General features: G+C 73.5%; 47 protein-coding genes (1 of these 47 cut by a window edge). 38 read left to right on the top strand and 9 right to left on the bottom strand.

Annotation, left to right across the window (positions count from 1 at the left end; genetic code table 11):
• The 22 genes from ACTWLT_RS20325 to ACTWLT_RS20220 form a co-directional block, all read left to right on the top strand.
• Window positions 1-1,740, top strand: a 1,740-nt coding sequence (locus ACTWLT_RS20325) for a peptidoglycan D,D-transpeptidase FtsI family protein (RefSeq protein ID WP_445319743.1), incomplete at its 5' end; no start/stop codon positions are given.
• 52 nt (window positions 1,741-1,792) lie between these two features.
• A complete protein-coding gene (locus ACTWLT_RS20320) occupies window positions 1,793-3,355 on the top strand; it encodes a UDP-N-acetylmuramoyl-L-alanyl-D-glutamate--2,6-diaminopimelate ligase (RefSeq protein WP_252418467.1) in 1,563 nt (520 codons plus the stop codon).
• On the top strand, window positions 3,352-4,755 hold the full coding sequence (locus tag ACTWLT_RS20315) for a UDP-N-acetylmuramoyl-tripeptide--D-alanyl-D-alanine ligase (protein WP_252418466.1): 1,404 nt from the start codon (window positions 3,352-3,354) through the stop codon (window positions 4,753-4,755). The genes ACTWLT_RS20320 and ACTWLT_RS20315 overlap by 4 nt, the downstream gene beginning before the upstream one ends.
• Entirely contained in the window at window positions 4,752-5,876 is a 1,125-nt protein-coding gene (mraY, locus tag ACTWLT_RS20310; RefSeq protein ID WP_252418465.1) for a phospho-N-acetylmuramoyl-pentapeptide-transferase, read from the top strand. Before ACTWLT_RS20315 ends, mraY begins: the two co-directional genes overlap by 4 nt.
• A 323-nt stretch (window positions 5,877-6,199) precedes the next feature.
• Entirely contained in the window at window positions 6,200-7,642 is a 1,443-nt protein-coding gene (locus tag ACTWLT_RS20305; protein ID WP_445319748.1) for an FtsW/RodA/SpoVE family cell cycle protein, read from the top strand.
• A complete protein-coding gene (murG, locus tag ACTWLT_RS20300) occupies window positions 7,642-8,748 on the top strand; it encodes an undecaprenyldiphospho-muramoylpentapeptide beta-N-acetylglucosaminyltransferase (RefSeq protein ID WP_445319742.1) in 1,107 nt (368 codons plus the stop codon). The genes ACTWLT_RS20305 and murG overlap by 1 nt, the downstream gene beginning before the upstream one ends.
• The gene (murC, locus tag ACTWLT_RS20295; protein WP_445319741.1) at window positions 8,745-10,310 is read left to right on the top strand and encodes a UDP-N-acetylmuramate--L-alanine ligase; all 1,566 of its coding nucleotides are present in this window, start codon (window positions 8,745-8,747) and stop codon (window positions 10,308-10,310) included. The genes murG and murC overlap by 4 nt, the downstream gene beginning before the upstream one ends.
• Window positions 10,307-11,125 (top strand): cell division protein FtsQ/DivIB, encoded by an 819-nt coding sequence (locus ACTWLT_RS20290; RefSeq protein ID WP_445319740.1) that lies wholly within the window; start codon window positions 10,307-10,309, stop codon window positions 11,123-11,125. The genes murC and ACTWLT_RS20290 overlap by 4 nt, the downstream gene beginning before the upstream one ends.
• A gap of 256 nt (window positions 11,126-11,381) precedes the next feature.
• The gene (ftsZ, locus tag ACTWLT_RS20285) at window positions 11,382-12,497 is read left to right on the top strand and encodes a cell division protein FtsZ (RefSeq protein WP_252418461.1); all 1,116 of its coding nucleotides are present in this window, start codon (window positions 11,382-11,384) and stop codon (window positions 12,495-12,497) included.
• A gap of 8 nt (window positions 12,498-12,505) precedes the next feature.
• Complete coding sequence (locus ACTWLT_RS20280; protein ID WP_445319739.1) at window positions 12,506-13,249, top strand: YggS family pyridoxal phosphate-dependent enzyme; 744 nt, start codon at window positions 12,506-12,508, stop codon at window positions 13,247-13,249.
• A gap of 190 nt (window positions 13,250-13,439) precedes the next feature.
• The gene (locus ACTWLT_RS20275; RefSeq protein WP_252418459.1) at window positions 13,440-14,132 is read left to right on the top strand and encodes a cell division protein SepF; all 693 of its coding nucleotides are present in this window, start codon (window positions 13,440-13,442) and stop codon (window positions 14,130-14,132) included.
• A 30-nt stretch (window positions 14,133-14,162) separates the two neighbouring features.
• Window positions 14,163-14,468, top strand: coding sequence for a YggT family protein (locus tag ACTWLT_RS20270; RefSeq protein ID WP_030334503.1), 306 nt, complete (start codon window positions 14,163-14,165; stop codon window positions 14,466-14,468).
• Window positions 14,469-14,512: 44 nt separating this feature from the next.
• Window positions 14,513-15,313 carry a DivIVA domain-containing protein gene (locus tag ACTWLT_RS20265; RefSeq protein ID WP_252418458.1) on the top strand — a complete coding sequence of 267 codons (801 nt, stop codon included), beginning with the start codon at window positions 14,513-14,515 and terminating at the stop codon, window positions 15,311-15,313.
• Window positions 15,314-15,392: 79 nt separating this feature from the next.
• A complete protein-coding gene (locus ACTWLT_RS20260; protein ID WP_445319738.1) occupies window positions 15,393-16,064 on the top strand; it encodes a hypothetical protein in 672 nt (223 codons plus the stop codon).
• Between the two features lie 9 nt (window positions 16,065-16,073).
• A complete protein-coding gene (locus tag ACTWLT_RS20255) occupies window positions 16,074-16,379 on the top strand; it encodes a DUF167 domain-containing protein (protein ID WP_445319737.1) in 306 nt (101 codons plus the stop codon).
• 22 nt (window positions 16,380-16,401) lie between these two features.
• A complete protein-coding gene (locus ACTWLT_RS20250) occupies window positions 16,402-17,901 on the top strand; it encodes a potassium/proton antiporter (protein WP_445319736.1) in 1,500 nt (499 codons plus the stop codon).
• 225 nt (window positions 17,902-18,126) lie between these two features.
• Window positions 18,127-18,546, top strand: a complete 420-nt coding sequence (locus ACTWLT_RS20245; protein ID WP_074313014.1) for a TraR/DksA family transcriptional regulator — start codon at window positions 18,127-18,129, stop codon at window positions 18,544-18,546.
• A gap of 64 nt (window positions 18,547-18,610) precedes the next feature.
• Window positions 18,611-19,225 (top strand): signal peptidase II, encoded by a 615-nt coding sequence (gene lspA, locus ACTWLT_RS20240; protein ID WP_445319735.1) that lies wholly within the window; start codon window positions 18,611-18,613, stop codon window positions 19,223-19,225.
• Window positions 19,222-20,166: an RluA family pseudouridine synthase gene (locus tag ACTWLT_RS20235; protein WP_252418453.1), complete on the top strand. Its 945-nt coding sequence runs from the start codon at window positions 19,222-19,224 to the stop codon at window positions 20,164-20,166. Before lspA ends, ACTWLT_RS20235 begins: the two co-directional genes overlap by 4 nt.
• A gap of 42 nt (window positions 20,167-20,208) precedes the next feature.
• The gene (locus ACTWLT_RS20230) at window positions 20,209-21,237 is read left to right on the top strand and encodes a hypothetical protein (protein WP_445319734.1); all 1,029 of its coding nucleotides are present in this window, start codon (window positions 20,209-20,211) and stop codon (window positions 21,235-21,237) included.
• Window positions 21,238-21,311: 74 nt separating this feature from the next.
• A complete protein-coding gene (locus ACTWLT_RS20225; protein WP_445319733.1) occupies window positions 21,312-23,021 on the top strand; it encodes a MinD/ParA family ATP-binding protein in 1,710 nt (569 codons plus the stop codon).
• 56 nt (window positions 23,022-23,077) lie between these two features.
• Window positions 23,078-23,926 (top strand): DUF2567 domain-containing protein, encoded by an 849-nt coding sequence (locus ACTWLT_RS20220; protein ID WP_445319732.1) that lies wholly within the window; start codon window positions 23,078-23,080, stop codon window positions 23,924-23,926.
• Here the strand turns inward: ACTWLT_RS20220 and ACTWLT_RS20215 are convergent.
• Window positions 23,841-24,551: an LON peptidase substrate-binding domain-containing protein gene (locus ACTWLT_RS20215; protein WP_252418449.1), complete on the bottom strand. Its 711-nt coding sequence runs from the start codon at window positions 24,549-24,551 to the stop codon at window positions 23,841-23,843. The genes ACTWLT_RS20220 and ACTWLT_RS20215 overlap by 86 nt on opposite strands.
• 97 nt (window positions 24,552-24,648) lie before the next feature.
• Here ACTWLT_RS20215 and hisD point away from each other — a divergent pair, with 97 nt between their 5' ends.
• The 12 genes from hisD to hisF all read left to right on the top strand — a co-directional run bounded on the left by hisD (window position 24,649) and on the right by hisF (window position 32,929).
• The gene (gene hisD, locus ACTWLT_RS20210) at window positions 24,649-25,971 is read left to right on the top strand and encodes a histidinol dehydrogenase (RefSeq protein ID WP_445319731.1); all 1,323 of its coding nucleotides are present in this window, start codon (window positions 24,649-24,651) and stop codon (window positions 25,969-25,971) included.
• Window positions 25,968-27,038 (top strand): histidinol-phosphate transaminase, encoded by a 1,071-nt coding sequence (locus ACTWLT_RS20205; RefSeq protein WP_445319730.1) that lies wholly within the window; start codon window positions 25,968-25,970, stop codon window positions 27,036-27,038. Before hisD ends, ACTWLT_RS20205 begins: the two co-directional genes overlap by 4 nt.
• 55 nt (window positions 27,039-27,093) lie before the next feature.
• The gene (hisB, locus tag ACTWLT_RS20200; protein ID WP_109820540.1) at window positions 27,094-27,705 is read left to right on the top strand and encodes an imidazoleglycerol-phosphate dehydratase HisB; all 612 of its coding nucleotides are present in this window, start codon (window positions 27,094-27,096) and stop codon (window positions 27,703-27,705) included.
• Window positions 27,706-27,763: 58 nt separating this feature from the next.
• On the top strand, window positions 27,764-27,937 hold the full coding sequence (locus ACTWLT_RS20195) for a CG2302 family histidine operon protein (RefSeq protein WP_252418446.1): 174 nt from the start codon (window positions 27,764-27,766) through the stop codon (window positions 27,935-27,937).
• Between the two features lie 19 nt (window positions 27,938-27,956).
• Window positions 27,957-28,589: an imidazole glycerol phosphate synthase subunit HisH gene (gene hisH, locus ACTWLT_RS20190; RefSeq protein ID WP_252418445.1), complete on the top strand. Its 633-nt coding sequence runs from the start codon at window positions 27,957-27,959 to the stop codon at window positions 28,587-28,589.
• Between the two features lie 39 nt (window positions 28,590-28,628).
• The gene (locus ACTWLT_RS20185) at window positions 28,629-28,952 is read left to right on the top strand and encodes a hypothetical protein (protein WP_252418444.1); all 324 of its coding nucleotides are present in this window, start codon (window positions 28,629-28,631) and stop codon (window positions 28,950-28,952) included.
• Between the two features lie 14 nt (window positions 28,953-28,966).
• The gene (gene priA / locus ACTWLT_RS20180) at window positions 28,967-29,692 is read left to right on the top strand and encodes a bifunctional 1-(5-phosphoribosyl)-5-((5-phosphoribosylamino)methylideneamino)imidazole-4-carboxamide isomerase/phosphoribosylanthranilate isomerase PriA (protein ID WP_445319729.1); all 726 of its coding nucleotides are present in this window, start codon (window positions 28,967-28,969) and stop codon (window positions 29,690-29,692) included.
• Entirely contained in the window at window positions 29,689-30,078 is a 390-nt protein-coding gene (locus ACTWLT_RS20175; protein ID WP_445319728.1) for a RidA family protein, read from the top strand. The genes priA and ACTWLT_RS20175 overlap by 4 nt, the downstream gene beginning before the upstream one ends.
• A gap of 78 nt (window positions 30,079-30,156) precedes the next feature.
• Window positions 30,157-30,603, top strand: coding sequence for a MarR family winged helix-turn-helix transcriptional regulator (locus tag ACTWLT_RS20170; RefSeq protein ID WP_445319727.1), 447 nt, complete (start codon window positions 30,157-30,159; stop codon window positions 30,601-30,603).
• Window positions 30,604-30,608: 5 nt separating this feature from the next.
• Complete coding sequence (locus ACTWLT_RS20165; RefSeq protein ID WP_256483130.1) at window positions 30,609-31,040, top strand: organic hydroperoxide resistance protein; 432 nt, start codon at window positions 30,609-30,611, stop codon at window positions 31,038-31,040.
• Window positions 31,041-31,086: 46 nt separating this feature from the next.
• A complete protein-coding gene (locus tag ACTWLT_RS20160; RefSeq protein ID WP_445319726.1) occupies window positions 31,087-32,085 on the top strand; it encodes an NADP-dependent oxidoreductase in 999 nt (332 codons plus the stop codon).
• A 76-nt stretch (window positions 32,086-32,161) separates the two neighbouring features.
• Window positions 32,162-32,929: an imidazole glycerol phosphate synthase subunit HisF gene (gene hisF, locus ACTWLT_RS20155; RefSeq protein ID WP_445319725.1), complete on the top strand. Its 768-nt coding sequence runs from the start codon at window positions 32,162-32,164 to the stop codon at window positions 32,927-32,929.
• A gap of 6 nt (window positions 32,930-32,935) precedes the next feature.
• On the opposite strand, the gene ACTWLT_RS20150 is transcribed toward hisF, so the two are convergent.
• On the bottom strand, window positions 32,936-33,397 hold the full coding sequence (locus tag ACTWLT_RS20150) for a hypothetical protein (RefSeq protein WP_252418437.1): 462 nt from the start codon (window positions 33,395-33,397) through the stop codon (window positions 32,936-32,938).
• Window positions 33,398-33,498: 101 nt separating this feature from the next.
• Window positions 33,499-34,161: a membrane protein YczE gene (gene yczE, locus ACTWLT_RS20145; protein WP_445319724.1), complete on the bottom strand. Its 663-nt coding sequence runs from the start codon at window positions 34,159-34,161 to the stop codon at window positions 33,499-33,501.
• Between the two features lie 59 nt (window positions 34,162-34,220).
• Here yczE and yczR point away from each other — a divergent pair, with 59 nt between their 5' ends.
• Window positions 34,221-35,678, top strand: a complete 1,458-nt coding sequence (yczR, locus tag ACTWLT_RS20140; RefSeq protein ID WP_445319723.1) for a MocR-like transcription factor YczR — start codon at window positions 34,221-34,223, stop codon at window positions 35,676-35,678.
• Between the two features lie 94 nt (window positions 35,679-35,772).
• On the opposite strand, the gene ACTWLT_RS20135 is transcribed toward yczR, so the two are convergent.
• From ACTWLT_RS20135 to ACTWLT_RS20125, 3 genes are all read right to left on the bottom strand, one after another.
• On the bottom strand, window positions 35,773-37,599 hold the full coding sequence (locus ACTWLT_RS20135) for an AMP-dependent synthetase/ligase (protein ID WP_445319722.1): 1,827 nt from the start codon (window positions 37,597-37,599) through the stop codon (window positions 35,773-35,775).
• 138 nt (window positions 37,600-37,737) lie between these two features.
• Window positions 37,738-38,685 carry a terpene synthase family protein gene (locus ACTWLT_RS20130; RefSeq protein WP_445319721.1) on the bottom strand — a complete coding sequence of 316 codons (948 nt, stop codon included), beginning with the start codon at window positions 38,683-38,685 and terminating at the stop codon, window positions 37,738-37,740.
• Between the two features lie 127 nt (window positions 38,686-38,812).
• The gene (locus ACTWLT_RS20125; protein WP_445319720.1) at window positions 38,813-39,442 is read right to left on the bottom strand and encodes a TIGR03085 family metal-binding protein; all 630 of its coding nucleotides are present in this window, start codon (window positions 39,440-39,442) and stop codon (window positions 38,813-38,815) included.
• A 174-nt stretch (window positions 39,443-39,616) separates the two neighbouring features.
• Here ACTWLT_RS20125 and ACTWLT_RS20120 point away from each other — a divergent pair, with 174 nt between their 5' ends.
• From ACTWLT_RS20120 to ACTWLT_RS20110, 3 genes are all read left to right on the top strand, one after another.
• Window positions 39,617-41,500 (top strand): ABC transporter ATP-binding protein, encoded by a 1,884-nt coding sequence (locus ACTWLT_RS20120; RefSeq protein WP_445319719.1) that lies wholly within the window; start codon window positions 39,617-39,619, stop codon window positions 41,498-41,500.
• Window positions 41,501-41,505: 5 nt separating this feature from the next.
• Window positions 41,506-43,284, top strand: coding sequence for an ABC transporter ATP-binding protein (locus ACTWLT_RS20115; protein ID WP_445319747.1), 1,779 nt, complete (start codon window positions 41,506-41,508; stop codon window positions 43,282-43,284).
• Window positions 43,285-43,382: 98 nt separating this feature from the next.
• Window positions 43,383-44,132: a DUF2470 domain-containing protein gene (locus ACTWLT_RS20110; protein WP_445319718.1), complete on the top strand. Its 750-nt coding sequence runs from the start codon at window positions 43,383-43,385 to the stop codon at window positions 44,130-44,132.
• A 46-nt stretch (window positions 44,133-44,178) separates the two neighbouring features.
• Here the strand turns inward: ACTWLT_RS20110 and ACTWLT_RS20105 are convergent, their stop codons facing one another.
• The 3 genes in view from ACTWLT_RS20105 to ACTWLT_RS20095 are tightly spaced (at most 25 nt apart) and all read right to left on the bottom strand, a layout consistent with a single transcriptional unit that may run on beyond the window.
• Complete coding sequence (locus ACTWLT_RS20105; RefSeq protein ID WP_252418429.1) at window positions 44,179-44,775, bottom strand: TetR/AcrR family transcriptional regulator; 597 nt, start codon at window positions 44,773-44,775, stop codon at window positions 44,179-44,181.
• A 25-nt stretch (window positions 44,776-44,800) separates the two neighbouring features.
• Window positions 44,801-45,556, bottom strand: a complete 756-nt coding sequence (locus ACTWLT_RS20100; RefSeq protein ID WP_445319717.1) for an ABC transporter permease — start codon at window positions 45,554-45,556, stop codon at window positions 44,801-44,803.
• On the bottom strand, window positions 45,553-46,086 hold the 3' portion of the coding sequence (locus tag ACTWLT_RS20095; RefSeq protein ID WP_445319716.1) for an ABC transporter ATP-binding protein. 225 nt of this gene lie beyond the right edge of the window; 534 of the gene's 759 nt are visible here — the last part of the coding sequence; its start codon lies off the right edge, out of view — the gene reads right to left on this strand; the stop codon is at window positions 45,553-45,555. The genes ACTWLT_RS20100 and ACTWLT_RS20095 overlap by 4 nt, the downstream gene beginning before the upstream one ends.

The following is a 46,086-nucleotide window of genomic DNA, read 5'->3' as shown; positions in this document are numbered from 1 at the left end:
CCGAAGCTGGCCGACCCGCGGCTGCGGCTGCGACTGGGCACCGCCCTCACCCTGGCGCTGTTCGCCGCCATCGGTATCCGGCTGATCTTCCTCCAGGCGGTGGACACCCCGGCGTACGCCGGCGGCGGCGTCGCCGACCGGACCCGCACGGTCGAACTGCCCGCGCCGCGCGGCGCGATCTACGACTTCAAGGGCGAACCGCTGGCGCACAGCGTCGAGGCGCGGTACGTGTTCGTCGACCCGACCGAGATCAAGGACGGGGTCGCCACCGCGAAGGCGCTCTCCCCGCTGCTCGGCATCCCGGTGTCGAAGCTGACCGAGCTGATGAAGCCCCGCAAGCTGGAGAACGGCGTCCCGTCCCGGTTCGAGTACCTGGCCCGGGGGGTGGAGATCCAGACGGCCAAGCAGGTGATGGCGCTGGAGCTGCCCGGCATCGGGGTGCACCGCGACGAGCGCCGGGAGGTGCCCGGCGGTGACCTCGCGGCCAACCTGATCGGCTTCACCAGCCAGGACATGGACGGGCTGGAGGGGCTGGAGGCCCGCTACGACGAGTTGCTCGCCGGGCAGGACGGCAGGCGGGTGTACGAGGCCGGCCTCGGTGACCTCGCGGCGCCGATCCCGGGCGGCTACAGCAAGACCACGCCGGCCAAGCCGGGCAGCTCGATGAAGCTCACCATCGACCGTGACCTGCAGTTCCGCACCCAGCAGATCATGAAGGCGGCGTTGGCCACGCACCCGGGCAGCACCGCGGCGGCGGTGATCATCGACGTGCCCACCGGTGACGTGCTGGCCCAGGCCAGCCATCCCACCTACGACGCGGCGAAGCCGATCCCCAGCGACCCGGTCGCCCGGGAGGACGCGGCGACCAGCTTCGTGGTCGACCCCGGGTCGGTGCACAAGGCCATCACCTTCGGCGCGGCGCTCCAGGAGGGGGTGATCACCCCGGACACCACGCTGCCCATCGCGAACAGCATCAAGAAGGGCGACACCTGGTTCTCCGACACCCACCAGGCCAACGGCCGGCGGATGAGCGTGCCCGGGATGCTCGCCTACTCGTCGAACGTCGGCACGATCACGATCGCCGACCGGCTCGGCCGGGACCGGTTGATCGACTACCAGAAGCGGTTCGGGCTCGGCCAGCCCACCGGCGAGGGGATGCCCGGCGAGGCCAGCGGACGGCTGTTGCCGGCCGAGGAGTGGAGCGAGTCCTCGGAAGGGTCGGTGCCGATCGGGCACAGCGTCGACGCGACCCCGCTGCAGATGGCGGCCGCCTACGCGGCGATCGCCAACGACGGCACCTACGTCCAGCCGCACCTGCTGAAGGAGGCGATCGACCCGGACGGCAAGGTCACTCCCGCGCCGGCCCCGGTGACCCGCTCGGTGCTCAGCCCGCAGAACGCGGCGGCGCTGCGCCACATGCTGGAGGCGGTCACCACGGTCGAGGACGCCACCGGCGTGACCGCCGCCGTCCCCGGCTACCGGGTCGCCGGCAAGACCGGCACCGGCTGGCGGTTGGTGGACGGCAAGAAGCAGCCCGGCGAGGTGTCCTCCTTCATCGGGATGGCGCCCGCGGAGAAGCCCCGGTACGTGATCGCGGTCTTCGTGTACGCGCCCGGCGGTGGGGGTGCCGCCGCCGCTCAGCCGGCGTTCCGCGACATGATGCAGTTCACGCTGCGTCACTACCGTGTACCCCCGTCCACCGGCGGCTCGGCGCCCAAGTTCGTGGTCTATCCGCGCTGAGCAGCGACGGCGGGACATCATCGGTGAGTGCCGACGAACCACCGGGGCGGCTGTGCGGCCGGAACCGGACGACCGGGTAGGGTCTGACGCCGTGCCCGGCAATCCACGTCCACGTACCGTGACCGGAGTCCGGCTCGGCGATCTCGCCGTCCGGCTCGCCGTCGACCTTCCGGCGGACGCCGCCGGTGTGGTCGTCGCAGGGGCCACCCACGCCAGCCAGGAGGTCCGGCCCGGCGACCTGTACGCGGCCCTGCCCGGCGCTCGCCGGCACGGCGCGGAGTTCGCGGCCGGCGCCGCCGAGGCGGGCGCGGTGGCGGTGCTGACCGACCCGGCCGGCGCGGAGCTGGTGGCGGGGACGGGCCTGCCCGTCCTGGTGGTTCCCGACCCGCGCGCGGCGCTCGGCGAGGTGGCCTCGGCCGTCTACGGCGACCCGACCGCCGGGCTCACCGTGATCGGCGTGACCGGCACCGCCGGCAAGACCTCCACCGCGTACCTGATCGAGTCGGGGCTGCGCGCCGCCGGGCACACCACCGGGTTGATCGGCACGGTGGAGACCCGGCTCGGTGACCTGGTGATCGACAGCGTGCGCACCACCCCGGAGGCGACCGACCTGCACGCCATGCTGGCCACGGCCCGCGAGCGTGGGGTCACCGCGGTGGTCATGGAGGTCTCCAGCCACGCTCTGGCCATGGGCCGGGTGGGCGGTGTCCGGTTCGCCGTCGGCGGCTACACCAACTTCGGTTCCGACCATCTGGACTTCCACGCCGACAGCGCCGACTACTTCGCCGCGAAGGCGCAGCTCTTCGACGGCCGGTGCGCGGTCGAGGTGCTCAACCACGACGATCCCGCGCTGAAGCCGCTGTACAAGCCGGCGACGGTCACCTACTCGGCGGCCGGCGACCCGGAGGCGACGTGGTGGGCCGACGGCGTGAACGGCGAGGGCTACGCCCAGCGGTTCACCGTGCACGGCCCGGACGGGCTGGTCCTGCCCGCCGCCGTGGCGCTGCCGGGGCGGCACAACGTGGCCAACGCCCTGCTGGCGATCGCCGCGCTGGTCGGCGCCGGGGTCGACCCGGCGACGGCGGCGGCTGGCGTGGCAGCCTGCGGGGGCGTGCCCGGCAGGCTGGAGCTGGTCGACGTCGTCGGGCCGGTGCGCGGGGTGGTCGACTACGCGCACAAGTCCGACGCGATCGTCGCCGCGCTGGCCGCGCTGCGGGAGCTGAGCGCCGGCCGGCTGATCTGCGTGATCGGGGCCGGCGGGGACCGGGACCGGGGCAAGCGGCCGGTGATGGGCGCCGCCGCGGCGGAGGGAGCCGATGTGGTGCTGGTGACCGACGACAACCCGCGCACCGAGGACCCGGCGGAGATCCGCGCCGAGGTGCTCGCCGGGGCGTACCGGGCCGGCACCGCCGCCCGGATCATCGAGGTGGCCGGCCGGCGGGCCGCGATCGACGAGGCGGTCCGGCTGAGTGACCCGGGCGACGTGATCGCCCTGCTCGGCAAGGGCCACGAGCGTGGCCAGGAGGTGGACGGCGAGGTGCTCCCGTTCGACGACAGAAGCGAGCTGGCCGACGCGCTGCGGGCCCGCTTCGGTGACCTGGCGGGTCAGCGGTGATCGCGCTGAGCCTGGCCGAGGTGGCCGCGGCGGTCGACGGCCGGCTGGTGGCCGCCGACCCGGCCGCCACCGTCACCGGCCCGGTCGAGTTCGACTCGCGCAAGGTGGCCCCCGGCTCGCTCTTCGTGGCCTTCCCGGGGGAGAAGGTCGACGGGCACGACTACGCGGCGGCGGCGGTGGCCTCCGGTGCGGTGGCGGTGCTCGGCACCCGCGAGGTCCCCGGGGTGCCGATGGTGCTGGTCGCCGACGCGCTGACCGCGATGGGCCGGCTGGCCCGCGCGGTGGTGGACCGGCTGCCCGGGCTGACCGTGGTCGGGCTGACCGGCTCGTCCGGCAAGACCACCACCAAGGATCTGATCGGCCAGCTCACCGCCCGGCTCGGGGCCACGGTGGCGCCGCCCGGCTCGTTCAACAACGAGCTGGGGCACCCGTACACCGCGTTGCAGGCCGGGCCGGACACCCGCTACCTGGTGCTGGAGAAGGGCTCCCGCGGGGTGGGGCACGTGCGCTACCTGTGCGAGGTGGTGCCCCCGAGGATCTCCGTGGTGCTCAACGTCGGGACGTCGCACATCGGGGAGTTCGGCTCGCAGGAGACCATCGCCCTGGCCAAGGGGGAGCTGGTCGAGGCGCTGCCGTCCGACGGCCTGGCCGTCCTGAACGCCGACGACCCGCGGGTGGACGCGATGGCGAGCCGCACCCGGGCCCGGGTGGTCCGCTACGGCGAGGCACCGGACGCCGACGTGCGGGCCGAGGACGTCACGCTCGACGACCGGGGGCGCGCGTCGTACACCCTGGTCACCCCTGAGGGCAGTGCGCCGGTGCGGCTCGGGCTGACCGGCCGCCACCAGGTCTCGAACACCCTCGCCGCGGCGGCGGTCGCCCGGGAGCTGGGCATGCCGCTGGCCGACCTGGCCACGGCGCTCGGCGAGCTGGGGCTGGTCTCGACCCGGCGGATGGACGTCTTCGACCGCCCCGACGGGGTGACCGTCATCGACGACTCGTACAACGCCAATCCGGCGTCGATGTCGGCGGCGCTGAAGGCGCTCGCCACGCTCGGCCGGGGTCGGCGTACCGTCGCGGTGCTCGGTTACATGGCCGAGCTGGGCCCGTTCGAGCGGGACGGCCACGCTGAGGTCGGCCAACTCGCGGCCGAGCTGGGTGTCGACCGGCTGCTCGTGGTGGGCGAGCCGGCAGCGCCGATCCATGAGGGCGCGACAGCGGTAGGGAACTGGGGAGGAGAGTCGGTGCTGCTCACCGATCAGGCGGCGGCCGTCGAGGTGCTGCGGGGCGAGCTACGGCCGGGCGATGTCGTCCTGGTCAAGGGCTCCCGGTACCGGACGTGGGAGGTGGCCGACGCCCTGCGCGCCGACGCCGCCTCCGGGAACGGAGCTGCCGCGTGAGGGCGGTCATCGTCGCCGTCGGGGTGGCGTTCCTCGTGTCGCTCTTCTGCACCCCGATCGCGATCAAGGTGTTCACCCGGCTCAAGGCCGGCCAGCCGATCCGGGCCGAGGGCCCGGCCATGCACCAGACCAAGAAGGGCACGCCCACGATGGGCGGCGTGGTCTTCATCCTGGCCACGGTGATCGCGTACGTGGCCGGGCACCTGGCTCTCACGACCCTGCCGGACGCGCAGATCGCCCAGGTGGAGCCCACCATCACCGCACTGGTGCTGCTGGGGCTGATGGTCTTCTCCGGTGCGGTCGGCTTCCTCGACGACTTCCTCAAGGTGCGCAAGCGCAACAGCGCGGGGCTGAACAAGCGCGGCAAGCTCCTCGGCCAGATCCTGGTCGGCGCGGTCTTCGGCGTGGTCGCGCTCTACTTCCCGAGCACGATGACCGACGCGTCGGGCGCGGTGACCAACACCGAGACGGTGGGCAGCACCACGCTGAGCTTCATCCGGGACATCGACGCCCTGGAGGTCAGCAAGATCGGCGCCGTCATCATCTTCATCTTCGTGGTGATGGGCGCGACGAACGGTGTGAACCTCACCGACGGCCTGGACGGTCTGGCCACCGGCGCCTCGGTGATGGTGCTCGCCGCGTACGCGTTGATCGCGTTCTGGCAGTACCGGCACTGGTGCGCCGACCCGAACTACACCCAGCCGTACTGCTACTCGGTGCGTGACCCCTTGGAGATCGCCCTGATAGCCGGGGCGGCCGCGGGAGCCTGTGTCGGCTTCCTGTGGTGGAACACGTCCCCGGCGCGGATCTTCATGGGTGACACCGGCGCGCTGGGGCTGGGCGGCCTGATCGCCGGCATGGCGATGTCCACCCGGACCATCCTGCTGCTGCCGATCATCGGCGGGCTCTTCGTGATCATCACGATGTCCGTGGTGATCCAGATCATCTCCTTCCGGACCACCGGCAAGCGCGTCTTCCGGATGTCGCCACTGCAGCACCACTTCGAGTTGGCCGGCTGGAGCGAGGTCAACATCGTGGTCCGGTTCTGGATCATCGCCGGCATCGGCGTGGCCATCGCGTTGGGCCTGTTCTACAGCGAGTTCCTCGCCAACATGACCTGACCGGCGCACGCCGGCCAGCACACCTCGGCCCCCGGTCCCGCCCGCGGCGGACCACCGGGGGCCGTGGCGTGTCCGCCCGACACGCCGGAGGCGCCGTTGTGGGCGTGCCCGGCGCGCACAGCGGTGATGATGTCCGGGTGGGGGAGGAACCAGGCACCGAGGACAGGACAGGCGGCCGGCCGCGACGGGCACCGGGCGCGTCGCGTACCGCGTCGCCGCGCGGACCGGACGGCAGGCGCGGGCCGGACGACCCGCGTGGCCCGGACGACAGGCGCGGACCGGCACCGGGCGCCGCGGGGCGTGAGCCCGAACCGGCCGCTGCCGTGCCGCTGCGCGGGCTGGACGCCGCGGGCGGGCTGGCCGCGCTGCGCGGCCTGCTGGACCGGCCGCTGGCCTCCTACTACCTGCTGCTGTCCAGCGCCGGTCTGCTGCTGCTGATCGGGCTGACCATGGTCTTCTCGGCGACCAGCGTGCGGGACTTCGCCGAGGACGGCAACGCGACCGCCTCGGCGGCCAAGCAGGCGATCTTCGCGGTGATCGGCATCGGCGCCTTCTGGGCCTGCCAGCGGCTCCCCGCCAGCACGTACCGGGCGCTGGGCCGCCCGCTGCTGTTCACCTCGGTGGGACTGCTGCTGGTGCTCAACCTGCTGCTCGCCTACGCCCGGCTGACCGGGCAGGACTCGGCCCAGCTCGGCCCGTTGCGCGCCGAACTGCTCTGGCTGTTCGTCGGCGGGATCCAGCTCCAGCCCTCCGAGTTGGCCAAGTTCGCGCTGGTGCTGTGGGGCGCGCACGTGATCGTCCGCAAGGGTGCGGCGCTGGGCTGGTGGCGGGAGTTGGCCACCCCGCTCTTCCCGGTGATCGGCCTGCTCTTCGTCCTGGTCGGCTACAACGACGTCGGCACCATGCTGTGCCTGCTGGCCCTGGTGGTCGGCCTGCTCTGGGCCGCCGGGGTGCGGATGCGGGTCTTCGGCGCGCTCTCGGTGGCCGGCCTGGCCGGGATCGGCCTGCTCATCGCGGTGGCCTCGCTGGGCGCCGGTTCCGGCGAGCAGGGCAAGGAGAACTACCGCTTCGCCCGGCTCACCTACTTTCTCAACCCGCCGCCGCCGCAGGAGTGCGGTGACCCCTGCTACCAGATCTACCAGGGCCGGCTGGCGATCGAGCACGGCGGCTGGTTCGGCGTCGGCCTGGGCAAGAGCAGCCTCAAGTGGGACTGGCTGCCCGCGGCGCACAACGACTTCATCTTCGCGATCATCGCCGAGGAGCTGGGCGTGATCGGCTGCGGCGTGGTGCTCGCCCTCTTCGCGGTGCTCGCGTACACCGGGCTGCGGATCGCCCGGCGAGTCGACGATCCGTTCCGCCGGCTCGCCGCCGCCGCGGTGACCACCTGGCTGGTCAGCCAGGCCGTGATCAACATCGGTGGGGTGGTCGGGCTGCTGCCGATCACCGGCCTGCCGCTGCCGTTCATCTCCGACGGCGGAAGTGCCCTGGTCGTGACGCTGGCCGCGATCGGGATGCTGGCGTCGTTCGCGCGCGCCGAACCCGATGCGGCCAGAGCACTGCATGCCCGTCCGCCGGCCCGGTGGGTCCGACTACTCTGGGCCCCGTTGCCGCCGCTTCCCGGCCGGCGTCGCCGGCCGGCGACGCCGCCGGCTGGCCGAGGGTCCGTGCCCCGGTCCCGCGAGCGGCGACAGGACGACCAGGCCGCACCGCGCGGCGTCCGGCAGGGCCGGAGTCGCGCGGGTTCGGCGAACGAGAGGAGACGCTGATGGGTCCGCTGCGTTCGGTAGTGCTCGCGGGAGGTGGCACCGGGGGTCACATCTACCCGTTGCTGGCCTTCGCCGACTGCCTGCGCCGACACGACCCGGGCGTCCGGATCACCTGCCTCGGCACACCCAAGGGCATGGAGAACGAGCTCATCCCGCCGCACGGCTACGACCTGCGCCAGATCCCGGCGTACCAGCTGCCCCGGTCGGTGAACATGAACCTGGTCCGTACCCCGGGCCGGATGTGGACCGCGGCCCGCGCCGCGGGCAAGGTGATCGACGAGGTCCAGGCCGACGCGGTGGTCGGCTTCGGCGGGTACGTCTCGGTGCCGGCCTACCTGGCCGCCTGGCGCCGGGAGCTGCCCATGGTGATCCACGAGGTGAACGTGCCGCCGGGCGTGGCCAACCGCCTGGGCATGAAGTTCACCAAGAACATCGCGGTCGGCTTCCCGCACCAGCCCAGCCAGGCCGAGTCGTTGCGCGACGCCCGCGTGGTCGGGGTGCCGCTGCGCCGCGCCATCGCCGGGCTGGACCGGTACGCGCTGCGCAACGCCGCACGCGCCCACTTCGGGCTCCGCCCCGACCTGCCGGTGCTCTTCGTCGCCGGCGGCTCGTCGGGCGCCCGCTCGATCAACCTGGCGGTCTCCGGGGCTGCCAAGGAGCTGGCCCGCAACGGCGTGCAGGTGCTGCACGTGATGGGCGCCCGCAACGAGCCGGTGCCGATCCCCACCGACCTGCCGGTGCCGTACGTGACGCTGCCCTACCTGTCGGAGATGGAGCTGGGCTACGCCGCCGCCGACCTGATGCTGGCCCGGGGTGGGGCGATGACCGTCGCCGAGGTGGCCGCGATCGGGCTGCCCACGATCTACGTGCCGTACCCGCACAGCAACCAGGAGCAGAAGCGCAACGCGCTGCCCGTGGTGGAGAGCGGTGGTGGCCTGCTCGTCGACGACGCGGAGCTGACCCCGGACTGGCTGGAGCGCACCGTCATTCCGCTGATCCGCGACCCGCAGCGGCTGTACGGCATGGGCGCGGCGGCGGCGGCGTACGGACGGCGCGACGGTGACGAGGCGCTGCGGGCGTTCGTCATCGAGGCGGTGGCCCGATGACCGCGCAGTTCACCCCCGCCGGCACGCTCACGGCCGAGGACCTGGGCACCATCCACCTCATCGGGGTGGGCGGGGTCGGCATGAGCGGGCTCGCCCGGCTCTTCCTCACCCGGGGCATCCCGGTCTCCGGCAGTGAGCTGCGCGAGTGGCCGTCGCTGGCCGGCCTGCGCGCGCTGGGCGGGACGATCCACATGAGCCACGAGGCGACCAATCTCGACGGCGTGGACACCGTCGTCTACTCCTCGGCCATCCCGCAGGACCACCTGGAGATGGTCGAGGCGCGCCGGCGTGGCCTGCGGGTGCTGCACCGCTCGGAGGCGCTCGCCGCGGCGATGACCGGCCGCCGCGCGGTGGCGGTCGCCGGCACCCACGGCAAGACCACCACCACCTCGATGGTGACCATGGTGCTCCAGCAGGCCGGGGTGGACCCGTCCTTCGTGATCGGCGGGGAGATCTCCGAGGTCGGCTCGGGCGCCCACCACGGCACCGGCGAGCACTTCGTGGTCGAGGCGGACGAGAGCGACCGCTCGTTCCTCATCTACCGCCCGTACGTCTCGATCATCACCAACGTCGAGGCGGACCACCTCAACACCTACGGCGACTACGCGACGCTGGAGGCGGCGTTCGTCGAGTTCGCCCGGCTCACCGACCCGGACGGGTTCATCATCACCTGCGCCGACGACCCGGGCGGGCGGCGGCTGGCCGAGACGCTGCGCGCCGAGGGGCGGCGGGTGTACACGTACGGCGAGGCGGCCGACGCGGACCTGCGACTGAGCGACATCGTCTCGTCGGCGCGCGGGGTGCGGTACCTGGCCGCGATCGACGGCCGGTCGCTGGGCGAGTTCCGGTTGCCGGTGCCGGGGCGGCACATGGGCCTCAACAGTGCCTCCGCGGTGCTGGCCGCGTACCTGCTGGACCTGCCGTTGCAGGCGGCGGAGGCCGCGCTGGCGGTCTTCCCGGGCGTGCGGCGGCGCTTCGAGCGCAAGGGCGTCGCGGACGGCGTGCTGGTCTACGACGAGTACGCCTACCACCCGACCTCGATGACGCTGGCGATGCAGACGCTGCGCGAGGTGGCCGGGGACGGGCGGCTGATCGTCGTCTTCCAGCCGTACCGGCTGTACCGCACCCGCGACTCGCAGGCGGAGATCGCCGAGGCGCTGGCGATCGCCGACGAGGTGGTGCTGCTGGAGGTCTTCGGGCCGGGTGAGCTGCGCCAGCCCGGTGAGGGCTCGGCGGCGCTGATCGAGGCGGTGGCGCTGCCCGCGGAGCGGAAGGTCTTCGTCGACTCGTGGGAGGCGGCGCCGGTCGAGGTGGTCCGCCGGGCCCGCCCCGGGGACGTGGTGGTGACCATGGGCGCCCCGCCGATCTCGCTGATGGGTGACGAGCTGCTGGCCGCCCTGCTCGCGCGTACCGCCGGCTCCGCGCCGACCGCGACCGTCGACCCGGTGGCCTCCACCGGGGTGGTCGGTGGCGCGGTGGCCGGCGGTTCCACCGCCGGTGGCGACGGAGCGGCCCTCGGTGGCACCGCCGCACCGGACGGCGCGGCGCCCACGGCCGGATGAGTCCCGGCCCGGCCCGAGGGCGGACGAGCGCCGCCGACGGCGGCGCTCCGCGACGCGGTCCGGTCCGGCGTTGGCAGCTGGTCCGGGCGGGCAGCGACGCGGTGCCGCCGTCGACCCGGCGGTTCATGGCCCGCGCCCGGCAGCGTCGGATGCGTGCGGCACTGCCGTGGGCGGTGGCCGCCGGCGTGCTGGCCCTGGTCGGTCTGGTCGCCTGGACGGTGCTCGGCACCGGGCTGTTCGGGGTTCGCGAGGTGAAAGTGGAGGGTGCCGTCCTGGTCAGCCCCGTGCAGGTGCGCGACGCGGTCGGGGTGGCCGACGGGGTGCCGCTGGCCCGGGTGGACCTGGCCGCCGCGGCCCGCCGGGTCGGCACGCTGGCGCCGGTGGAGCGGGCCACGGTGTCCCGGGACTGGCCGGGCGGGCTCGTGGTCCGGGTGACCGAGCGGACCCCGGTCGCGGCGGTGCCGCAGGGGGAGGCGTTCGCCCTGGTCGACCGGACCGGGGTGGCGTTCCGGACGGTGCCCCGGCGCCCCGCCGAGCTGCCGCTCGTGCGGGTGGCCCGGCCGGCCGTCGACGACCCGGGCACCCGCGCCGCGCTGGAGGTGCTCGTCGCGCTGACCCCGCAGCTGCGCTCCGAGCTGGTGGAGGTGAGTGTGGAGGGACTGGCGCGGATCAGCCTGCGCCTGCGCGGGGACCGGACGGTCGTCTGGGGTGACGCGACCCGGGGTACGGACAAGGCGCGGGTGGCCACGGCACTGCTCGGTGAGGACACCGACCGGATCGACGTGAGCGCGCCGGACGTGGTGACCTTCCGCTGACCGGGGGGGCGGCCCGCGAGGTGCGGGGACGTGACTCATCGCGCTCCGGCGGGCGACACGCCGGTCGGGTCCTTGGCTCATCGGGCGGCGGCGCTTACGTTGCCCCGAAGAGGATCAGTGGTTGACATAACTGTAAGCCTCTAGTAGAGGGTGAGGGTTCAGCTCTGATCCTCATGGTTGCAGCTGTCGTCGGCCGCTGGGCAGGCCACGCCGTACCCGGTCGGCCGAAGCCAATCTCGAAGGGAAAGGACCGGAGATGACACCTCCGCACAACTACCTGGCGGTCATCAAGGTCGTCGGCATCGGGGGTGGCGGCGTCAACGCCGTCAACCGGATGATCGAGGTTGGGCTCAAGGGCGTCGAGTTCATCGCGATCAACACCGATGCCCAGGCGCTGCTGATGAGTGACGCCGACGTCAAGCTCGACGTCGGCCGCGAGCTGACCCGTGGACTGGGCGCCGGGGCCAACCCGGACGTCGGCAAGAACGCCGCCGAGGACCACCGCGACGAGATCGAGGAGGTGCTCAAGGGCGCCGACATGGTCTTCGTGACCTGCGGCGAGGGCGGCGGCACCGGCACCGGCGGCGCGCCCGTCGTGGCGAACATCGCCCGCAAGCTCGGCGCGCTGACCATCGGCGTCGTGACCCGGCCGTTCTCCTTCGAGGGAAAGCGCCGCCAGGTGCAGGCCGAGACCGGGATAGACGAGCTGCGCAACCAGTGCGACACCCTGATCGTCATTCCGAACGACCGGCTGCTGGCACTCGGCGACCGCGGCATCAGCATGATGGACGCGTTCCGCACCGCCGACCAGGTGCTGCTCTCCGGTGTGCAGGGCATCACCGACCTGATCACCACCCCGGGTCTGATCAACCTGGACTTCGCCGACGTCAAGAGCGTCATGAGCGGCGCCGGTAGCGCGCTGATGGGCATCGGCAGCGCCCGCGGCGAGAACCGCGCCGTCGAGGCGGCCGAGGCGGCCATCTCCAGCCCGTTGCTGGAGCAGAGCATGGACGGCGCGCGGGGCGTGCTGCTCTCCATCGCCGGCGGCTCCGACCTGGGTCTGTTCGAGATCAACGACGCGGCGCAGCTGGTCACCGACGCGGCCCACCCGGACGCCAACATCATCTTCGGCGCGGTGATCGACGACGCGCTCGGCGACGAGGTGCGGGTGACGGTCATCGCGGCGGGTTTCGACGGGGGCACCCCGGCCTACAAGGCGGCCGAGCCGGCCCGCAAGACCAACACCAACCAGCCGGCGCCGCAGAGCGCTCCGGTGGCGGCGCCGGTCACCATGCCGGCACCGACCCAGTCCCCGCGCCGGGTGCTCTTCGACGACGTGGACGTGCCCGACTTCCTCAAGAACGGGTCCTGAGCACCGCCGTGACCGACAGCTCAGCCACGGTACGACCCGACCGGCGTGCCGAACTCGCGGCCGGCCTGGCCCAGGTCCGGGCCCGAATCGCCGACGCCTGCGCCGACGCCGGCCGGGACCGTGCCGAGGTCACGATGATCGCGGTGACCAAGACCTACCCGGCCGGCGACGTACTGGCGCTGGCCGGGCTCGGGGTGACCGACATGGGGGAGAACCGCGACCAGGAGGCGGCCGGCAAGGCCGCCGAGGTGGCCGCGGCCGGGGTGAGCCCGCGCTGGCACTTCATCGGCCAGTTGCAGCGCAACAAGGCTCGCTCGGTGGTCCGGTACGCCGATGTGGTGCACTCCGTCGACAGCGTCCGGCTGGCCCGGGCGCTGGGCACGGCTGCGGCCGACCGGGAGCGACCGTTGGCCGCCCTGGTGCAGGTGAGCATCGACGGCGACCCGGCCCGGGGCGGCGCGCTGCCCGACTCGGCCGACCCGGGCGTCGGGCTGGAGCCGGTGGCCGAGGCGGTGGCCGACTCGCCGGCGCTGCGGCTCGCCGGCCTGATGGCGGTGGCGCCGCTGGGTTGGGCGCCGGAGCGGGCCTTCGCCCGGTTGGCCGAGGTGGCCGAGGCGTTTCGCGCGGTCCACCCGGGAGCGAGCGCGTTGTCCGCTGGAATGAGCGGCGACCTGGAAATCGCGATCCGATACGGCGCGACACATGTCCGCGTCGGTAGCGCGTTACTCGGAATGCGCCCCACGCTGCGGTAGCCTGACCGCGAAAGAAGCAAATTACATCAGTGTTGTTTCAGGGACGGCGTCTCCTTGTCGGGGGTCGTGGCGCGCGACGCGAATCGCGCGCCAGGGGATTGCCGTTCCGGTCCGATGGGCATGGTTGTCCACTCGCGACGGGCGACATGGCACGGGGGCGCGTGCCGCACGGCGGACGGAAGGGCGCGGGATGGGTGCACTGCGCAAGGCGGGGGTCTGGCTCGGTCTGGTCGAAGAGGACGACGAGCGGGCCTACGACGACGGTGGCTACGACAAGGGTGGCTACCGCGACTCGCGGTACCGGCAGAGCCGGTACTCCGAGGAGTTCGCTGACGAGGACGACGAGGACGCCGAGGAGCCACCGGCTCCCCGGCCGCGGGCCAGTGAGCGCGGTCGGCTCTCCGAGCGTGCGAACGGGCGGCTCGGCGACTCCGACCGGGGCGACGGCGAGCGTCCGGAGCGGGCCGAGCGGTCCAGCGTCCGGTCGATCACCCGGTCGTCGGCCGGCGAGACCTCCGGCGCGTTGACCTACCACACCCGGGACAACCTCGCCCTCGCGCCGCAGGCCAGCGTGCGTGAGCGTGCGGTGCCCGAGGAGGAGCAGCGCTACCAGATCACGACGCTGCACCCGACCACCTACCGGGAGGCGCGCACCATCGGTGAGCACTTCCGTGACGGCGTTCCCGTGATCATCAACCTCACCGAAATGGATGAGGCCGACGCCCGCCGTCTGGTTGACTTCGCCGCCGGTCTGGCGTTCGGGCTGCGCGGTACGATCGAGCGCGTGACCAATCGGGTGTTCCTGCTCTCACCGGCCAATGTCCAGGTCACCGCGGAGGACAAGGCCAAGATCGCTGAGGGCGGCTTTTTCAGTCTGAGTTGATCCCGCCCGACCCGAGGGACGTCGCTGACCGTGTTGTCGATCTTACTGCAAGTGTTGTACCTGATCCTTTATGTCTTCCTGCTCCTTCTTCTGTCCAGGTTCGTGCTGAGCGCCGTCCTGCAGTACGGCCGCCGGTGGCAACCGGGGCGTGGAGCATCGGCAGGACTGGAATCCGTGTGGAGCGTCACTGATCCCCCTCTCAACGCGTTGAGGCGTGTGATCCCTCCGCTGCGAATTGGTACCGTGAGCATCGACCTGGCCTCCCTTGTGCTCCTGGTTATCCTGTTCGTGCTGATGGAGTTCGTGTTAGGGCCGTCGATCAGGGCATCTGCCTGATGACCGACGCGCTTTCGCGGCCGCAACTGACCCGAGGAGTTTCGATGCCGCTGACCCCGGCCGACGTCCACAACGTCGCCTTCAAAAAGCCGCCGATCGGCAAGCGGGGGTATGACGAGGAGGAGGTCGACGCCTTCCTGGACGAGGTCGAGCGCGAGCTCGCCCGTCTCATCGAGGAGAACAACGAGCTGCGCGCCCAGGTGGAGCGCGGCGGCCGTGGCGGTGCCCCCGCCGGCCCCGGCGGCGACGCCCGACTTGCGGCGGAGCTCAACGACGTCAAGGCCCAGCTCGACCGGGTGCAGCGCGACAAGGCATCGGCCGAGCAGGCCGCCCGCGCCATGCAGGCCGAGCTGGAGCAGGTCCGCGCGACCGGCGGCCCGGCGGTCACCGGTGACGGTGAGCAGCAGGCTCTCCGGGTGCTGATGATGGCCCAGCGCACCGCCGACGACCACGTGTCCGACGCCCGCCGCGAGGCCGACCAGCTCCTGTCCGAGGCACGCGGCAAGGCCGAGGAGGTGACCCGCGAGGCTCGCGCGAAGGCCGACGCCCTCGAGCGGGACGCCCGCCAGCGGCACCAGGAGGCCATGGGCGGCCTGGACGCCAAGCGCACGGCGCTGCAGAAGCACATCGAGGAGCTCAAGCAGTTCGAGCGCGAGTACCGCACCCGCCTCAAGGCGTACCTGGAGAGCCAGCTGCGTGACCTCGACGGTCGCGGCCAGGGCCTCGAGGCCGAGATGACCCGCTCCGAGGCAGGCCGGGTTGCCGGTGGCAACGGGCTGGCCGCCGCGGGTCTCGCCGGTTCGTACGGCGGCGGGCGCTCCGGCGCCCTCGAAGCCGGACGCTGAGCACCGGCCGGCGATCGCGTCCGCCGATGGTGACGGTCGCCGGCCCCGCCTGGACGGTACGACGCGGCGGGGGTGAGCCGTGATAGTCGCAAGTCTCCTGCTCATCCTCGTCGCGGTGGTGCTGCTGGTGCTCGGCCTGGCCGGTGGCTCCAGCGTCATGTTGGTCATCTCCATCGCGGCCAGTCTGCTGGCCGCCGTGGCGTTGGTGGTGGGCGCCCGCCAGGCAGCCGCCAACCGCGCGACGGCGGAGCCCGGTCAGGCCGGCCGGCGGCATCCCGCAACGCCCCGCACGGCCAACCAGGCCGGACCGGGTGTCGCGTACGGGCCACCGCTGGTCGAGCCGGACGTGCCGGTCCAGCACGTGCCCACGACGGTCGGAACCGGCGGCACCGGGTGGCGGCAACCACCCGAGCCGCCGGCCGACCACGAGACGTCCCCTGCCGCACCCGTCAGTCCGGCGTCGCCCTTCGCGGCGCCAGCGGACGGGGATCCACGCGTCGACGCCGAGGCGGCGGACGACGAGCCGACCGCGCAACCGATCACCCCGGCCGAGGCGGCCCGGGTGGCCCGGTTGCCCGACCCCGTCGAGGTCGTGGACGGTCGGCCCCGGTACCACCTCGCCGAATGCCCCCACCTGGTCGGCCGGGTGCCCGAGACGCTGCCGGTCGCCGAGGCCGTCGAGCTCGGCTTCACCCCGTGCGGGCACTGCGCGCCGGCCACCGCCCTGCTCGCCGACGCCCGGCCGATCTGAAACGCGCCCATGCCCGCGCAGGACACGCTCACCGTGGCGGTACGGGTGAAGCCCGGCGCGTCCCGGGACCGGGTCGGTGGCCGGTTCGACGGCCCGCACGGCCCTGCCCTGGTGATCGCCGTGCACGCTCCCGCCGTGGACGGTCGCGCCACCGAGGCCGCCCGCCGGGCGTTGGCCGGGGCGTTGGGTGTCCGGTCGGCGGCGGTGTCGCTGCGTACCGGCGCGGCCAGCCGCGACAAGCTCTTCCTCGTCGACCGTCCCGGCCCCGAGCTGTCCGACGTGCTGCGCCGACTGCGCGACGGATCCGCCGGGTGAGGAACGCCCGGGCCAGGCAACCGTGACGCCCGGGCTGGATATCGCGCTGCTGCTCGGCGCTGCCGTGCTGCTGGTGGCGGTCGGCGCTGTTCGGCTCTCCACCCGGCTCGGCGTACCCAGTCTCCTGGTCTACCTGGCACTGGGCGTGGCGATCGGCGAGTCCGGGCTGGGCATCAACTTCGACGACGCCGAGCTGACCCGGACCCTCGGCTTCTGCGCGCTGATCGTGATCATCGCGGAGGGCGGCCTGACCGCCCGGTGGAGCACGTTGCGCCCGGTGCTCGGGCTGGCCAGCGCACTCTCCACGGTCGGCGTGCTGGTCAGCATCGGGGTGGTCGGCGTCGCCGTGCACCTGCTGCTCGGGCTGGACTGGCGGCTGGCGCTGCTCTACGGCGCGGTGCTCTCCTCCACCGACGCGGCCGCGGTCTTCGCCACCCTGCGCCGGCTGCGCCTGCCGCCCCGGCCGGTGGCCACGCTGGAGGCCGAGTCGGGCATGAACGACGCCCCGGTGGTGCTGCTGGTGGTGCTGCTGTCCCACGAGGGCTGGGCGCACCCGTGGTGGTACGAGGCCGGGTTGGTCACCTACGAGCTGGGTGTCGGGGCGGCGGTGGGCGTTGGCGTCGGCCTGGGCGGCACGTGGGCGCTGCGCCGGGCGGCGCTGCCGTCCTCCGGGCTGTACCCCATTGCCGCCGTGGGGATCACCGTGCTGGCGTACGCGGCCGGTGCGGTGCTGCACGCCTCGGGGTTCCTCGCCGTCTACGTGGCGGGTGTGCTGCTGGGCAACGCCCGGCTGCCGCACCGGCAGGCGATCCTCGGCTTCGCCGACGGGCTGGCCTGGCTGGCCCAGATCGGTCTGTTCGTGCTGCTCGGTCTGCTGGCCTCCCCGGGCCGGCTGGACGCGGCGGTCCTGCCGGCGGTGGTCGCCGGGCTGGCGCTGGTGCTGCTGGCCCGGCCGCTGTCGGTGTTCGTGTCGGCGCTGCCGTTCCGGGTCGGCCTCCGCGAGCAGGCGTTCCTGTCCTGGGCCGGGCTGCGCGGTGCGGTGCCGATCGTGCTGGCCACCATTCCGCTCTCCGAGCGGGTGCCGGGCGCGGAGCGGCTCTTCGACGCGGTCTTCGTCCTGGTAGTGATCTTCACGCTGGTGCAGACCGGGACGCTCGGGCCGTTCGCCCGCCGGCTGGGGATGACCGCGCCGGCCGAGGCCACCGAGATCCACGTGGAGACCGCCCCGCTGGAGCGGATGCGAGCCGACCTGCTCCAGCTGGAGGTGCCCCCGGGCTCGCGGCTGGCCGGTGTGCACGTCGACGAGCTCCGGCTGCCGCTGGGCGCCTCGGTCACCCTGGTGCTGCGCGACGGTGCGGGCTTCGTGCCCGGTCCGGACACCCGGCTGAAGACCGGCGACAGCCTGTTGATCGTGGCGACCGCCGGGGTGCGCGACGCCGCCGAGCGGCGGCTGCGGGCGGTCAGCCGGCGGGGTCGGCTGGCCCGGTGGTTTGGTGAGTACGGGGATGAGGTGCGGCCTTGATCTGCTAGCGTTCCTTTTGCCCCAGTTAGGCAAGGCTAGGGGCTCTTAAGCGGTGCGACGGTGCGGCACGTTGTCGGACGCCTGTACGTTCCGTATTCTTGCCAACCTCCGGAGTGCGCGGCCATCGTCGCTGCGCGCCCCTTTTCGTACATAGGGGACGCCCTGGTTGGCGCCCCCTGACCAGGCGCCGCGGACCATGCGGTGCCGCGGCCGAGGGAGCGACCCATGGCGAAGCCCGCCGACACCAGGACCGCCGGCCGCAAGCCGGTGGCCAAGGCCACCCGCAGCGCGGCGGAGACCGAGAAGATCCGTGCGGCGCTGGCGGCTCGGCGGGACGAGCTTCGCGCCGAGTACGATCAGACTCTGAGTGAGATCACCGAGCTGCAGCGCGATCGGCTGACCGACTCGGCCGGGGACGACCAGGCCGACACGGGCACCAAGACGCTCGAGCGGGAGCAGGAGATCTCTCTCGCCAACAGCATCCTGGAACGGATCACGCAGGTCGAGCGCGCTCTGGAGCGCCTCGACGAGGGTGGATACGGCTGGTGCGAGCGGTGCGGCAACCCGATCCCGGTCGAGCGCCTCGCCGCTTTCCCGTCCGCCACCCTGTGCGTGACGTGCAAGCAGCTGGAGGAGCGGCGCTGAGGTCCGCTCCCCGGCGGCGATGAGACGGTGAGCGATCACCGCCGAGACTGTCGATGGGGAGCGCATGACCGCAGCACCGTCCGCCGAACCCGGCCGCACCGACCCGGGCGGAGGTAGGGCCCGGCCCAGGGTCGTCGGGATCCTCGCCGCAGTCGCCCTGGTGGCACTGCTGGCCGACCTGGTCACCAAGCACCTCGCGCTGGCCGCGCTGACGGACCGGGAACCCGTCCGGCTGCTCGGCGGCCTGGTCTACCTGAGCCTGACCCGCAACAGCGGTGCGGCGTGGAGCATCGGCTCGGACCACACCTGGATCTTCCCGCTGATCACCATCGGCGTGGTCGGCTGGATCGTCTGGATGGCGCTACGGCTGCGCTCGCTGCCCTGGGCGGTCTCCCTCGGCCTGGTGCTCGGCGGCGCGCTGGGCAACCTCCTCGACCGGATCTTCCGGGCGCCCGCCCCCTTCCACGGGCACGTCGTCGACATGATCAGCCTCTTCGACGCGTACGGCCAGGTCTGGCCGGTGTTCAACCTGGCCGACAGCTCGCTGGTCTGCGGCGTGGTGCTGGCCGTGCTGCTGGAGCTGACCGGCCGCCAGCGTGACGGCCGGCGGGTCGGCCGCGACGGCGACCCTGTCGACACGAGCGCCACCCAAAGCGCCGACCAGCGGGAGCGGGCATGACCTCCGCGTTCGCCGGCGGCGGCGACCACCGCTCGCTGCCCGTCCCCGACGGCCTCGACGGGATGCGGCTGGACCAGGCGGTGTCCCGACTGTTCGGGCTCTCCCGCACCGCCGCCGCGGCCCTGGTCGATGCCGGGGACGCCCTGGTCGACGGCGCCGCCCGGCCGAACTCGCACAAGGTCAAGGCCGGCTCCTGGCTGGACGTCACGCTCCCCGCGCCGGTCGCGCCGCCGACCGTCGTGCCGCAGGCGGTGCCCGGCCTGCGGGTCGTGTACGCCGACGACGACATCGTGGTGGTGGACAAGCCGGTGGGCGTCGCCGCCCACCCGAGCCCCGGCTGGACGGGCCCGACCGTGATCGGCGCGCTGGCGGCGATCGGGCACCGCATCTCCACCAGCGGCGCCGCCGAGCGGCAGGGTGTCGTGCACCGGCTCGACGTGGGCACCACCGGGATCATGGTGGTGGCCAAGAGCGAGCAGGCGTACACCGCTTTGAAGCGGGCCTTCAAGTACCGCGAGGTGGACAAGGGCTACCACGCGGTGGTGCAGGGACACCTGGACCCGCTGCGCGGCACCGTCGACGCGCCGATCGACCGGCACCCCACCCACGACTACCGCTGGGCGGTGGTCTCCGGCGGCAAGCCGAGCATCACCCACTACGACACGCTGGAGGCGTTCCCGGCGGCCAGCCTGGTCGACGTCCGGCTGGAGACCGGCCGGACCCACCAGATCCGGGTGCACTTCTCCACGCTGCGGCACCCCTGTGTGGGCGACCTCACCTACGGGGCCGACCCCACCCTCTCGGCCCGGCTCGGCCTGGCCCGACAGTGGCTGCACGCCCGCGAACTGAGCTTCCTGCACCCCCGAACGGGGGACGAGGTCCGGTTCGTCAGCGACTACCCTGACGACCTGGAACGCGCGCTCCAGGTCCTGCGTGACTGAGCGGCGACCGCCCGACACCGATCCGACGAGGGGATCCCGCCCGTGCGCGCCGGCGACCTGCTGCGGCAGCTGGACCAACGGCTGCTGCCGCCGCTGACCCGGGCCGTGTCCCGGCTGGGTGACCGGTCGGCGCGGTCCGGGGTGCTCACCTGGGCCGCTCTGGTCTCCTCGGCGGCGGTGCTGGCCACCGCCGTCTGGGCGGCCGACGACACCCCGGTCGGCGACCGGACGGTGGGCGAGGTGACCCGGGTCGGGGTGGTCGACGGCGACTCCGTGCCCGGCTACCTGCGGTCCGCCGCCGCCGACCTGGCCGCGCTGCCCACGACGGCGCCGGCCAGCGGGGACGGCACCTACGCCCTGGTCACGCTGGACGCGTACCTGCCACCGCAGCGGCTCGCGGCGGTGCTCGGCGACGTAGGCGTCTCGACGGTCTTCGGGCGGGTGCCGCTGCCCGGCCGGCAGACCGAGATCGTGCGGATTCCCGCGCTGCTGGTGCCGGACGACGTGGTCGCCGGGATGGCCCAGGTCGCCTCCCGCAAGGACACCGAGGCCGCCGACTACCGGGCCAGGGCCGCCGCGGTGACCGGCGACGGCGCCGCCGAGCGGGAGTTGCGCGAGCGGTACGTCAGCGGTGCGGACGTGGCGGCCGCCGAGGCGGAGGCGTACCGCAGCGGCTGCGCCTGCGTCTACGCGGCCGTGGTGCGGGCGACGCCGGGGCTGCTGCGCGGTGTGGCGGCCCGGCCGGACGTGCGGGCGGTCGACCCGGCCCCCGAGGTGTACCGGCTGGACCGCACGGTGTTCACGCCGCCCCTGCCGGAGCAGCGCGACGTGGTCCGTCCGCCGGCCGACAGCGGGCCGACTCCGGAGCCGACCCCGGACCGGCGCGAGGAGCCGGCGTCGGTGACGCCCGCGCCCTCGGCGCCGGTGGGCGAATCGTCGGAACCCGCACCGGTCGTGACGATTCCGTCACCCGGGTTGTCGTCGGTGGCGCCCACCGAGTCCGCCCCGCCGACCGTCACCACCTCCCCGGACGCCACCGGTTCCGCGTCGTTGGCACCCACCCCGTCGTGATCAGCGCCGGGTGGTGTGCGCTCGGTGGTGTGGTCCGAATAGGGTTTCCTTCGTAGCCTGTCAGACGGAGATCGATGGCGCTGGGAGGGCGGGCCGTGGAGGGCAGTGAGACCGGCTGGGGCCGGCCGGCCGAACCAGCGCCGCGGTGGCGGGCATTGCTGGACCGCGCCCGGGGCGGCCGTGCCGCGGAGCAGGCCGAGTCCGAGCGCCCGGCCGACGAACCACCGCCGGAGAACCTGCCCCGGCGCGCGGCCCCCAACGGCTACGCCGGGCGGGCGCAGGCGATCGGGCATCCGGCCGAGCTGTCGTACGGCGCGGAGCCCGGTTACCGGGCCGAGGCGACCTACCGGGTCGACCCCGCCTACCGGGCTGAGCCGGGATACCGGGCGGAGCCGGACTACCGGGCGGAGCCCGCGTACCGGGCTGAACCGGACTACCGGGCGGAGCCCGCTTACCGGGCTGAACCGGACTACCGGGCGGAGCCCGCGTACCGGGCCGAGCCGGACTACCGGGCGGAGCCCGCGTACCGGGCCGAGCCGGCGTACCGGCCGGAGCCGACCTATCGGGCCGAGCCGGCGTACCGGGCGGAGCCCGCTTACCGGGCCGAGCCGGAGCCCGAGCCGCCGCCGCGTCGGTCCGAGCCGGTCGAGTCGCGCTACGCGCTGCTGGACAACGGCTACCGGAACGGCAACCCCCCGGCGGAGTCCCGGTACGCGCTGCTGGAGACCGGCTACCAGCCGGAGACCGGCTATCCCGTGCCCGCGCCGCCTCCCGCCGCGCCGCCCCGGCCGGTCGCACCCGCGCCTCGGGTCGCACCCGCGCCTCGGGTCGCACCCGCGCCGCCGGTCACGCCCGCGCCGCCGGTCGTGCCCCCCGCGCCGCCGGTCACCCCACCGCCCGCTCCGGCGGTCGGCTCGGCGATCGCCGAGCGCGGCTTCCCGCCCCGGATCGAGTGGCGCCCGCAGGGTGCCGACCCGGAGGTGGAGCGGGCCAACGGCGTGCTCCGCCGGGACCTGGGCACCCCTCGGGTGTTCGCGTTCGCCAATCCCAAGGGCGGGGTGCACAAGACGACCGCCACCGTGCTCGCCGCGGCCACGGTCGGCAGTGTCCGCGGGCAGGGCGTGCTGGCCTGGGACGACAACGAGCTGCGCGGCACCCTCGGCCTGCGCGCCGGCAGCGCCCGGCACGCCCGGACCATCCGCCACCTCATCACCGACCTCGCCCAGATCGAGATCCTGGAGGGGGAGACCCTGCTGGAGCGGCTGGACGACTACCTGCGGCACGCCTCCGACGGCTCGTACGACGTGCTGGCCGGCGAGGAGAGCCCGCGCTTCGCCCAGCGGCTGGACCAGTTCACCGTCCGGCGGGTGCTGGAGCTGCTGCGGCGTACCCACGACGTGGTCTGTGTGGACACCGGCAACAACGTGGAGAGCCCCAACTGGCGCACCGTGATGCAGGCCGCCGACCAGCTGGTGGTGACCACCGTGCCCCGTGAGGACGCGGCGTTCAGCGCCGACTGGATGCTCGACCTGCTGCACGAGGAGGGCATGGGCGAGTTGGCCGACAACGCGATCACCCTCATCTCCTGCCCGACGCCGGGTCGCCTGGCCCTCCAGGATGACCTGGAGCGGCACTTCGCCACCCGGACCCGTGGGGTGGCCGTGGTGCCGTACGACCCGGCGCTGGAGACCGGCTCGTCGATCGAGTACCACCAGCTCCAACCGGAGACCCGGCAGGCGTGGCTGCGGGCGGCGGCGATGATGGTGGAGCCGTTCGCCCGGTGAGCTGGTCTGCCGCCACCGGCACCCCGGCCCGCCACGGGGCCTGAGAGGATCATCCGGTGAGCACGGACACCCCCGACCCTGAGCGGCCCGTCGACGAGACCGACCGGCCCGCGCCGCCCGGCGCGTCGGGGGTGACGCCGTCGTCCGCCGAGCCGACGGCCGTGCCACCGCCGGACCGACCGTCGTCGCCGGCCGGGTTCGATCCGGCAGATCCCCTGTCCCCGACCGCGTACGAGGGCTCGCCGGAGCAGAACGTCGACCAGCCGCGTCGCCCACTGCGGGCCGCCGCGACGGTGCTCGGCACCGTGCTCACGCTGGCCGTGCTGGGTGCGCTTCTCGGGCTGCTCTGGGCCGCGCTCGCGCCGGACACCCCGGTGCTCAAGACCGCCGAGGGGGCGATCTACGCCCAGCCGCAGCCGGAGCAGCCGATCGCCGCGGACGGCTGGTTCAGCCTGCTGGGGCTCGCCTTCGGGGCGCTCGCGGCACTCGTCCTGTGGTTCGCGCTGCGCCGGTGGCGCGGCCCGGTCGGGCTGCTCGCCGCCGTGCTGGGCGCGCTGGCCGCCGCGCCGGTCGCCTGGCAGGTCGGGCGGCGGATCGGCCTGGCCACCTTCGACCGGCTGCTGGACACCGCCCCGCCCGGCCGGGCCTTCACCAAACCCGCCGACCTGCGGGCCGGCGGCGTCGACTGGCTGCTCGGCGTGCTGCCGGTGCCGCACGGCAACCTGCTGCTGCCGGCGTTCGGCGCAGCGATCATGTACACCCTGCTGGCCGGCTGGTCGCGCTGGCCGTCCCTGCGCCCGGAGCCCGACCCGGCCCCGTTCAGTTGGGCGTCGGAGGGGACGCCAGCTCCGCCAGCGGCACCGGAACCGCCCGCACCTCGCGCAGCAGAGCCGCCTCGCGATTGAGCAGCCGCAACTCGGCACGGAGCCGGGCGGCCGTGTCGTCGATCGCCAGCAGCCGCTGCCGGTCGTCGACCGTGAGCGCCGCGGTCGCCGCCACCAGGTGGGAGAGCACCGTGGGGTCCTCCGGCAACTGCTCGGAGATCTCCTCCGGATCCGACCGGATCAGGCCGAGGTACTGCCGGAACACCGCGATCACCCGGGCGGCGAGCAGGTCGGCCACCTCGTCCGGCCCGGCCGGCTCGGGCAGCCACTCGACCTCGGCGGTCAGGTAGGGCGCGGAGCGCTCGTCGACGTCGGCGATCCGGAACCGGCGCCGGCCGACCGTGACGATGTCGAAGCCGCCCTCGGACAGCTCGGTCACCTGGCGCAGCTCGGCGGTGCAGCCCACCTCGTGCAGGGTGACGTCTCCGCTGACCGGCATCGCCCGGGCGCCCGGCCCGGCCGGCGGTGCCGCGACCTCCCAGCCGGCCTGGATCGCCACCACCCCGAACTCACGCGGGGTGCCCTCGGGCAGGCCGACAAGGTGCCGGACGAGGGCCTGGTAGCGCTCCTCGAAGATGTGCAGCGGCAACACCAACCCGGGGAAGAGCACCGTTGCGAGCGGGAACACCGGCAGCCGTACGGTCACATGGTCGAGCCTAGTACCGGTGGTCGTGGCCCGGCTCACCGTGGGAACGGACGGGCGGCCCGGGTGGGCCCCCGACCGGCCGCCTAGACTCGCAAGGGTGCTGAGTCGGATCGACCTGCGCGGTGGTCTCGGTGACCCGCGCCGCCTGCTGCCCCGTGCCCAGCTCGACGTGTCCGTGGCCGTCGAGCGGATCCGGCCACTCGTGGAGGCGGTCCGGGAGCATGGGTACCCGGCGATCCGGGAGGCCAGTGAGCGGTTCGACGGCGTCTCCCCGGAGGTGCTGCGGGTGCCGGTCGAGGCGATCGCCGAGGCCGAGGGGGTGCTCGACCCGGAGGTGCGCGCCGCGCTGCTGGAGTCGATCACCCGCGCCCGCCGCGTGCACGACGACCAGCGGCGCACCGAGCACACCACCCAGGTGGTGCCGGGTGGCACGGTCACCGAGCGGTGGCTGCCCGTCGACCGGGTGGGCCTCTACGTACCCGGCGGGTTGGCCATGTACCCGTCGACCGTCGTGATGAACGTGGTGCCGGCCCAGGCGGCCGGGGTGCGCTCGCTGGTGGTGGTCAGCCCGCCGCAGAAGGACAACGGCGGCCTGCCCGACCCCCGGGTGCTCGCCGCGTGCGCGCTGCTCGGCGTCGACGAGGTCTACGCCGTGGGCGGTGCCCAGGCGGTGGCGATGCTGGCGTACGGCGCCGCCGTCGACCCGGCGGGCGACGCGCGCTGCGAGCCGGTCGACCTGGTCACCGGCCCGGGCAACATCTGGGTGACCGCCGCCAAGCGGCTGCTGCGGGGCGTGGTGGGCATCGACGCCGAGGCCGGGCCGACCGAGATCGCCATCCTGGCCGACGACACCGCCGACCCGGCGCACGTCGCCGCCGACCTGATCAGCCAGGCCGAGCACGACCCGCTCGCCGCGAGTGTGCTGGTCACCCCGTCGGAGGCGCTCGTCGGGGCGGTCGAGCGGGAGCTGGCCCGGCAGGTTCCGGCCACCAAGCACACCGAGCGGGTGACCATCGCGCTGACCGGCGAGCAGAGCGGTGTGGTCCTGGTCGACGACCTGGAGGCCGGCCTGCGCGTGGTCGACGCGTACGCGGCCGAGCACCTGGAGATCCAGACGGTCGACGCCCGGACGTGGGCGCTGCGGGTCCGCAACGCCGGGGCGATCTTCGTGGGCGCCTGGTCGCCGGTGTCGCTCGGCGACTACTGCGCCGGCTCCAACCACGTGCTGCCCACCGGCGGCTGCGCCCGGCACTCCTCCGGGTTGTCGGTGCAGTCCTTCCTGCGCGGCGTGCACCTGATCGAATACACCGAGGCCGCGCTGCGCGAGGTTGCCCCGCACGTGGTCACCCTGGCGACCGTGGAGGACCTGCCGGCGCACGGCCAGGCGGTCCGGGCCCGCTTCCCGGGGGGATCGGCGTGAGCACGCTGGACGACCTGCCGATCCGCGACGACCTGCGCGGGCTGTCGCCGTACGGGGCGCCGCAGCTGGACGTGCCGGTGCGGCTGAACACCAACGAGAACTCCTACCCGGTGCCGGAGCCGGTGGTCGAGGCGATCGGCAAGGCACTCGCGGCGGAGCTTCGCGACCTGAACCGCTACCCGGACCGGGACGCCGTGGCGCTGCGCGCCGACCTGGCCGGCTACCTCGGGCACGGGCTCACCGTCGAGCAGGTGTGGGCGGCCAACGGCTCCAACGAGATCCAGCAGCAACTGCTCCAGGCGTTCGGCGGTCCGGGGCGCAGCGCGTTGGGCTTCGTGCCGGCGTACTCGATGCACCCGCTGCTGGCCCTCGGCACCGGCACCCGGTGGGTGCCGGCGCGGCGCGGCGTCGACTTCGGGTTGACCGCCGACGAGGCGGTGGCCGAGGTCCGCGATCACCGGCCCGACGTGGTCTTCCTCTGCTCGCCGAACAACCCCACCGGCACGGCGCTGGACCCGGCGGTGGTCGCCGCGGTGCTCGACGCGGCGCCCGGCATGGTGGTGGTCGACGAGGCGTACGCCGAGTTCGCCCGGCCGGGCACGGTCAGCGCCCTCGCCGTGCTGCCCGGGCACCCGCGGCTCGTGGTCACCCGGACGATGAGCAAGGCGTTCGGCTTCGCGGGCGGGCGGCTGGGCTACCTGGCCGCCGACGCGGCGGTGGTGCAGGCGGTGCAGCTGGTCCGGCTGCCGTACCACCTCTCCGCGCTGACCCAGGCCGCCGCCCGCGCGGCGCTGGCCCACCGCGACGCCCTGCTCGGTACGGTGAGCGCGATCATGGCGCAGCGGGACCGGATCGTGGCGACGCTGCGCGAGCGCGGGTTGCGGGTGGCCGACAGCGACGCGAACTTCGTGCTCTTCGAGACCGGCGGTGACCAGGGCATCGCCTGGCGCGCCCTGCTGGAGCAGGGTGTGCTGGTCCGCGACGTCGGCCTGCCCGGCTGGCTGCGGGTCACCGCCGGCACCCCCGCCGAGACCGACGCCTTCCTTTCTGCAATGGAGAGTGTGTAGTGGGAGCGCGAGGAGTGAGCTTGCGAGCCCCGCAGTCGCGACCGAAAGGCGAGCAATGAGCCGGACCGCCCGGGTGGAGCGGATCACCAAGGAGACCAAGGTCCTCGTCGAGATCGACCTCGACGGCACCGGCACGGCCGAGATCAGCACCGGCGTCGGTTTCTACGACCACATGCTGCACCAGATCGCCCGGCACGGCGGCTACGACCTGACCGTGCGCACCGTGGGTGACCTGGAGATCGACGCGCACCACACGATGGAGGACACCGCGCTCGCCCTGGGCGCCGCGTTCGACCAGGCGCTGGGCGACAAGGCCGGCATCCGGCGGTACGGCTCGGCGACCGTCCCGATGGACGAGGTGCTGGTCCGGGCCGCGGTGGACCTGTCCGGCCGGCCCTACGTGGTGCACGACGAGCCGGCGCTCGCGCCGTACATCGGCCCGGTGTACCCGACCAGCATGACCCGGCACATCTGGGAGTCCTTCGGCCAGGCGGCCCGGATCACCCTGCACGTCGACGTGCTGCGGGCGGCCCGGCCGGGCGGTCACCCGGACGCGCACCACGTGGTGGAGGCGCAGTTCAAGGCGGTCTCCCGCGCGCTGCGCGAGGCCACCGCGATCGACCCCCGCGCGGCGGGTGCGATCCCGAGCACGAAGGGGGCGCTTTGATGAGCGCGAGGAGTGCAGCGCAGCGGAGCCCCGCAGTCGCGAAGGGAAGGGGGCTCTGATGGGTGCGGCGTTGCCGACGTTGTTGCTGATCCTGGCCGGGGTGCTGGTGGGTGGCGCCTGGTCGCTGTACCGGCAGGGTGCCTCGAAGGGCGCCGTGGTGGTCACCGCGGTGCTCGCCGTGCTCGCCACGGTCGGTGGCGTGCTCTGGCTGCTGCCGGGGGAGAACGCGTGAGTGCGGGACGGGTGACGACATGAGCGACGTGGTGGTGCTCGACTACGGCTCGGGCAACCTTCGCTCGGCGGAGCGGGCGCTGGCCGCCGCGGGCGCGGACGTGCGGGTGACCGACGATCTCGCCGCCGCGGCCGCCGCGGATGGTCTGGTCGTGCCGGGGGTGGGTGCCTTCGCCGCGTGCATGGCCGGGATCGAGGCGCTCGGCGCCGGCCCGGTGATCGCCGAGCGGGTGGCCGCCGGCCGGCCGGTCCTCGGCATCTGCGTGGGCATGCAGGTGCTCTTCGAGCACGGTGACGAGCACGGTGTGGTGACCAAAGGGCTCGGGCTGCTGCCCGGCGGGGTGACCCGGCTGGCCGCCACCCGGTTGCCGCACATGGGCTGGAACACGGTCCGGGCGCCCCGGGAGTCGGTGCTCTTCGCGGGTCTGCCGGAGCAGAGCCGGTTCTACTTCGTCCACTCGTACGCGATGGGTGACCCGGCGGCGCTGGCCGCTGCCGGAGCCGTGGTGACCACGGCCCACCACGAGACCGACTTCGTCGCCGGGGTGGAGCGCGGAGCGCTCTCGGCGGCCCAGTTCCACCCGGAGAAGTCCGCCGACACCGGTGCCGCGCTGCTGCGCAACTGGCTCGCCACGCTGTCCAGCGGTGGCTGAGCGTCGTGGCCGCCCGGCGCCCGCCCGGCGGTGGTCCTGGTGAGCCGGGAACGGGCACGCCGTCGCGCGGTACGTGAGGCGGAGCTGGCCCGGGAGCGGGCGGTCCGGCAGCGGCGGGTGGCCCGCCGGCAGCGCCGCCGGGCGCTGGTGCGACGGTTGACGCCGCAGGTGCGTCGGGGGCGGTCGGGCCGGTTGGCTCGGCACACCCGCGGTGAGCGGGCCGCGATCGTGCTGCTCACCGCTGCCGCGGTGATCCTGCTCTGGACGTTCGTCGACGATCTGGCGTTGCGGATCGCCCTGATCGTGCTGCTGCTGCTCGTACTGCCGGCGATCGTCGTGATCGCCCTGGACCGTCGTACCTGACCGAGGAGAAGACGTTGAGCATCACCCTGTTACCCGCCGTGGATGTCGCTGACGGCCGGGCCGTCCGGCTCGTGCAGGGCGCCGTCGGTAGCGAGAGCATCTACGGTGACCCGCTGGACGCCGCGCTGGCGTGGCAGCAGGACGGCGCCGAGTGGATCCACCTGGTCGACCTGGATGCGGCGTTCGGGCGGGGCACCAACGCGCACCTGCTCGCCGAGGTGGTGCGTCAGCTCGACGTGAAGGTGGAGCTTTCCGGCGGCATCCGCGACGACGAGTCGCTGCGCGCGGCGCTGGGCACGGGGGCGGCCCGGGTGAACATCGGCACCGCCGCCCTGGAGGATCCGGTCTGGTGCGACCGGGTGGTGGGGGAGTACGGCGACCGGGTCGCCATCGGGCTGGACGTGCGGGGGCGTACCCTCTCGGCGCGCGGCTGGACCCGTGACGGCGGTGACCTGTACGAGGTGCTGGAGCGGCTGGACAAGGCGGGGGCCAGCCGTTACGTGGTCACCGACATCACGAAGGACGGCACGATGCGCGGGCCGAACCTGGACCTGCTGCGCGAGGTGTGCGCCCGTACCGACGCCCCGGTGATCGCCTCCGGTGGTGTGTCCACGCTGGACGACCTGCGGGCGCTGGCCACGCTGGAGCCGCTCGGGGTGGAGGGCGTGATCGCCGGCAAGGCGCTCTACGCGGGCGCCTTCACGGTGGCCGAGGCGCTGCGGACGCTGGCCGAGGCGTGACGGTCACCCGCCTCGGCTCGGGCGGGCCGTGGGAGCAGCGGTACGGCTACTCGCGGGTGGTCCGGGCCGGTGACCTGGCCTGGACGGCTGGTTGTACGGCCACGGTGGACGGCCGGGTGGTGCATGTCGGGGACGCCGCCGCGCAGACCGCGCAGGCGCTGCGGATCGGGCTGGCGGCGCTCGCCGAGGTGGGCGCGGAGCCGGCTGACGTGGTGCGGACCAGGATGTACGTGACCGACCGGCTGCACGCTGACGAGGTGGGTCGGGCGCACAACGCCGTCTTCGGGGCGGTCCGGCCGGCGGCGACACTGGTGGTGGTGGCGGGTCTGCTGGACCCGGAGCACCTGGTCGAGGTGGAGCTGGAGGCGTACCTCGGCAACCGCTGAGGCGGGGTTGGTCCCTGTCCTGGCCGTTCTTCACCCCGATAAGTTGTGTACAACTTAATTGTGGGCTACGGTTCAACGGTGACCGATGACCTGGTGCTGCGCCGGCAGGTGTGCTTCGCGCTCTACGCCGCGTCGCGTGCCCTGACCGACGTCTACCGGCCGATCCTCGACCGGTTCGGGCTGACCTACCCGCAGTACCTGGTGCTGCTGGTGCTCTGGGAGCGCCCCGACGACGCCCCCACGGTCTCCGAGCTGGGCGCCGAACTGCGGCTGGACTCCGGCACGCTCTCCCCGCTGCTCAAGCGGCTGGAGGGGGCGGGCCTGGTGGTGCGGCGGCGAGCGGCGCGCGACGAGCGGCGGGTCGAGGTGGGTCTCACCGAGCAGGGCCGGGCGCTGCGGCAGCAGGTGGACGACGTCCCGCTACAGATCGCCCGGGCCACCGGGCTCGGCATCGCCGAGCTGGTCGCGCTGCGCGACACCCTCACCCAGGTCACCGACACCATCCACCGACAGAAGGAGCAGTGACCATCATGCAGGTGCTCTACACCGCGTCCGCCACCGCCAGCGGCGACGGCCGGGACGGCCGCGTCGAGACCTCCGACGGCACGTTCGCCCTCGACCTGGCCGTGCCGAAGGAGATGGGTGGCGCCGGCGGCGCTGCCAACCCCGAGCAGCTCTTCGCCGCCGGTTACGCGGCCTGCTTCCACGGCGCGCTGCGCCTGGTCGCCCGCCGGGCGAAGGCCGACGTGACCGGCTCGGTCGTCGCCGCCGAGGTGGGCATCGGCCCGAACGGCAGCGGCGGTTTCGGGCTCACCGTCAAGCTCGTCGTCGACCTGCCCGCCGTGCCCCGCGACGCCGCCGAGCAGCTCGTCGAGCAGGCCCACCAGGTCTGCCCCTACTCCAACGCCACCCGCGGCAACATCGACGTCGCGCTGACCGTCCGCGAGACCCTGGCCGCGTGACGTCCGCGACCCAGGCCCCGACCGCGGACGAGAGGACGACCACCCCGTGACCAGCAACCGTGAGATCCACCTGGCCAGCCGCCCCCGGGGCTGGCCCACCGAGGAGAACTTCCGGCTCGTCGAGACCGACGTCCCGACACCCGGGCCGGGTCAGATCGTGGTCCGCAACCAGTACATGTCGGTCGACCCGTACATGCGTGGCCGGATGAACGACGTCAAGTCGTACGTGCCCCCCTTCGCGCTCGACGCGCCGCTCGACGGCGCCGCGATCGGCGAGGTGGTGGCCAGCGAGGCCGACGGCGTCACCGTCGGCGACACCGTGCTGCACGGGCTGGGCTGGCGGGAGTACGCGCTGCTCGACGCCACCGCCGCCCGCGCGGTCGACCCGAACCTGGCCCCGGTCAGCGCGTACCTCAGCGTGCTCGGCATGACCGGGCTGACGGCGTACGCGGGGCTGCTCGAGGTGGCCGCGATGAAGCCCGGCGAGACGGTGTTCGTCTCCGCCGCCGCCGGGGCGGTGGGCAGCCTGGTCGGCCAGATCGCCAAGCTCAAGGGCGCCGGCCGGGTGGTCGGCAGCGCCGGCTCGCCGGCCAAGGTCGAGCGGCTGCGGGCGCTGGGCTTCGACGCCGCCTTCGACTACCACGACGGGCCGGTCCGCGACTCGTTGCGCGCGGCCGCCCCGGACGGCGTCGACGTCTACTTCGACAACGTCGGCGGCGACCACCTGGAGGCGGCGATCTCGGCCATGAACCTGCACGGTCGGGTCGCCATCTGCGGGATGATCGCGCAGTACAACGACACCGAGCCGCCGGCCGCGCCCCGCAACCTGGCGCTGGTCATCGGCAAGCGGCTCACCCTGCGCGGCTTCCTGGTCAACGACCACAACGACGTGCGGGCGGCGTTCGTGCGCGACGTCGCCGGTTGGCTGCGCGAGGGCCGGCTCTCCTACGACGAGACGATCGTGGACGGCATCGCGAACGCCCCTGCGGCGTTCCTCGGCCTGCTGCGCGGCGAGAACCTGGGCAAGATGCTCGTCCGGGTGTGAGTCCCGATCCGACGCGGGGCGGTGGCCGGCCTCACAGGTCGGTCGCCGCCGCGTGTGCGGAGGATAGGCTCGCGGCATGACGGTGGCGGTGCGCGTGATCCCCTGTCTGGACGTCGATGCCGGGCGGGTGGTCAAGGGGGTCAACTTCCTCGACCTCCGCGACGCCGGCGACCCGGTGGAGCTGGCCGCCGCCTACGACCGGGCCGGCGCGGACGAGCTGACCTTCCTCGATGTCACCGCGTCCTCCAGCGACCGGGGCACGATGCTCGACGTGGTGCGCCGCACCGCCGAGTCGGTGTTCATCCCGTTGACCGTCGGCGGCGGCGTCCGGCAGGTCGCGGACGTGGACACCCTGCTGCGCGCCGGCGCGGACAAGGTCGGCGTGAACACCGCCGCCATCGCCCGCCCCGAGCTGATCGCCGACATCGCCGACCGGTTCGGCCGGCAGGTGCTGGTGCTCTCCCTCGACGTGCGCCGCGCCCCGACCGGCAGCACGCCCAGCGGCTTCGAGGTCACCACGCACGGCGGTCGGCGCGGCACCGGGATCGACGCGGTGCAGTGGGCGCGACGGAGTGCCGAGCTGGGTGCGGGGGAGATCCTGCTCAACTCGATGGACGCCGACGGCACCAAGGCGGGCTTCGACCTGGAGCTGATCGCCGCGGTGCGGGCGGTGGTGGACGTGCCCGTGGTGGCCAGCGGAGGCGCGGGCGAGGTGGCGCACTTCCCGCCGGCGATCGGTGCCGGCGCGGACGCCGTGCTCGCCGCCAGCGTCTTCCACTTCGGTGAGCTGACCGTGACCGAGGTCAAGGACGCGCTGCGCCGCGGCGGCCATCCGGTGCGCTGAGCCGGGTCAGTGCCCGCCGGGGTGACCCTCCGGCGAACGCCGGGGCGTGGGGATCGAGCGGACCACGTACTCCTGGACGGCGGCGGCATGGTCGGCCTCGTCAAGGCTCCAATCGGCGCGACCCGGCGCGTGCCGGCGGCTCAGGACGCCCTGCACGGTGTCCACCATGGTCGCCACCCCGGCGCGTGGCCGGCTGCGCCAGAGCTGCTCCCCGTCAGCGGTGATCCGGAACCACCCGTCGGTGACGCTGACGAGCCCGGCGCCGACCAGCCGCTGGACGGCGGCCTCCACCTCGTGGCGCTGCGGGATCGCCTGATTCAGGTGGTCGGCGGTCGAGAGCACGTCGGTCAGGCGTACGCCCTCCGGCCGGCGGCTGGTCGCCGACCGGCGGTGTCGCCCCGCCCCGCTCGCGATCACCAGCGACACGAAGATCCAGGCGTCCGTCCAGCGCCAACCGTTCTCCCCCATGCAGAGATGATGACGGCGAGCGTCGAGGAAGGGAACACCCACCCACCAACCTGCCCTCAGCAGCACCACGGCGTACGGGTGCGCGAACGGTCGGTGAGGGTTCAGCCGGTCGGGGTGACCGGTGCGACGGGCCCCGGAGCGGGCGCGGTGTCGCCCGGTTCGGGCACCGCGAACAGCGGGATGAAGAACTGCGCCAGCGGGCCGATGGCCAGCGCGTACGCGACGGTGCCCAGGCCGACCGTGCCGCCGAGCAGCCAGCCGAGTGCCAGCACGGTGACCTCGATGGCGGTGCGCACCAGCCGGATCGACCAGCCCGGCCGGCGGGCCACGAAGCCGGTCATCAGCCCGTCGCGCGGGCCGGGGCCCAGCCGGGCACCGAGGTACATGGCGGTGGCGGCACCGTTGGCGACGATCCCGGTGATCAGCAGCGCGATCCGTACGCCGAGCGGGTTGCTGGACGGCAGCAGGGCCAGGGTGGCGTCCACCACGAGGCCGATGACCACGACGTTGCTGACCGTGCCGAGGCCGGGCCGTTGCCGCAGCGGGATCCAGAGCAGCAGCACCAGCGCGCCGACCCCGATGGTGACCGTGCCGAAGGAGAGCTCGGTCAGCTCGGACAGCCCCTGGTGGAACACGTCCCACGGGTCGAGGCCCAGGCCGGAGCGGATCATCAGGGCCATGCTGACCCCGTAGAAGACCAGCCCGACGTAGAGCTGGGTCAGCCGTCGTACCGGCCGGTGCCGCAGATTGCCAATCAGTGCCATGCATGCCACCCTAGGTGCCAATCCTCCCGGAGGAAGAAGCCAATATCCGAGGAGTGGTCGTGACGGGTGAGGTGCGGGGCGTCCAATTGGCGCGTCTGCTGGGGCAGTGGCACGCCCTGCCCGGCCGCCGGCGCAGCCCCGACTACGCCGCCCTCGCCGGCACGGTTCGCGGGTTGCTCGCCGACGGCCGACTGCCGCTGGGCGTCCGCCTGCCGGCCGAGCGGGAGCTGGCCGAGGCCCTGCGGATCAGCCGGACCACGGTGACCGCCGCGTACCGGCAGCTGCGCGAGACCGGGCACCTGGCCAGCCGTCGGGGCGCCGGGAGCTGGACCATGCTGCCCGGCAACCACCGGGTGGCCAGCACCGGCCTGTGGACCCCGCTCGACGACCGGGAGATGATCGACCTCGGCGTCGCCGCCCTGGCAGCCCCGCCGCAACTGCTGGCCGCCGCCCGGGCCGCCGCCGAGGACCTGCCCCGCTATCTGGGCGGGGCCGGCTACCACCCGACCGGCATCATCGAGCTGCGCGAGGCGGTGGCCGACGGGTACACCGCCCGGGGTCTGCCCACCTCGGCCGACCAGATCATGGTCACCAGCGGCACCCAGCACGCACTGGACCTGGTGCTACGGCTCGCCCTGGTCCCCGGCGGCAGCGTGCTGGTCGAGTCACCGACCTACCCCAACGCGCTGGCCGCGCTGGCCGGCCGACGGGCCCGGATCACCACCCACGGCCTGGCCGCCGAGGCCGGCGGCTGGGACTCCGACCTGCTGCTGGGCAGCCTCCGGCAGACCCGGCCCAAGCTGGCCTACCTGATCCCGGAGTTCCAGAACCCGACCGGTCACCTGATGCCGGCCGCGCTGCGCGAGCGGGTGGTGGCCGCCGCCCACGCCGCCGGCACCGACCTGATCGTCGACGAGTCCTTCGTGGACCTGCCCCTGGACGGCACCGAGCTGCCCCCGCCGACCGCCACCTTCGACCGGCACTCCCGGGTGATCAGCATCGGCGGGATGAGCAAGCCGTACTGGGGTGGACTGCGGATCGGCTGGGTGCGCGCCTCCGCGCCGCAGGTCCAGCGGCTGGCCGCCGTCCGGGTCGGTGTGGACATGGCGAGCCCGGTGCTGGACCAACTGGTCGCGGTGCACCTGCTGGCCGACGCGCCGGCCATCGTCGCGGACCGCCGCCTCCAGCTCGCCGCACAGCGCGACGCGCTGCTCGGCGCCCTGGAGCACCGGCTGCCGGACTGGCGGGTCACCGTGCCGCGTGGAGGCGTGACGCTCTGGGCCGAGCTGGACGGCCCGGTCTCCAGCGCGCTGGCCCGAGCCGCCGAGGAGGTCGGCGTCCGGCTGGCGCCCGGCCCCCGGTTCGGTCTCGACGGCACCCTGGAGCGCTTCCTGCGGCTGCCGTTCACCCTGCCCGCGGCCGACCTGGTGGAGGCCGTCGGGCGGATCGCCGCGGTCCGTTACGACCTGGACCGCACCGGCCGGCAGCGGTGGCGCGAGCCCGCCGTCATCGCCTGAGCCCGGCCGCGCCTGCCTGCGGTGCCGGCTGAAACGCCGGTGGCCCCGCACCCTGGTGGGTGCGGGGCCGCCGGCGGTCGACTCAGGGCTCGGCTCAGAGCTCGGCGAGGGTGCCCGCGTACATCCGGTCGATCTCGGCGGCGAAGTTACTCTCCACACCGCGTCGCTTGATCTTCAGCGACGGGGTGATCTCGCCGTGCTCGATGGTCAGGTCGCGCGGCAGGATCGCCACCTTCTTGATCGTCTCCCAGCGGTTGAGCTTGGCGTTGAGCTGGGCGACGTACTCCTCGACCATCGCCTGGGCCTCCGGTGAGGCGACGATGTCGGTGTAGTCGCGGCCCTCCAGCGGGCCGCCGGCGACCCAGCCCCGGATCGCGTCCGGGTCCAGGGTGACCAGCATCGTGCAGAAGTTGCGGGCCTGCCCGATGACGATCGCCTGCGAGGTGTACGGGCAGATGGCCTTGAACATCCCCTCGATGTGCGAGGGCGCGATGTACTTGCCGCCCGAGGTCTTGACCAGGTCCTTCTTCCGGTCGGTGATCCGCAGGTAGCCCTGCTCGTCGAGGCTGCCGATGTCGCCGGTGCGGAAGAAGCCGTCCTCGGTGAACGCGGCGGCGGTCTCCTCCGGCAGGTTGTGGTAGCCGCGCATCACCGGCCGGCCACGGACCAGGATTTCCCCGTCGGAGTCGATCCGGCACTCCAGATCGCCCATCGCCTTGCCGACCGTGCCGATCCGCAGCCCGGAGGGTGGGTTGACGAAGTTGCCGGCGCTGGTCTCGGTGAGGCCGTAGCCCTCGGAGATCGGCAGGTTGGCGGCGGCGAAGAAGGTGGCGATCTCGGGGCTGAGTGGAGCGGCACCGGAGACCAGCACCCGCATCCGGCCACCCAGACGGGCCTGGAGCTTGCTGAAGACCAGCTTCTCGGCCACCCCGTAGCGCAGCTTCAGCCCGGCGGGCACCGGCTTGCCGGCCTGCTCCAGGGCCACCTTCTCCTTGCCGACCCGGACGCCCCAGGCGAAGATCTTCGCCTTCGCGCCGCCGGCGCCCTGCGCGGTGGTCACGGCCTTGTTGTAGACCTTCTCGAACACCCGGGGTGCGCCGCACATCAACGTCGGCCGGATCACCGAGAGCAGGTCGACGAGCTTCTCCACCCGCCCGTCGACGTAGGTGGGCAGGCCGACGTGGATGGCACCGCAGAGCAGCGTCTTGCCGAACGAGTGGGACAGCGGCAGCCACAGGTACTGCAGGTCGTCGTCGCGCAGCAGCCCGACCTCGGCCTGCGCCACGGCCTCCCAGCACCAGCCGCCGTGCAGCAGCTCGACGCCCTTGGGCCGACCGGTGGTGCCGGAGGTGTAGATCAGGGTGGCCAGGTGCTCCGGGCCGATGCCGGCCACCAGCATGTCGATCAGATCCGGCTCGGCGGCCAGCGCTCGGGTGCCCCGCTCCTCCAGGTCGGCGAGGGTGAGCTGGGGGACCGCGGCGGCCTCGTCGGCGACGCCGTCGAGGAGCACCACGTGGGTCAACGCGGGCAGGTCGGCGCCGGAGATCTTGGCTGCCTGGGCCGGGTTCTCCGCGAACAGCACCCGGGAGCCGGAGTCGGCGATGATGTAGGTCGCGTCCGCCGGTTCGGTGGTCGGGTAGACCGTGGTGGTGGCCCCGCCGGCGCACATGATGCCGAGGTCGGCGATCACCCACTCCAGCCGGGTGTTGGCGAGGATCGCGACCGGATCCTCCTGGCCGACGCCCAGGCCGTGCAGGCCGGCGGCGACGGCCTTGGCACGCTGGCCGACCTGGTCCCAGGTCAGCCAGACGGGACCCGAGTCGTCCGGGTTCGGTGAGGCGAAGGCGTGCCGGTCGGGGGTGGCCGCCACGCGCTTGAGGAACATGTCCGGGATGGAGCGGTACGGGACATCGAGAGCCATCGCTGTAGCCGCCTTCGGGGGTGGTGGCGTGACGATCGTCACGTCATAGTGGTTACCGAAGAGTATTGCCTGCCACCGGGCATCGGCTAGCCCCGGTGATCGTCCGGCCCACCCGTCCCACCAACCGGTACGACCGGATCAGGCGTACCGGGCGGCCACCAGTGACCAGTCGTAGGTTGCCCGGACCCAGTTGCGCCGGGCGGCGAGTGCCGGGCGCAGCCCGTCGTCCCCGCCGGCCAGCAGCGCCTGCTCCGCGGCCAGATACTCCGCCAACCCCCGGTTGAAGCGGTCGGCCGCCGCCTGCAGGGCGTCCGACTCGTCCGTGCCGCTCTCCTGGGCGATCACCGTCACCAGGTTGTGCGCGTCCGGGTCGGCCCGGCTCTCCTTGCCGTAGGAGAAGAGGTCGTTGCACCAGCAGACCAGGTCGACCGCCAGCAGATCCAGGGTGACCATCGCCGGGTCGGCGCGCCGGGTTGGCCCGGGCGGCTCCTCGGACGCCAGGTCGGTCAGGGTGAGGCAGGGGTGTACGCCGCCGATGTGCCGACGCAGTTGGACGTACTCCGCCACCTCGGGCACCCGCCGGCGCTCCCGGTTGGTCGCCTCCCAGAGCAGTGCCAGCAGGTACTCACGCAGTTGGCTGACGAAGCGCAGCAGCAGCGCCGGGCTTCCCTGCGCCCGGGCGCGGCGGCACAGGTCGTGCAGCGCGTCACCCAGCGGCCCCGCGGCCGGCGGGATGACGTCCGGGTCGCCGCACCGGTCCAGCACGTCGAGCAGAGTGCTGATCGCCGGTGCCAGTCGACCCGGATCGGCGCCGAGGCCGTCCTCGTCGCAGGCGTCATCCATGACGAAGAGCCAGGAGATCAGGTCGGTGAGCAGTCGTAACCCGTCCACCGGCCCGTCCGGGCAGGCGCGACCGGCCAGGCCGGCGGCATCCGCCCTCTCCAGCCGGTGAACCCGGTGTCCGGTATCGACCAGCCCGAACACGCGCGCCCACTCGACGCTCTCCCTCGCCACCCGATCCGTGGCCTCATGGCGCCCCGCCGCGAAGGGAGGCTCCTCCAGCGCCGAGATTGCGAAACTCCGCATGGTCCGCCCCCACTCGTGCCGCCCCGGCGCGGAACGGCGCGGTGAAGCGTACGGGAGCAGAGATCGGTCCGGATCGCTGGGTGTGGCGCGTTCCACAGAGAACGAGTGACCGATTAGGTACAGACAGTTACATGCCCAGGCTGGCGTTGCGCAGCCGCTGCGCTGCCGACGCCGGACCGTCCACCTGGACGCGCGCCACCCGTTGCCGGCCGGAGAGGAACAGCACCAGCTCGCCCGGGGCGCCGACCACCCGCAGCGGCTCGCCGCCACGGCCGACGGAGATCTTGCCGTAGCCGGGGGCCTGCACATAGAGATCCGCAGGGAAGCGACGCAGCGCCAGCCGGGCGAGCGGGGCGGCCCGCTTCCAGAGCGCGGCCTGCAGGCCGGGCGGCAGCTCCCGCGGCAGCCAGCCCGAGCCGGCCCGCCGCACGTCCTCGTGGTGGATGAAGAACTCCATCGTGTTGGCCAGCTCGTCGGTCACCGGATTGCTGACCGGGCTCCACACCGGCGGCCGGCGCACCTGTGCCACCAGCTCGGGGTACGGCCGCGCGGCCAGCCGGAGACGGACCCGCTCGGCGTACCCGCGCAGCGGCGCCACCAGGAGCCCGCCCGCCGCGTCCGGGCGACGTTCCCGCAGCACCAGGTGCGCGGCGAGGTCACGGGTCGCCCAGCCCTCGTTGATCGTCGGGGCGTCCGGCCCGGAGGCCAGGAGGAGATCGGCCAGCGCCTCGCGCTCGGCTCGGGCGTACCGCGGCATGGCCCGATGGTAGGCCGGGTCGTCCCCCGGCGCGCGGCAGTGGATGTCACGTCGCCATAGCGGTCCGCGCCGTCGGCCGGTACGTGACGGTCGACATATCCGGTCCGGGTCGGCGCGGGTGGTCGGGACCGGTAAGGATGAGGGAGATAATTGCGGCTTACGGCGGGGGAGAGCGTGGCGAGCAAGACAAGTCGGGATGTGCTCGGCCGGGGGCTGGGGGTCCTCCGGCAGGCGATCCGGGAGCAGCCGCGGATCTTCACGGTGGCGGTGGTCGGCAGCGTGCTGTTCGGCTCGATGGTCATCGTCAGCGCGTACGTGGTCGGCGGGGTCGTCGGCGACGTGGTGGTGCCGGCCATCGCCCGGGGCGAGGTGGCCACCGGAACCCTGGCGCTGGCCGCGGTCGCGCTGTTCGGGATCAGCGTGCTGCGGGTGGTGGGGATCTTCGGCCGCCGGCTCGGCGCCGGCTACATGCAGTACCGCCTCCAGGCCGCCTACCGCCGCCGGGTCACCCGCCGCTACCTGGACCTGCCGCTGTCCTGGCACCACCGCAACGCCACCGGCACCCTGCTGTCCAACGCCAACTCCGACGTCGAGGCGGCCTGGTACCCGATCGCGCCGCTGCCGTTCGCCGTCGGCACGCTGGTCATGTTGGTCGGCGCGATCGTCTCGCTCTTCGCCACCGACTGGGCGCTGGCCCTGGTCGGCCTCGCCGTCTTTCCCGCGCTGTTCGCGCTCAACGTGGTCTACTCCCGCCGGATGGCGCCCCGCCAGGCGCGGGCGCAGCGGCTGCGTGCCGAGGTCAGCGAGATCGCCCACGAGAGCTTCGACGGCGCGCTGGTGGTCAAGACGATGGGCCGCGAGGCGCAGGAGACCGCCCGCTTCTCCGGCCGCGCCGGTGAGCTGCGCGACGCGCTGATCTCGGTCGGCCGGCTGCGCGGCGTCTTCGACCCGCTGCTGGAGACGCTGCCCAGCCTCGGGACGCTCGCCGTGCTGGTGGTCGGGGCGTTCCGGCTGCGGCAGGGCGCGATCACCGTCACCGAACTGGTCAGCGTGGCCTTCCTCTTCACCGTCCTGGCCTTCCCGGTGCGGGCCATCGGTTGGGTGCTGGCCGAGCTGCCGCGCAGCGTCGCCGGCTGGGACCGGGTCCGCCGGGTCCTCGACGCCACCGGCGAGATGCCGTACGGGCAGCGGGTGCTCGACCCGGCCACCCCGGGGCCGGCCACCCTCACCTTCACCGACGTGCACTTCTCCTACCCGCCCGCCGAGGCGCACCAGCCCGGCGCGCAGGTGCTCGGCGAGGTCGGGTTCACGGTTCCCGCCGGGCGGACGGTGGCCCTGGTCGGGCCGACCGGCGCGGGCAAGTCCACCATCGCCTCCCTGGCGGTGCGCCTGGTCGACCCGGACGCCGGCCGCGTCGAGCTGGACGGGGTGGACGTACGCGAGCTGACCGCCGCGTCGCTGGCCGGCACCGTGGCCCTGGTCGCCCAGGTGCCGTTCGTCTTCGACGACACCGTCCGGGCCAACATCTCCCTCGACCGGCCGGGCATCGACGACGAGGACGTCTGGGCGGCGCTGCGGCTGGCCGAGGCGGACGGGTTCGTCGCCGCACTGCCCGACGGGCTGGACACCATGGTCGGCGAGCGGGGCACCTCGCTCTCCGGCGGGCAGCGGCAGCGGCTCACCCTGGCCCGCGCGCTGGCCGGTCGGCCGCGCCTGCTGGTCCTCGACGACGCGACCAGCGCGGTGGACCCGCGGGTGGAGGCGGCCATCCTGGCGGGGCTGCGCTCGTCGGCGTCCCAGCCGGGGGTGCCGGCCGCGTCGATCCTGGTGGTGGCGTACCGCCGGGCCACGATCGCGTTGGCCGACGAGGTCATCTACGTGGAGCAGGGGCGGGTGGTGGCGCGGGGTACGCACACCGAGCTGCTGGCCACCGTGCCCGGCTACGCCGACCTGGTCACCGCCTACGAGCAGGCGGAGGTCGACCGCGCGCAGGAACAGCCGTACGAGGACGAGGTCGCCCCACTGCCGTCGGGCCTGGAGATCGAGGTGGACCGGTGAGCGCGGTGACGAAGACGGATGAGCAGGAGTCGCGGACGGAGACGACCTGGCAGACCCTGCGTCGGGGTCTGGCGCTCTCGCCGGAGCTGCGGATCGGCCTGGCCGGCACGCTGGGTCTGGCGCTGGTCTACATGGTCGGCCGGGTGGCCGTGCCGGTCGCCGTGCAGCAGGGCATCGACCGCGGCATCGTCGGTGGCCTGAACCTCGACGTGGTCTGGTCGGTCGTGGTGATCACCGCGGCGATCCTCGCGGTCACCACGCTCTGCGGCTACCTGATGATGCGCCGGTTGTTCACGGTCAGCGAGACGGCGCTGGCGAACGTGCGGACCCGGGCGTTCCGGCACGTGCACGACCTGTCGATGCTGCACCAGCAGTCGGAGCGTCGTGGCTCGCTGGTGTCCCGGGTGACCAGCGACGTCGACCAGATCACCCAGTTTCTCCAGTGGGGCGGGGTGATCCTGCTCGTCAACCTCGGCCAGCTGGTGGTCACCACGGCCGTGATGCTCGCGTACTCCTGGCAGTTGACCCTGGTGGTGCTGGCGGCGTTCCTGCCGGCGGTGTTCATCATCCGGCAACTGCAACGCCGCCTCGGCGCGGCGTACGCGACGGTGCGTCAGCGCACCGGCACGCTGCTCGGCGCGATCGGCGAGAGTGTGGTGGGCGCCCCGGTGATCCGGGCGTACGGCATCGCGGGCCGCACCGCCCGGCGGCTGGACGACGCCATCGACAGTCAGCGCGTGGCGCAGCAGCGGGCGATCCGGATCAGCATCGTGGGCAGCTCGGTGGGTGAGCTGGCCGCGGGGGTGGCGTTGGCCGGTGTGGTGGTGCTGGGGGTGACGCTGGGGGTGGACGGCACCCTGTCGATCGGCCAGCTGACCGCGTTCCTCTTCCTGGTGACGCTCTTCATCCAGCCGGTGCAGATCGCCACCGAGGTGCTCAACGAGGCGCAGAACGCGATCGCGGGCTGGCGTCGGGTGCTGGACGTGCTGGACGTCGCCCCGGACGTGGCGGACCCGGGGGAGCAGGGTCGGGACCTGCCGGGCGGGCCGTTGGACATCCGGTTCTCCGGGGTGCGGTTCGCCTATCCGGGTGGGCCGCCGGTGCTGCAGGACATCGACCTGGAGATCCCGGCGAAGAGCCGGGTGGCGGTGGTCGGCGAGACCGGCAGCGGCAAGACCACCTTCGCGAAGCTGTTGACCCGGCTGATGGATCCGTCGGCGGGTGCGGTGCTGCTGTCCGGGGTCCCGCTGTCGGAGGTCCGGTTCGACTCGCTGCGCTCGCGGGTGGTGATGGTGCCGCAGGACGGGTTCCTGTTCGACGCGACGGTGGGGGACAACGTCCGGTTCGCCCGGCCGGAGCTGACCGACGAGCAGCTCACCGCCGCCTTCACCGAGCTGGGTCTGGCGGACTGGCTGGACGGCCTGCCGGCCGGCCTGGACACGCCGGTCGGCGAACGCGGGGAGGCGCTGAGCGTGGGGGAGCGGCAGTTGGTGGCGCTGGCCCGTGCGTACGTGGCCGATCCGGACCTGCTGGTGTTGGACGAGGCGACCAGTGCGGTCGACCCGGCGACCGAGGTGCGGTTGCAGCGCACCCTGGACGCGGTGACCCGGGGTCGGACGACCCTGGCGATCGCGCACCGGCTCTCCACCGCCCAGGCCGCGGACGAGGTGATCGTGGTGGACAAGGGACGGATCGTGCAGCGCGGCCCGCACGACGAGCTGGTCCGCGACCCCGATTCGATCTACGGGCTGCTGTACGCCTCCTGGCTGGAGCAGACCCGGTAACGAACCGGTGTTCACCAGCGTCGGAACGGCTGGACGCCGCCGGCCGGGTGCTCTACGCTCCGGGTTAGGTAAGCCTAACCTCTGAAGGAGGTCGCACCATGCGGCCCAGCCCCGCCGAGATCGTTCGTACCCTCGTCGCCGGCCGGCTGCCCGGTCTCGTCCATCTGGCCCACCGGCCGGGCCCGCACCACGCCCGGCACGTGACCGATCCGGACGGCCGGGTGCTGCTGCTCGTGCCGGTGGCCAGCCACCTGGCCGCCGCGCTGCGGCCGGTCCCCGGGGGTGCCGACGTCGCGGTGGTGCTCGACGTACTCGACCTGCCGCCCGCAGCCGGCGCCCCGGGTCTGGGTCGGGCCTGGGTCTCCGGCTGGGCCGCCGAGCTGCGGGGTGCCGAGGCCCGCAGCGCGGCGGTCGACTTCGCCGCGGTGGACCCGACCGGCGACCTGCTCGACCTGGGCGTCCGCTTCCGGCTGTTCCGCTTCGAGGTGGTCGAGGTCCGCTGGGAGCACGCCGGCGTCGTGCGGCGCATCGACCCCGGGGAGTACGCCGAGGCGGAGCCGGACCCGGTGCACCCGGTCGAGGCGCGGCTGCTGGCCGACCTCGCCGAGCGTGACGCCGCGCAGGTGACCGAGTATCTGCGCCGGCAGCTCGGGCTGACCGAGCAGACGCCCGACGGGCCGCCCCGGGTGGTCCGCATCGACCGCTACGGGCTGGTGGTCGTCCTCGGCCGTCCCGGCTCGCGCCGTCGGGTCCGGCTGGCCTTCCCGTGCCCCGTGGCCGATCCCGACGAGCTGAGCGGACTGCTGCCGGCGCTGCGCCGGCCGGCCGGTGCCCGTCCGCCCCGCTGACCGCCGGCACGCCCGCCCACCGGCTGCCGCCTGGGTCGGCCCCGCCCTAGGTCGGCAGCGGCCCGGTCAGGTACCGCTGCACGGTCGGGCCGATGGCCACGACCAGTGTCTCGGGGTCGGCCGACGCCACCGGCTCCAACCGGATCACGTGCCGCATCATGGCCAACCCGATCAGCTGGGTGGCGACCAGTGAACCGCGCAGCGGCAGCTCGGCCAGGTCGACGTCGAGCTGGTCGAGCACCCGACGCAGCACCTGTGTGGTGATGAACTCGCGCAGCAGCCGGGCCGTCCACTCGTTGCTCACGGCCGAGCGCATCAGCGCGATCCCGGCGGTGCCGGCCGGGGAGTCCCAGATGCCGAGGAAGGTGCGGACCAGCCGCTCGCCGATGCCGTCCTGCCCGCCCGCGAGCACCTTGGGCACCACCTCTCCCGGGTCGACCGGGAAGTTCATCGCGGCCAGGAAGAGCTGGTCCTTGCTGCCGAAGTAGTGGTGCACCAGCGCCGGATCCACGCCGGCGGTGCCGGCGATGGCGCGGATCGAGGCGGCGTCGAAGCCACGCTCCGCGAACGCCGCGCGCGCCGCGTCGAGGATCGCCTCCCGGGTGTCCGGGTTGCCGGGTCGCCGGCCGGTCCGCCGCGCCATCGCCGCCCTTCGTCTCGCCTGCCGGTCAGCCGCTGCGCCGGCGCAGGGTGGCCGCCGCGAGCACCAGCGCCAGAACCACCGCGCCGAGCACGACCACCACGTCCCGCCACATCCTGCCGGTCGGCTCGGCGTTGGCGCCCACCTCCTGCAACGCCTCGATGGCGTACGACAGGGGGAAGGCGTCGCTCAGCGCCTGGAGCCAGCCGGCCATCTGGTCGCGGGCCACGAACAGCCCGCAGAGCAGCAGTTGGGGGACCACCACGACCGGCAGGAACTGTACTGCCTGGAACTCGGTGCGGGCGAAGGCACTGCAGAACAGCCCGAGGGCGACACCCAGCACGGCGTCGATCACCGCGATTCCGATCACCAGCCCACTGCTGCCGGCCGTGTCCAGATCGAAGATCCAGTACGCCACTCCGGCGGCGACCGCGGCCTGCACGGCGGCGGCGAGCCCGAACGCGATGCCGTAGCCGAAGAGCAGGTCGAGCTTGCCCAGCGGGGTGGTGAGCAGCCGCTCCAGGGTGCCGGAGGTGCGCTCGCGGAGCATGGCGATGCTGGTCACCAGAAACATGATCACAAAGGGGAAGATGCCGAGCATCACCAACGCGATCCGGTCGAACGCCGATGGTTGGCCGGGCGGGGTCGGCTGGTCGGCGTACATGAAGTAGACCAGGGTGAGCAGGGCGGACGGCACCACGACGAGCAGTGCGATGGTGCGCCGGTCGTGCCGGAGCTGACGCAGGATGCGGCCGGTGGTGGCCGCCAGGATCCGCGGGTTCATGACATTCCTCCAGTTCCCGGTGCCGCCTGGGCGTCTTCGGAGCTCGCCGCGCTGGCCCGGATCAGCCGCAGGAACGCCTCGTCGAGGTCGTCCACCCCGGCGGCGGCGCGGACCGCGGCCGGGCTGTCGTCGGCGATCAGCCGGCCCTCCCGGATCAGCAGGAGCCGGTCGCAGCGGGCCGCCTCGTCCATCACGTGGCTGGACACCAGCAGGGTGGTGCCGGCGGCGGCCATCGCGTGGAACCGGGCCCACAGGTCGGCCCGCAGCACCGGGTCCTGGCCGACGGTCGGCTCGTCGAGGATGACCAGCTCCGGTTCGCCGACCAGGGCGCAGGCCAGCGAGGCGCGGCTGCGCTGGCCGCCGGAGAGGGTGCCGACCAGTTGGCCGGCGGCCCGGCTCAGCCCGACGTCGCTGATCGCCTGGTCGGCCTCGGCACGCCCCCGCCCGTGCAGGGCCGCGAAGTACCGGGCGTTCTCCCGCACCGTCAGGTCGGCGTAGACGCTCGGTGCCTGGGTGAGGTAGCCGACCTG

Source organism: Micromonospora yongxingensis (assembly GCF_052601155.1).
The sequence above is the reverse complement of the archived record's forward strand: the minus strand, read 5'-3'. Positions and strand labels throughout refer to the sequence as shown.

Bases quoted from the DNA above. Each gene is read 5' to 3' on its own strand.
- ACTWLT_RS20235 (WP_252418453.1), top strand. From the start codon at position 19,222: ATGACCTCCGCGTTCGCCGGCGGCGGCGACCACCGCTCGCTGCCCGTC.
- ACTWLT_RS20245 (WP_074313014.1), top strand. From the start codon at position 18,127: ATGGCGAAGCCCGCCGACACCAGGACCGCCGGCCGCAAGCCGGTGGCC.
- ACTWLT_RS20130 (WP_445319721.1), bottom strand. From the start codon at position 38,685: ATGCGGAGTTTCGCAATCTCGGCGCTGGAGGAGCCTCCCTTCGCGGCG.
- ACTWLT_RS20255 (WP_445319737.1), top strand. From the start codon at position 16,074: ATGCCCGCGCAGGACACGCTCACCGTGGCGGTACGGGTGAAGCCCGGC.
- ACTWLT_RS20150 (WP_252418437.1), bottom strand. From the start codon at position 33,397: ATGGGGGAGAACGGTTGGCGCTGGACGGACGCCTGGATCTTCGTGTCG.
- hisB (WP_109820540.1), top strand. From the start codon at position 27,094: ATGAGCCGGACCGCCCGGGTGGAGCGGATCACCAAGGAGACCAAGGTC.
- hisH (WP_252418445.1), top strand. From the start codon at position 27,957: ATGAGCGACGTGGTGGTGCTCGACTACGGCTCGGGCAACCTTCGCTCG.
- yczE (WP_445319724.1), bottom strand. From the start codon at position 34,161: ATGGCACTGATTGGCAATCTGCGGCACCGGCCGGTACGACGGCTGACC.
- ACTWLT_RS20100 (WP_445319717.1), bottom strand. From the start codon at position 45,556: ATGAACCCGCGGATCCTGGCGGCCACCACCGGCCGCATCCTGCGTCAG.
- ACTWLT_RS20105 (WP_252418429.1), bottom strand. From the start codon at position 44,775: ATGGCGCGGCGGACCGGCCGGCGACCCGGCAACCCGGACACCCGGGAG.
- ACTWLT_RS20110 (WP_445319718.1), top strand. From the start codon at position 43,383: ATGCGGCCCAGCCCCGCCGAGATCGTTCGTACCCTCGTCGCCGGCCGG.
- ACTWLT_RS20265 (WP_252418458.1), top strand. From the start codon at position 14,513: ATGCCGCTGACCCCGGCCGACGTCCACAACGTCGCCTTCAAAAAGCCG.
- ACTWLT_RS20125 (WP_445319720.1), bottom strand. From the start codon at position 39,442: ATGCCGCGGTACGCCCGAGCCGAGCGCGAGGCGCTGGCCGATCTCCTC.
- ACTWLT_RS20165 (WP_256483130.1), top strand. From the start codon at position 30,609: ATGCAGGTGCTCTACACCGCGTCCGCCACCGCCAGCGGCGACGGCCGG.
- ACTWLT_RS20290 (WP_445319740.1), top strand. From the start codon at position 10,307: ATGAGTCCCGGCCCGGCCCGAGGGCGGACGAGCGCCGCCGACGGCGGC.
- ACTWLT_RS20135 (WP_445319722.1), bottom strand. From the start codon at position 37,599: ATGGCTCTCGATGTCCCGTACCGCTCCATCCCGGACATGTTCCTCAAG.
- murG (WP_445319742.1), top strand. From the start codon at position 7,642: ATGGGTCCGCTGCGTTCGGTAGTGCTCGCGGGAGGTGGCACCGGGGGT.
- murC (WP_445319741.1), top strand. From the start codon at position 8,745: ATGACCGCGCAGTTCACCCCCGCCGGCACGCTCACGGCCGAGGACCTG.
- hisF (WP_445319725.1), top strand. From the start codon at position 32,162: ATGACGGTGGCGGTGCGCGTGATCCCCTGTCTGGACGTCGATGCCGGG.
- ACTWLT_RS20195 (WP_252418446.1), top strand. From the start codon at position 27,764: ATGGGTGCGGCGTTGCCGACGTTGTTGCTGATCCTGGCCGGGGTGCTG.
- lspA (WP_445319735.1), top strand. From the start codon at position 18,611: ATGACCGCAGCACCGTCCGCCGAACCCGGCCGCACCGACCCGGGCGGA.
- ftsZ (WP_252418461.1), top strand. From the start codon at position 11,382: ATGACACCTCCGCACAACTACCTGGCGGTCATCAAGGTCGTCGGCATC.
- ACTWLT_RS20275 (WP_252418459.1), top strand. From the start codon at position 13,440: ATGGGTGCACTGCGCAAGGCGGGGGTCTGGCTCGGTCTGGTCGAAGAG.
- ACTWLT_RS20225 (WP_445319733.1), top strand. From the start codon at position 21,312: ATGGCGCTGGGAGGGCGGGCCGTGGAGGGCAGTGAGACCGGCTGGGGC.